Annotated in this window: 52 protein-coding genes (2 of these 52 cut by a window edge); 30 read left to right on the top strand and 22 right to left on the bottom strand. The window is 72.6% G+C overall.

Going from position 1 to position 56,969, the window contains the following annotated elements; genetic code table 11:
• Positions 1–1,307: the 3' portion of a hypothetical protein gene (locus AC5P1B_RS02085; protein WP_493884389.1), read on the top strand. It extends 955 nt beyond the left edge of the window; only the last 1,307 of its 2,262 coding nucleotides appear in the window; its start codon lies off the left edge, out of view; its stop codon occupies positions 1,305–1,307.
• 110 nt (positions 1,308–1,417) lie between these two features.
• Here AC5P1B_RS02085 and AC5P1B_RS02080 read toward each other — a convergent pair whose 3' ends face one another.
• The gene (locus AC5P1B_RS02080) at positions 1,418–4,126 is read right to left on the bottom strand and encodes a SpoIIE family protein phosphatase (RefSeq protein ID WP_493884388.1); all 2,709 of its coding nucleotides are present in this window, start codon (positions 4,124–4,126) and stop codon (positions 1,418–1,420) included.
• 281 nt (positions 4,127–4,407) lie between these two features.
• Between AC5P1B_RS02080 and AC5P1B_RS02075 the strand changes: the two genes are divergently transcribed.
• Both AC5P1B_RS02075 and AC5P1B_RS02070 read left to right on the top strand, forming a co-directional pair.
• Positions 4,408–5,037: an alpha-ketoglutarate-dependent dioxygenase AlkB gene (locus tag AC5P1B_RS02075; RefSeq protein ID WP_493884387.1), complete on the top strand. Its 630-nt coding sequence runs from the start codon at positions 4,408–4,410 to the stop codon at positions 5,035–5,037.
• 580 nt (positions 5,038–5,617) lie between these two features.
• Complete coding sequence (locus tag AC5P1B_RS02070) at positions 5,618–6,493, top strand: SigB/SigF/SigG family RNA polymerase sigma factor (protein WP_493884386.1); 876 nt, start codon at positions 5,618–5,620, stop codon at positions 6,491–6,493.
• 2 nt (positions 6,494–6,495) lie between these two features.
• Here AC5P1B_RS02070 and AC5P1B_RS02065 read toward each other — a convergent pair whose 3' ends face one another.
• Entirely contained in the window at positions 6,496–6,915 is a 420-nt protein-coding gene (locus tag AC5P1B_RS02065) for a cupin domain-containing protein (RefSeq protein WP_493884385.1), read from the bottom strand.
• 247 nt (positions 6,916–7,162) lie between these two features.
• On the opposite strand from AC5P1B_RS02065, the gene AC5P1B_RS02060 reads away from it, so the two are divergent.
• Both AC5P1B_RS02060 and AC5P1B_RS02055 read left to right on the top strand, forming a co-directional pair.
• A complete protein-coding gene (locus tag AC5P1B_RS02060) occupies positions 7,163–8,149 on the top strand; it encodes a helix-turn-helix domain-containing protein (RefSeq protein ID WP_493884384.1) in 987 nt (328 codons plus the stop codon).
• 172 nt (positions 8,150–8,321) lie between these two features.
• Complete coding sequence (locus AC5P1B_RS02055) at positions 8,322–9,098, top strand: alpha/beta fold hydrolase (RefSeq protein ID WP_493884383.1); 777 nt, start codon at positions 8,322–8,324, stop codon at positions 9,096–9,098.
• A 122-nt stretch (positions 9,099–9,220) separates the two neighbouring features.
• Here AC5P1B_RS02055 and AC5P1B_RS02050 read toward each other — a convergent pair whose 3' ends face one another.
• Positions 9,221–10,399 (bottom strand): Cmx/CmrA family chloramphenicol efflux MFS transporter, encoded by a 1,179-nt coding sequence (locus AC5P1B_RS02050; protein ID WP_493884382.1) that lies wholly within the window; start codon positions 10,397–10,399, stop codon positions 9,221–9,223.
• A gap of 586 nt (positions 10,400–10,985) precedes the next feature.
• On the opposite strand from AC5P1B_RS02050, the gene AC5P1B_RS02045 reads away from it, so the two are divergent.
• On the top strand, positions 10,986–11,327 hold the full coding sequence (locus AC5P1B_RS02045) for a DUF3140 domain-containing protein (RefSeq protein WP_493884381.1): 342 nt from the start codon (positions 10,986–10,988) through the stop codon (positions 11,325–11,327).
• Between the two features lie 277 nt (positions 11,328–11,604).
• Here the strand turns inward: AC5P1B_RS02045 and AC5P1B_RS02040 are convergent, their stop codons facing one another.
• Positions 11,605–11,799: a hypothetical protein gene (locus AC5P1B_RS02040; protein ID WP_493884380.1), complete on the bottom strand. Its 195-nt coding sequence runs from the start codon at positions 11,797–11,799 to the stop codon at positions 11,605–11,607.
• Positions 11,800–12,285: 486 nt separating this feature from the next.
• Between AC5P1B_RS02040 and AC5P1B_RS02035 the strand changes: the two genes are divergently transcribed.
• The 10 genes from AC5P1B_RS02035 (at position 12,286) to AC5P1B_RS01990 (ending at position 21,134) form a co-directional block, all read left to right on the top strand.
• Positions 12,286–14,709, top strand: coding sequence for a polysaccharide lyase 8 family protein (locus AC5P1B_RS02035; RefSeq protein ID WP_493884379.1), 2,424 nt, complete (start codon positions 12,286–12,288; stop codon positions 14,707–14,709).
• A 31-nt stretch (positions 14,710–14,740) separates the two neighbouring features.
• Positions 14,741–16,741, top strand: a complete 2,001-nt coding sequence (locus AC5P1B_RS02030; RefSeq protein WP_493884378.1) for a DUF2264 domain-containing protein — start codon at positions 14,741–14,743, stop codon at positions 16,739–16,741.
• Between the two features lie 163 nt (positions 16,742–16,904).
• Positions 16,905–17,204, top strand: a complete 300-nt coding sequence (locus tag AC5P1B_RS02025) for a gas vesicle protein GvpO (protein ID WP_493884377.1) — start codon at positions 16,905–16,907, stop codon at positions 17,202–17,204.
• A 139-nt stretch (positions 17,205–17,343) separates the two neighbouring features.
• Positions 17,344–17,778, top strand: a complete 435-nt coding sequence (gene gvpJ, locus AC5P1B_RS02020) for a gas vesicle protein GvpJ (RefSeq protein WP_493884376.1) — start codon at positions 17,344–17,346, stop codon at positions 17,776–17,778.
• 5 nt (positions 17,779–17,783) lie between these two features.
• The gene (locus AC5P1B_RS02015) at positions 17,784–18,497 is read left to right on the top strand and encodes a GvpL/GvpF family gas vesicle protein (protein WP_493884375.1); all 714 of its coding nucleotides are present in this window, start codon (positions 17,784–17,786) and stop codon (positions 18,495–18,497) included.
• An 89-nt stretch (positions 18,498–18,586) separates the two neighbouring features.
• Complete coding sequence (locus tag AC5P1B_RS02010) at positions 18,587–18,844, top strand: gas vesicle protein GvpG (RefSeq protein ID WP_493884374.1); 258 nt, start codon at positions 18,587–18,589, stop codon at positions 18,842–18,844.
• 172 nt (positions 18,845–19,016) lie between these two features.
• Entirely contained in the window at positions 19,017–19,463 is a 447-nt protein-coding gene (locus tag AC5P1B_RS02005) for a gas vesicle protein (protein ID WP_493884373.1), read from the top strand.
• On the top strand, positions 19,460–20,425 hold the full coding sequence (locus tag AC5P1B_RS02000) for a GvpL/GvpF family gas vesicle protein (RefSeq protein ID WP_493884372.1): 966 nt from the start codon (positions 19,460–19,462) through the stop codon (positions 20,423–20,425). The genes AC5P1B_RS02005 and AC5P1B_RS02000 overlap by 4 nt, the downstream gene beginning before the upstream one ends.
• Positions 20,415–20,627 (top strand): gas vesicle protein, encoded by a 213-nt coding sequence (locus AC5P1B_RS01995; RefSeq protein ID WP_493884371.1) that lies wholly within the window; start codon positions 20,415–20,417, stop codon positions 20,625–20,627. Before AC5P1B_RS02000 ends, AC5P1B_RS01995 begins: the two co-directional genes overlap by 11 nt.
• Positions 20,628–20,660: 33 nt before the next feature.
• Positions 20,661–21,134 carry a gas vesicle protein K gene (locus AC5P1B_RS01990; RefSeq protein WP_493884370.1) on the top strand — a complete coding sequence of 158 codons (474 nt, stop codon included), beginning with the start codon at positions 20,661–20,663 and terminating at the stop codon, positions 21,132–21,134.
• Positions 21,135–21,174: 40 nt separating this feature from the next.
• Here the strand turns inward: AC5P1B_RS01990 and AC5P1B_RS01985 are convergent, their stop codons facing one another.
• From AC5P1B_RS01985 to AC5P1B_RS01950, 8 genes are all read right to left on the bottom strand, one after another.
• Positions 21,175–22,026, bottom strand: coding sequence for an amidohydrolase family protein (locus AC5P1B_RS01985; protein WP_493884369.1), 852 nt, complete (start codon positions 22,024–22,026; stop codon positions 21,175–21,177).
• Positions 22,023–22,334: an L-rhamnose mutarotase gene (locus AC5P1B_RS01980; RefSeq protein WP_493884368.1), complete on the bottom strand. Its 312-nt coding sequence runs from the start codon at positions 22,332–22,334 to the stop codon at positions 22,023–22,025. The genes AC5P1B_RS01985 and AC5P1B_RS01980 overlap by 4 nt, the downstream gene beginning before the upstream one ends.
• A complete protein-coding gene (locus tag AC5P1B_RS01975; protein WP_493884367.1) occupies positions 22,331–23,395 on the bottom strand; it encodes an aldo/keto reductase in 1,065 nt (354 codons plus the stop codon). The genes AC5P1B_RS01980 and AC5P1B_RS01975 overlap by 4 nt, the downstream gene beginning before the upstream one ends.
• A gap of 113 nt (positions 23,396–23,508) precedes the next feature.
• Positions 23,509–24,873 (bottom strand): enolase C-terminal domain-like protein, encoded by a 1,365-nt coding sequence (locus AC5P1B_RS01970; RefSeq protein ID WP_493884366.1) that lies wholly within the window; start codon positions 24,871–24,873, stop codon positions 23,509–23,511.
• Between the two features lie 428 nt (positions 24,874–25,301).
• The gene (locus tag AC5P1B_RS01965; protein ID WP_493884365.1) at positions 25,302–26,357 is read right to left on the bottom strand and encodes an ABC transporter permease; all 1,056 of its coding nucleotides are present in this window, start codon (positions 26,355–26,357) and stop codon (positions 25,302–25,304) included.
• Positions 26,350–27,858: a sugar ABC transporter ATP-binding protein gene (locus tag AC5P1B_RS01960; protein WP_493884364.1), complete on the bottom strand. Its 1,509-nt coding sequence runs from the start codon at positions 27,856–27,858 to the stop codon at positions 26,350–26,352. Before AC5P1B_RS01960 ends, AC5P1B_RS01965 begins: the two co-directional genes overlap by 8 nt.
• Positions 27,859–27,866: 8 nt before the next feature.
• Positions 27,867–28,925, bottom strand: coding sequence for a sugar ABC transporter substrate-binding protein (locus tag AC5P1B_RS01955; RefSeq protein WP_493884363.1), 1,059 nt, complete (start codon positions 28,923–28,925; stop codon positions 27,867–27,869).
• A 459-nt stretch (positions 28,926–29,384) separates the two neighbouring features.
• On the bottom strand, positions 29,385–30,296 hold the full coding sequence (locus AC5P1B_RS01950) for a LysR family transcriptional regulator (protein WP_493884362.1): 912 nt from the start codon (positions 30,294–30,296) through the stop codon (positions 29,385–29,387).
• A 96-nt stretch (positions 30,297–30,392) separates the two neighbouring features.
• Between AC5P1B_RS01950 and tdh the strand changes: the two genes are divergently transcribed.
• On the top strand, positions 30,393–31,433 hold the full coding sequence (tdh, locus tag AC5P1B_RS01945; RefSeq protein WP_493884361.1) for an L-threonine 3-dehydrogenase: 1,041 nt from the start codon (positions 30,393–30,395) through the stop codon (positions 31,431–31,433).
• A gap of 56 nt (positions 31,434–31,489) precedes the next feature.
• Positions 31,490–32,671, top strand: coding sequence for a glycine C-acetyltransferase (locus tag AC5P1B_RS01940; RefSeq protein WP_493884360.1), 1,182 nt, complete (start codon positions 31,490–31,492; stop codon positions 32,669–32,671).
• Positions 32,672–32,765: 94 nt separating this feature from the next.
• Here the strand turns inward: AC5P1B_RS01940 and AC5P1B_RS01935 are convergent, their stop codons facing one another.
• A complete protein-coding gene (locus AC5P1B_RS01935) occupies positions 32,766–33,419 on the bottom strand; it encodes a class I SAM-dependent DNA methyltransferase (protein WP_493884359.1) in 654 nt (217 codons plus the stop codon).
• 108 nt (positions 33,420–33,527) lie between these two features.
• Positions 33,528–34,433, bottom strand: a complete 906-nt coding sequence (locus AC5P1B_RS01930) for a phosphatidylinositol-specific phospholipase C (RefSeq protein ID WP_493884358.1) — start codon at positions 34,431–34,433, stop codon at positions 33,528–33,530.
• Between the two features lie 494 nt (positions 34,434–34,927).
• Here AC5P1B_RS01930 and AC5P1B_RS01925 point away from each other — a divergent pair, with 494 nt between their 5' ends.
• The 7 genes from AC5P1B_RS01925 (at position 34,928) to AC5P1B_RS01895 (ending at position 43,742) form a co-directional block, all read left to right on the top strand.
• On the top strand, positions 34,928–37,030 hold the full coding sequence (locus tag AC5P1B_RS01925) for a hypothetical protein (protein ID WP_493884357.1): 2,103 nt from the start codon (positions 34,928–34,930) through the stop codon (positions 37,028–37,030).
• On the top strand, positions 37,027–38,595 hold the full coding sequence (locus AC5P1B_RS01920) for a type 1 periplasmic-binding domain-containing protein (protein WP_493884356.1): 1,569 nt from the start codon (positions 37,027–37,029) through the stop codon (positions 38,593–38,595). The genes AC5P1B_RS01925 and AC5P1B_RS01920 overlap by 4 nt, the downstream gene beginning before the upstream one ends.
• A 162-nt stretch (positions 38,596–38,757) precedes the next feature.
• Positions 38,758–39,336 carry a (2Fe-2S)-binding protein gene (locus AC5P1B_RS01915; RefSeq protein WP_493884355.1) on the top strand — a complete coding sequence of 193 codons (579 nt, stop codon included), beginning with the start codon at positions 38,758–38,760 and terminating at the stop codon, positions 39,334–39,336.
• Positions 39,333–40,373 carry an FAD binding domain-containing protein gene (locus tag AC5P1B_RS01910; RefSeq protein WP_493884354.1) on the top strand — a complete coding sequence of 347 codons (1,041 nt, stop codon included), beginning with the start codon at positions 39,333–39,335 and terminating at the stop codon, positions 40,371–40,373. Before AC5P1B_RS01915 ends, AC5P1B_RS01910 begins: the two co-directional genes overlap by 4 nt.
• Positions 40,374–40,383: 10 nt before the next feature.
• Entirely contained in the window at positions 40,384–42,480 is a 2,097-nt protein-coding gene (locus AC5P1B_RS01905) for a xanthine dehydrogenase family protein molybdopterin-binding subunit (protein ID WP_493884353.1), read from the top strand.
• A gap of 117 nt (positions 42,481–42,597) precedes the next feature.
• Positions 42,598–43,089: a pyridoxamine 5'-phosphate oxidase family protein gene (locus tag AC5P1B_RS01900; protein ID WP_493884352.1), complete on the top strand. Its 492-nt coding sequence runs from the start codon at positions 42,598–42,600 to the stop codon at positions 43,087–43,089.
• A gap of 353 nt (positions 43,090–43,442) precedes the next feature.
• Entirely contained in the window at positions 43,443–43,742 is a 300-nt protein-coding gene (locus AC5P1B_RS01895) for a hypothetical protein (RefSeq protein WP_493884351.1), read from the top strand.
• 48 nt (positions 43,743–43,790) lie between these two features.
• On the opposite strand, the gene AC5P1B_RS01890 is transcribed toward AC5P1B_RS01895, so the two are convergent.
• Positions 43,791–44,072, bottom strand: a complete 282-nt coding sequence (locus AC5P1B_RS01890; RefSeq protein WP_493884350.1) for a hypothetical protein — start codon at positions 44,070–44,072, stop codon at positions 43,791–43,793.
• Positions 44,073–44,189: 117 nt separating this feature from the next.
• Here AC5P1B_RS01890 and AC5P1B_RS01885 point away from each other — a divergent pair, with 117 nt between their 5' ends.
• Positions 44,190–45,500: a PA0049 family protein gene (locus tag AC5P1B_RS01885; protein WP_493884349.1), complete on the top strand. Its 1,311-nt coding sequence runs from the start codon at positions 44,190–44,192 to the stop codon at positions 45,498–45,500.
• A 120-nt stretch (positions 45,501–45,620) separates the two neighbouring features.
• On the opposite strand, the gene AC5P1B_RS01880 is transcribed toward AC5P1B_RS01885, so the two are convergent.
• From AC5P1B_RS01880 to AC5P1B_RS01865, 4 genes are all read right to left on the bottom strand, one after another.
• The gene (locus tag AC5P1B_RS01880) at positions 45,621–46,901 is read right to left on the bottom strand and encodes a cation:proton antiporter (RefSeq protein WP_493884348.1); all 1,281 of its coding nucleotides are present in this window, start codon (positions 46,899–46,901) and stop codon (positions 45,621–45,623) included.
• 5 nt (positions 46,902–46,906) lie between these two features.
• Positions 46,907–47,377, bottom strand: a complete 471-nt coding sequence (locus AC5P1B_RS01875) for a cation:proton antiporter regulatory subunit (protein ID WP_493884347.1) — start codon at positions 47,375–47,377, stop codon at positions 46,907–46,909.
• Positions 47,378–47,612: 235 nt separating this feature from the next.
• Positions 47,613–48,809, bottom strand: a complete 1,197-nt coding sequence (locus AC5P1B_RS01870; protein WP_493884346.1) for an SDR family oxidoreductase — start codon at positions 48,807–48,809, stop codon at positions 47,613–47,615.
• 303 nt (positions 48,810–49,112) lie between these two features.
• A complete protein-coding gene (locus AC5P1B_RS01865; RefSeq protein ID WP_493884345.1) occupies positions 49,113–49,736 on the bottom strand; it encodes a pyridoxamine 5'-phosphate oxidase family protein in 624 nt (207 codons plus the stop codon).
• 112 nt (positions 49,737–49,848) lie between these two features.
• Between AC5P1B_RS01865 and ligD the strand changes: the two genes are divergently transcribed.
• Positions 49,849–50,754, top strand: a complete 906-nt coding sequence (ligD, locus tag AC5P1B_RS01860; RefSeq protein ID WP_493884344.1) for a non-homologous end-joining DNA ligase — start codon at positions 49,849–49,851, stop codon at positions 50,752–50,754.
• Positions 50,755–50,870: 116 nt separating this feature from the next.
• Here the strand turns inward: ligD and AC5P1B_RS01855 are convergent, their stop codons facing one another.
• Both AC5P1B_RS01855 and AC5P1B_RS01850 read right to left on the bottom strand, forming a co-directional pair.
• Positions 50,871–51,854 carry a DUF2382 domain-containing protein gene (locus AC5P1B_RS01855; protein WP_493884343.1) on the bottom strand — a complete coding sequence of 328 codons (984 nt, stop codon included), beginning with the start codon at positions 51,852–51,854 and terminating at the stop codon, positions 50,871–50,873.
• Between the two features lie 362 nt (positions 51,855–52,216).
• Positions 52,217–53,443, bottom strand: coding sequence for an acyl-CoA dehydrogenase family protein (locus AC5P1B_RS01850; protein ID WP_493884342.1), 1,227 nt, complete (start codon positions 53,441–53,443; stop codon positions 52,217–52,219).
• A 149-nt stretch (positions 53,444–53,592) separates the two neighbouring features.
• On the opposite strand from AC5P1B_RS01850, the gene AC5P1B_RS01845 reads away from it, so the two are divergent.
• Positions 53,593–54,246: a TetR/AcrR family transcriptional regulator gene (locus AC5P1B_RS01845; RefSeq protein ID WP_493884341.1), complete on the top strand. Its 654-nt coding sequence runs from the start codon at positions 53,593–53,595 to the stop codon at positions 54,244–54,246.
• Positions 54,247–54,278: 32 nt separating this feature from the next.
• On the opposite strand, the gene def is transcribed toward AC5P1B_RS01845, so the two are convergent.
• Positions 54,279–54,818, bottom strand: a complete 540-nt coding sequence (def, locus tag AC5P1B_RS01840) for a peptide deformylase (RefSeq protein ID WP_493884340.1) — start codon at positions 54,816–54,818, stop codon at positions 54,279–54,281.
• Between the two features lie 190 nt (positions 54,819–55,008).
• Here def and AC5P1B_RS01835 point away from each other — a divergent pair, with 190 nt between their 5' ends.
• The gene (locus tag AC5P1B_RS01835) at positions 55,009–56,247 is read left to right on the top strand and encodes a Mur ligase family protein (RefSeq protein ID WP_493884339.1); all 1,239 of its coding nucleotides are present in this window, start codon (positions 55,009–55,011) and stop codon (positions 56,245–56,247) included.
• A gap of 36 nt (positions 56,248–56,283) precedes the next feature.
• Positions 56,284–56,969: the 5' portion of a type 1 glutamine amidotransferase gene (locus tag AC5P1B_RS01830; RefSeq protein ID WP_493884338.1), read on the top strand. It continues 43 nt past the right edge of the window; the window shows 686 of its 729 coding nt (coding positions 1–686); it begins with the start codon at positions 56,284–56,286; its stop codon lies beyond the right edge, outside the window.

Here is a 56,969-nt window from a genome sequence, read left to right as displayed (position 1 = left end):
TCGTGGAGGGCGGCAGCGACGCGAAGCACTGGGCCTTGCAGAGCGTCACCCCCGGCGCGGACGGCGCGCCCGGCGTCGCCCCGCGCGTGGAACTGCCCCCCGTGTCGGTGTGGGAGGTCGGCGGTCTCGCCGTCGACCACGGGCGGGTGCTGGTCGCCGCCGAGGACGCCCGGGCCACCCAGCCGTACGACGGGACCCGGCTGGCCGGTTCCGCGCTGAGCCTGTCCGCGGACGGGGAGCTGACCGCCGCGCCGCCCGAGGATCTGGCCGACCTGGGGTACTGGGTGCCGGGTGACGACACCGGAGATCCCGGCTCCGGCGGCCACTACGAGAACTGCTACGGCAGTTGCCTGCGGTTGACGGGCACGGGCGAGTCGTCCGTGGCGCACACGACGTACGGCGTCCCCGAGGTCGTCGCCGCGTCCGGCGCGTACCAGGTGGTCCGCCCTTACGAGACGCGCCAGGAGGTACGCCAGGGCTCCAAGGTCCTGCGGGCCGGGGCGCCGGGGCCGGCCGCGCTGTGGGGCAGCACGCTGTGGACTCCGGGCAGCACGCGCGGCACGGTCAAGACGGTCACGCTGCCGTCCATGACCGAGACCGCCACGGAGCCGGTCGGCGCGCCCTGCGCCGTGCGGGACCTCCAGGTCGTGGGCCGCTGGATCTACTGGTCATGCGGGCCCGACGGGGAGGCGGGCGTGTACGACCGCGGTACGAAGCGGCTCATCGGCGTGCCCTCCGGCTACGCGCAACTGGCCGACGGCTACCTGGTCAGCCAGGACATCGCGGCCGGCAAGCTGATGATCACGTACTTCCCCGGCGCGGTGCCCGACGGGGAGGCGGGCACCCATGAGCTGGCGCCGCTGCCGTCACCCGTACCCGCCCCGCAGGACCGGCGCGGCCGCTTCTGGGCGGTCGACCGCTTCGGTGGCGCGGTGGCCTGGCTCGACGCCTCGGGCGACGTGGCGGTGAAGTGGCCGCAGGTGCGCACCGCACCGCCTTCGGTGATCGCCAAGGTGGCGCCGACCGCGCTCGACACGCGAAGCGGTGGCGTCTGGAATGCCACATGGCACACCTCGCGGCCCGTCGCCGGCTGGGAGCTGACCGTGCGGCGGACACCGGGCGGCAAGGTGGTCAGCACACGCACCGGCGGGCTGACCCGCGGCAAGATCACCGCAAGCTGGGACGGCACCTCCGGCGGCAAGAAGGTGCCCAGCGGGTCGTACCGCTGGACCCTGACCGCCCGGAGCACCGGCCCGGCGGCCGGGCCGGTGGCCGTCTCCGGGGTCATCGCGGTCCGCTCGCGGTAGCGCGGCACCGAGGGCGCGAGCGCCGGGCGGGCGGCTGGGGGACGAGCCGCCCGCCCGGCGCCGTGCCGGTCCCGGCGCGGACAGGGCACGGCGACGGAGTGGGCGGCTCGTCACACGCCGCCGTTCAGCGCCTGCTCGGTCCAGATGACCTTTCCGGTGGGCGTGTACCGGGTGCCCCAGCGCTCGGCGAACTGGGCCACGAGGAACAGGCCGCGACCGCCCTCGTCCGTGGTGGCGGCGTAGCGCAGGTGCGGAGCGGTGCTGCTGGAGTCGGAGACCTCGCAGATCAGGCGGCTGTCGCGGATCAGGCGCACCTGGATCGGGCCCGAGGTGTAGCGAATGGCGTTGGTGATCAGCTCGCTCAGGATGAGTTCGGTGGTGAACGCCTCCTCGTCCAGCCCCCACTCCCCCAGCCGCTCGGAGACCGCGGCGCGCACCGTGGAGACGGCGGAGGGGTCGGACGCCACGTCCCAGTGCCCGACCTGGTCGGCGGGCACCGTACGGGTGCGGGCGACGATCAGCGCCACGTCGTCGTCCGGGTGTTCCGGGAGGAGCTGGTCGAGGACGGTCTGGCAGGTCTCCTCCGGGCCCCGGTCAGGCCCGGTCAGAGCGTCACGCAGCAGACCGAGCCCGACGTCGATGTCCCTGCCCCGGTGGTCGATGAGCCCGTCGGTGTACAGGACGAGCCGGCTGCCCTCCTGGAGCGACAGCTCGGCGGCCTCGTAGGGCAGACCGGCCACCCCGAGGGGCAGCCCCGCGGGCACCTCGGGGAACTCCACGGTGCCGTCAGGGCTGACGACGGCGGGCGGCGGGTGGCCGGCCCGGGCCACGGTGCAGCGCCGTTCGACCGGGTCGTAGATGGCGTACAGGCAGGTCGCGCCGGTGACGGCGGCGGCGCCGCCGGTCGCTGTGTGGTCCTGGTCTATGTGGCTGACCAGCTCGTCCAGGTGGCCGAGGAGTTCGTCGGGCGGCAGATCGAGCGAGGAGAAGTTGTGGACCGCCGTGCGCAGCCGCCCCATGGTGGCGGCCGCGTGCAGGCCGTGGCCGACGACGTCGCCCACCACCAGCGCGACGCGCGCGCCGGGCAGCGGGATGACGTCGAACCAGTCGCCGCCGACCCCGGCCTGCGCCAGCAGATAGCGGTACGCGACGTCGAGCGCGCTCTGCTCGGGCAGGCCGCGCGGCAGCAGGCTCTGCTGCAACGTCACCGCCATGGCGTGCTCGCGCGTGTAGCGGCGGGCGTTGTCGACGCACACCGCCGCGTGCGCGACCAGTTCCTCGGCGAGTGCCAGATCGTCGTCCTCGAACGGCTCCGGTTTCATCGAGCGCCAGAAGTTCACGACGCCGAGGACACCGCCGCGGGCCCGCAGCGGGACCGCGATGAGGGAGTGGATGCCGTAGTCGAGGATGCGCTGGGCGCGCTCGGGGTCCTGGGCCCGCCACCCCTGGGACTCGCGCAGGTCGGGAACGATGACCGCACGGGCACTGCCGAAGCCCTGCGCCTGGGGCGTGGAAGCGGCGAAGTCGATGAGCTGGTCCGCCGGATAGAGGGGGTGGTCGTCGCGGATGCCGCGCAGAGCCGTCCGGCGCATCTCCGCGGCGCCCCCGGCGGGCGGCTCCTCGCCCAGCAGGACGGCCTCCACCAGGTCGACGCTGGTGAAGTCGGCCAGCTGGGGCACGGTCACCCGGGCCAGCTCCTCAGCGGTCCGCCGCACGTCGAGCGTCGTACCGAACTCCACGCCCGCGTCGTACAGCAGCCGCAGCCGCTTGCGGGCCGACTCGGCCCTGCCGGTGAGGGTGTGCAGCTCGGTGGTGTCCCGCAGCGTCGCCACGGTGCCGGGCGGGCCGCCGTGGCGGTCCGTGGTCCTGTTGTTCACCGCCAGCAGCCGGTTCCCCGCGGTGACCACCTCATCGGTCGTCACCCGTCCGGAGGCCAGCATCTCGACCACGGGCCCATCGAGCCCCAGGTCGGTCACGTGCCGTCCTTCCGCGTCGGCGGGCAGGGCGAGGAGCCGCCGCGCCTCGTCGTTGGCGAGCACGAGCCGCCGGTCGCCGCCGAGGATGAGGACACCCTCACGGACCGCGTGCAGGACCGCGTCGTGATGTTCGTACATCCGTGTCATCCGGGCGGGGTCCAGGCCGTGCGTCTGGCGGCGCAGCCGCCTGCTGGCGAGCGCGGTGCCCGCCATGGCCAGGGCGAGTCCGATTCCGCCGCCACCGAGGAGGATCGGCAGCTCGTCGTTGAGGGACTCGCTGACCCTGCTGGTCCGCATTCCGGCGGAGACCAGGCCCACGACCTCGCCGTCGGGACCGGTGACGGGAACCACCGCCTGCACCACTTCGCCGATGGTTCCCTGGACGGTCTCGGTGTGCTGGTGGCCGGCGCGCGCCTCGCCTATGTCGCCGACGAACTTCTTGCCGATCCGGTCCCGGATGGGGTGGGTGTACCGCACCCCGTCGGTGGTCATGACGACGACGAAGTCGACGTCGGTGTCCTTCCTGGCGGCTTCGGCGCGTGGCTGGAGCACGGCCGTCGGATCGCGGGAACGCAGCGCCCGCTCGATGCCGGGCGAGTCGGCGAACGTCTCGGCGACGGCGACTGACCGGGTGCGGGCGACCTGTTCGCCATCGCGCTCGACGTGCAGGACAAGTGCCGCCACGCCTGCGGCGACGATCAGGAGCACGATCAGCACTTGCAGCACGAAGATCTGTCCAGCGATGCTGCGCACGCTCAGTATCGAGCGCGAGGGCGGGCGATCACTACCCTCCGAGCGTCGGCCTGTGGCAGTGGAGGCCGACGGAAACCGGGAGCGGCCCATGACCACATGTTGACATCGAAAAGTCCGCGAGGCGACCTGTGCGTTCCCACCAATTCACGGCGCCCGCCGACTGAGGCGGCCGCACGCGCCGGACAGCCGCCGCTTTCCGGCGCGCCGCCCCGGAGGCGAGTTCCGCCAGGCCCGGGAGGGCCGGGCGCCCAAGCCCCGGCGCGTGGCAGCGGACCGCCGGAGGTGCGCGGCGCGGGCCCGCCGGGTCGCCAGGGCAGCGCACGCCAGCCATAATCGCTCACGTGTTCTATTTGGTGCGTATGCTGGAAGACATGGCGGTCACCCTGCAAGGTTCACTCTTCGACGCGGCTGAGGACATCGGCCTGGGTCCGCTGACGGCCGCCCGCCGTACGACGATGGCGCACGGCGCCTGGATCGATGCACTCCCCGGCTGGCTGACCGGCGCCGACGCGCTGTTCGAGGCCCTGGTCGACGCCGTGCCCTGGCACGCGGAGCGGCGGCAGATGTACGAGAGGGTCGTCGACGTCCCCCGGCTGCTCGCCTTCTACGGAACCGGGGACCCGCTCCCCCACCCGGTACTGGACGCGGCCCGCTCCCGGCTCAGCGAGCACTACGGGCCCGAACTGGGCGAACCTTTCGCGACCGCCGGGCTCTGCTACTACCGGGACGGCCGGGACAGCGTCGCCTGGCACGGGGACCGGATCGGCCGCGGCGCCACCCAGAACACGATGGTCGCCATCGTCTCCGTCGGGGAGCCCCGCCAGCTGATGCTGCGCCCGCGCGACGGCGGCGCCCCGGCCCTGCGGCGCGCCCTGGGCCACGGCGACCTGATCGTCATGGGCGGCTCCTGCCAGCGCACGTGGGACCACGCGATCCCCAAGACGAGCAAGCCCGTCGGCCCGCGCATCAGCGTCCAGTTCCGCCCCCGCGGCGTGGCGTAGCGGGCCGAGCACAGGCTTCCCCAGGCCACCAAGCCCAAGCGGGGGCGCCCCACCAGGGGCGCGGGGAACCGCGCGACCAGCCACAAGCCCACCCGCACTCCACAGCGCACGGGCAGGGACTCCCCCGCCCCCGACTCCGCGAGGCGGACCGCCCACAGACCTCCCCAGGCCACCAACCCCAAGGGAGCGCGCCCCACCAGGGGCGCGGGGAACTGCGCGACCAGCCACGAGCCCACCCGCAGACCACGACGCACGGGCAGGGACTCCCCCGCTCCCCCGGCACGACCCGCCGGACACGGCCGAGCACCGCAGCCCGGCCTCCGCAGGCCGAGCGGACTCGCCTGATGCGTTCTGGGGTGGAAGTGGCTACGGTGGACAGTGCCCGATCGGTCCCTTTTCGGAAACTTCTCCGCCAGTCGCGGGGCGGCATCCGGCCCGGGCCAGAAGGGTGAATGAGCACCGTGCTTCGGACCGAAGGCACGCACCACGGGGGCGGGTACACCTGCCGTCCCCGCATCGTGCCGGGGTCCGGCTTCGTGCGCTCCCGTGGAGAATCGTCCGCCGTTCCGGGAGCTGTCCCATGACGACTGTACGAGTACGAGCACAAGCCAAGCGCCCCTCGAAGCATCCGCACGACGATGCACCCGACACCGCGGCCGCCTTCCGGGAACTGTCCGTCCTTCCCGACGGACCCGAGAAGGACGCGCTGCGCGCACAGATCATCTCCGCCTGGATTCCCATGGCCGACCGGCTCGCCCGGCAGTTCCGCAACCGCGGCGAGGCCCTGGAGGACCTGCGCCAGGTGGCGGCACTCGGCCTGGTCAAGGCCGTCATCCGGTACGACCCGACACGCGGGATCGCCTTCGAGAGCTTCGCCGTGCCCACCGTCGTCGGCGAGGTCAAGCGGCACTTCCGCGACCACATGTGGGAGGTGCACGTCCCGCGCCGGGTGCAGGAACTGCGCAACCAGGTACGAGCCGCCTGCCGCGAGCTGTCGTCCTCACTGGACGACCGCACTCCCGGCGTCGATGAGATCGCCGAGTTCACGGGGCTCAGCCCGGAGGACGTACGGCTCGGCATGCAGGCCCTCGACAGCTACAGCGCCCTGTCACTGGACGCCGAGCTGTCCGGCACCGAGGACGGCTACTCGCTCATCGACACCCTCGCCGACCAGGAGCCCGGGTTCGACCAGGTCATCGACCGCGAGGCGGTCAGGCCGAAGCTCAGCCAGCTGCCCGAACGCGAGCGGCACATCCTCTATCTGCGTTTCTTCTGCGACATGACGCAAAGCCGGATAGCCGAGCAGCTGGGCATCTCCCAGATGCACGTCTCCCGGCTCATCAACCGCACCTGCGCCACTCTCTGCGCCGAGGTGATGAGCGACAAGGTGCCCCGGTCGCCCCACCGAGGTCAGGCCGATGCGCCGGGCGCCACCGACGGGCACCCGGCCGGCTGACCTCAGCCGAGCTCGTGCCCGGTGGTGGCGTCGACGTGCGTCGGCACGGGATCGTGCCGGTCACCGACGGACAGCGTGCCGCTCGGCTCGAAGACGAGGATCGAGGCTCCGGCTGTCGAGTACGGCCGGTGCTCGACGCCGCGCGGTACGACGAAGACCGCGCCCTGGGGCAGGGTGACCTCACGCTCGGCCCGCGGACCGACCGCGCCCTCGGGCGTGCCGCCGTCGCGCAGGCCGATACTCAGCCGGCCGTCGAGGACCAGGAAGAACTCGTCGGTGCTGTCGTGGACGTGCCAGATATGTTCGCCCTTCACCTTGGCGATCCGGACGTCGTAGTCGTTGACTCGGGTGACGATGCGGGGGCTCCACAGGGCCTCGAAGGTGGCCAGCGCGTCCCGCAGACTGATGGGTTCGTTGTTCACCAGCCCATCCTCGGCCGTGACAGCGGGGCGGCGGGAGTGCTAGGAATCGCGTATGCCGCAACAATCCTCGCACCACGCCGCACTCCGACCGGGCGGGCCACCCCCGGACAGGGCACAGCCGGACGGGACACAGCCGGACGGCGCGCGGACTCCGGAGCCGGCGGACCCGTCCGGCCGTCCGGCAGCCGCGGCCCCGCCGGGCTCCACGCGCCCGCCGCGCCCCGCGAGCCGTCCGCATCGCGTGGCGGTGATCGTCGATGACGGGTCCAACCCGTTCGAACTGGGTGTGATGACCGAACTCTTCGGGCTGCGCCGCCCCGAACTGGACCTTCCCTGGTACGACTTCACTCTCTGCGCGGCGGCGCCCGCCGTCCGGATGCACGCCGGGATGTTCACCCTGTCCGGCGTGGCCGGGCTTGAGGCGGCCGACATGGCCGACACCGTGATCGTGCCGAACCGGCCCGACCCCGACGCTGATCCTTCGCCGCTGGTGCTGGCGGCGATCCGGCGGGCAGCCGCACGCGGTGCCCGACTGGTGAGCCTGTGCACCGGGGCGTTCGTCCTGGCCGCCGCCGGAGTGCTCGACGGGCGCCGGGCCACCACCCACTGGCGGTGGGCGGACAGCTTCGCCGCCCGCTACCCCGCGGTCGCCCTCGAACCGGATGTGCTGTTCGTTGACGAGGGCGACGTACTGACCGCGGCGGGCAGCGCCGCCGCGCTCGACCTCGGTCTGCATCTGATCCTGCGGGACCACGGCGCCGAGGTGGCCAACGCGGTGAGCCGAAGGCTGGTGTTCGCCGCCCACCGGGACGGCGGCCAGCGGCAGTTCATCGAGCGCCCCGTGCCCACCCGGCCCGGCACCTCCCTGGCGCCCGTGCTCGGCTGGGCCCGGGAACGGCTGGACCAGCCGCTCACCGTCACCGGCCTCGCCGCACGCGCGGCCGTCAGTCCCGCCACCCTGCACCGCTGGTTCCGCACCCAGCTCGGCACCACCCCGCTGAGCTGGCTCACCGCCGAACGTGTGGCGCTCGCCTGCCGGTTGATCGAACGCGGCGGGCTCGGGCTCGACCGGGTCGCCCAGCTCAGCGGCCTGGGAACCACCGCCAACCTGCGCGCCCAGCTGCGCCGCAAGACCGGGCTCAGCCCGGCGGCCTACCGCCGGCGCTTCGGCCCGGCGGCCCTCCGTACGCCTGCGGCGGCGAGCCACCCCGTACGGTCTCGCCACCCGGCCTGAACCGCACCCCGGGCGCACCCACCCGCACCGCCATGTCCTGCCAGGTCGCGGGCGTCCCAGCACAGGCGGGGCCGCGTGAACGGGGCGTGGGAACCGGACAATCGGCGGTGCGGCCGCCATGGACCACCGGAAGCGCTGGCGGCCCGCCGGGCGCCGCGAGCAGACTTGCGCCATGGAACTCATGGTGCCGGTCAACGACGGTGAGGTGTGGGCGGACGACTCCGGAGGGGACGGACTGCCACTGGTTCTGCTGCATCCGGGGATCACGGACTCCCGCGTCTGGGACACCGTCATGCCGCGCCTTACGGAGCGGCACCGGGTCATCCGTTACGACGCGCGCGGCTTCGGGCGGTCTCCGGTGCCCACCACACGGTATTCACTCGTCGATGACCTGGTCGCGGTCCTCGACCACTTCGAGCTGAGCCGGGTGGTCCTGGTCGGCTCCAGCATGGGCGGCGCCACGGCGGTGAGCCTCACCCTCAACGACCCCGCGAGGGTCGCCGGACTCGCCCTGCTGTGCCCGGGCGTCACCGGCTACGCCGGGCTCACCTCGCCGGACATGATGGCCGAGATCGAGACACTGGCCAAGGCGGGCGACATGGACGGACTGGTGGCCCTGGCGCTGCGCGTCTGGGCGGCGTCCGGTGTCGGCGACGACGCGGAGGCCGCCGCCCACATACGCGGGGCGATCCCCGCCTGGTTCACCACCCAGCCGTACCAGGTGCCGGACCCGCCCGCCTTCGACCGGCTCGGCGAGCTGGACACGCCCTGTGTGCTGGCGGTGGGCGACCGGGACCAGGCCGAGGTGATCCAGTGCAACGAGGAGATGGCGCAGCGCGTTCCGGGCTGCCGTCTGGTGCGGATGCAGGGCTGTGACCACCTTCCGACGCTGCGCGAGCCGGAGGCGGTCGCCGGTCTCGTGCTGGAACTGTCCGGCAGCGTGCACTGACACACCGGCACCGGCCGAACGAGCCGAGTGGGAGCGGCCGCGACCCGCCGCGACCTCTCCCACTCGGCGTACGCCGAACAGCGTTCGCCGACCACCCGCACTCCACACGTTGGGATGGGGCGTCAGACCACCGGTATCTCCTCCTGGGCGCCCGCCGAGGCGCGCCGCAGGCCCAGCGTCACACCGGCGGTGGCGAGCGCGAGGACCATCAGCAGCGCGCTCACCCACACCGGCGAGCGGTAGCCGAACCCCGCGCTGATCGCGAGCCCTCCGAACCAGGGGCCGATGGTGGCACCCACGTTGAACGCCGCGGTGGCGAACCCACCGGCCAGGGTCGGCGCGCCCGTCGCCAGGTGGAGCACCCGCGAGATCAACGCGGGGCCGGTGCCGAACGCGAGCATGCCCTGGAGGAAGACGAGCACGACCGCGGCCACCGGGTTACCGGCGGTCAGCGCGAGCGCGGTCCAGCCGATGGCCAGCGACACCATGCCCGCCACCATGAGGGTGACCGGACGGGCGTCGGTGAGGCGCCCCCCGACGGTGACGCCGATGAACGAGCCCACGCCGAAGAGCGCGAGCACCGCGGGCACCCACCCGGGACCGAATCCGGTGACCTCCGTGACCAGCAACGCGAGGTAGGTGAACGTACAGAACGTCGCGCCCTGCAAGAGCGCGCTCATCAGCAGGGTCAGGGAGAGCTCACGGTCACGCAGGACACGCAGCTCCTTGGCCGCGCTCGTGGACACCGCTGCTGCTGCCTCCCCCGGCACCGCCCGCGCGATGGCGACGATGGCCGGTACGGAGACGAGGGCCACCGCCCAGAACGCCGACCGCCATCCCCACTGCTCGCCCAGTAGCGCACCGGCGGGGACTCCCGCCACGCAGGCGACGGTGACGCCTCCGACGACGACGGCTGTGGCCCGCGCCTTGGCGTGCGGCTCGACCATGCTGACCGCCGCCGCCAGGGCGACGGCCCAGAACCCCGCGTTCGCCAGTGCCGCGACGACCCGCGTCGCGAGCAGCACCCCGTAGCTGGGGGTGAGGGCGCCGATGGCGTGTACGGCGGCGAAGACGCAGAGAAAGAGGATCAGCGCGCGGCGCCGGGGCCAGCGGCGGCTGAGCAGCGCCATCGAGGGCGCGCCGACGACCATCCCGATCGCGAACCCCGAGGTCAGCAACCCGGCGGCGCCGACGGATACGTGCAGGTCCTCGGCGATGCCCGGGATCAGGCCCGACAGCATGAACTCCGATGTGCCCTGGGCGAACACCGCGAGCCCGAGCACGTAGACGGCAAATGGCATGGCAGAACTCCGCAAACGGCTAGTGGATCAACTGGGTGGGGTGGGGCGTGCCCGCTCAGCACGGCGGGTGGCGAACGCGGCTGACGGCTGAGCAGTCCGGTCGGTTCACGGACATGGCGCGGCACGGACCCGCGACCGCGTGCGCGCGGCAGAGAGGTCCGTTCGCTTCAGGAAATCGGCGTACGTCCGCCGTGGAAGGCAGCCCACATGACGGTGATCCGGCGACAGCAGCCGTGCGGAGGAAGGCCCGCGACTCCACGGTCGCGCGACGTCAACTCGGCAGGGGGTCAGCCACCGGTCAACCGGTGGCTAGCGTCTGTTCGCCTCGGGGCTGGACATGATCGCGACGATAACAGCCCGGGTCAGAACCGCTCCAGTCCTTTTACGGCCCCGCCCTTTGCCGATCCGGGTCGGGGCAACTCCACGGCCCGAGTCGGGGCAGCCGAGGGCTCTCATCCGGGGGAACGGCGTGCCTCACGACAACGAGAGCTTGCTTCCGGCGGGCAGGAGAGCGCGGGCTGTTTGCTCAGGCATCGAGCGGAAACCCGACCGGCGTCCTCACTTCTCGACCGCCGGGAGGCATGTCATGGCAGCATCCACACAGGTCAGCCCCGAGCTGTGGGACGAGTTCCATACCGTCGTCAACATGACCTCGCGTGAGCTGCGGGAATGGCTGAGCGTCAACGCAGCGGGCGAGGAAGCAGAGGAAGTCCCCGACCATGCGGGAAAGCCGATCAGCCGCCAGGTCGTCGATATTCTCGACAAGCGCCGTACGGACCTCACCGACGACGATGTGCGGGTGATGCGGCGCGTATGCGACATCGTCCGGTCGCAACGTGACCCCGATCTGGAGCCGAAGGCCGGCGGGGCGGAATGGCGCCACGGCCTGATGAGCATCGGCCACGACCCGCTGAAGCCCTCTCCCTGACCGACGCGGCCCCCAGCAGCCCTCCCCGACACCGCCCAGGCCGCCCTCCGCGCGGGACCGACCCCGCGCGGAGGGCTCATACGGGGCACATACGAAGAAGGGGCCGGACGCTCAGACGAGCGTCCGGCCCCTTCGTATGTGCCCCGTCAGGGTGTGCCCCGTCAGGGGCGCGGGGAACTGCGCGACCGGCCACAACACACCCGCAGACCACGACGCACAGACGAGGCTCCCGTCCTGGGTCCATCCGCCGTCCCGGACCCGCCCGCGCGGCAGGTGGTCATTCGCCCCGCCGCTCGCCCTTCGGGCCCTTTCCGCGCTCGGTACGCGGCCCCTGGGACCTCCACTTGGGGTCGGCCTGGAGTTTCTCGTTCGCTTCCCGGTTGGCATCCTGGTCCGAGATGCCCCGGTCCTCCGCCTCCTTGCGGAGCCTCGCCCGTTCCTTGTCGTACGCCTTGCTGCCGGGCTCCGGCATAGCGGCCGCCTCCTTCCACGCGACGCGCACCCTCATTCCCGCGCGTCGCGCCGTGCTGTGGATTCACGCCTGACACGTCATTCACGTCTACCCAGACGACTGCTTACATGTCGTCCTCGCGGGCAACGTTGGGGCTTGTTCCTCCCGCTCGCCTGGACTCGTCTCCCGCTCGTCCGGACTGCGCTCGCGGGTTCCCGGCAGGCGGCGGCCCAAACCTGGCCGCGCGGCCCGGACGCGCCCTGCCTGCGAGCCGCCTCGCGGCGGTGAGGGAAAAGCGCCCACGTCCCGATAGAAAGCGACAGAAAGATCCCGCCCCCTCTTGCCCCCGCATAGCAAGCGCTTACATGCTGACCCGCGACCCCGCACGCGTCGTCGTCCACGGCTCCGCCGCGGGGAGAGTTCAGCCTGCGCAGCCCCGCTCCGCCATGCCTCCCGCGCGCCGCTCCCGCCGTTTCCCGCCGTTTCCCGCCGTCGAAGGGTTCTCCCATGACCTCGCACCGGACCGCGTTCAGCCGACGCTCCCTGCTCGCCGCCGGGGCGGCCTCCGCCCTCGTACCCGCCGCCGGGACGGCACGGGCCGCCACGGCCGACGACGCCGTGGCTCGGCGGGAGGGGCAGGCCCTGTCCTTCGCCGACCTGCTGGCGCGCGCCCGCGAGATGATCACCGGGCGGGGCTTCGACACCGCCGACCCCGATATCGCCGTGGCCCTGAAGGCCCTCGACAAGACGGCCTCCGGACTCTGGAAGAGCCTGGACCGCTCGGCGGGGCGGGCCGCGCTGTGGGCGGACCTCGCGCCAGTCACCGACGCGGGCATGTTCGGCCAGAGCTACACTTGGCTGCGTTCCCTCGCGACCGCCTGGGCCACCCCCGGCACCTCGCTCAGCGGCTCCGCCGAGGTGACGGCCGCGCTCGCCGCCGGACTGCGCTTCCTGCACGACAAGGCGTATCACCCGGCGGCGGCCGAGCGCGGCAACTGGTGGTTCTGGGAGATCGGCGCGCCGCGGGCCATGCTCGACTGCTGTGTGCTGCTGGGCGGCGAGCTGCCCGCAGCCGACCTGGCCCGCTTCCTGAAGACGGTGGACGCCTTCTGCCCTGACCCCGACCGGCGCACCAACGCGCCGACGCTCGCCGAGACCGGCGCCAACCGCGCGGACAAGGCCGTGATCGTGGCGCTGCGCGGACTGCTCGGCGGGAACGCGGCGAAGGTCACGCTGGCGCGCGACGGTCTCTCCGATGTGCGCGACAAGGGCCGCAACAGCCTGTTCCAGTACGTCACCTCGGGCGACGGCTTCTACGAGGACGGTTCGTTCGTCCAGCACGGGACGGTCGCGTACACCGGCACCTACGGCCAGGTACTGCTCGGTGGCGCCGCGCAGCTGATCGCGCTGCTCGACGGTTCGGCGTGGGCGGTGACCGACCCGAAGGTCGCCGTGCTGTACGAGGCGGTGGACCGGAGTTTTTCCCCGGTGGTCTTCGACGGGCTGATGATGGACGCGCTGCGCGGCCGGGCCGTCTCCCGTGAGAAGGCCAGGGACCGCAACGACGGCGCTGCCACGCTGGCGAGTGTGCTGCTGCTGGCCGCCGGAGCCCCAGCGCGGTACGCCGACTCCTGGCGGGCCACCGCCAAGGGCTGGCTGGAACGGTCCGCCGGTACGTCGTACGGCTCGCTGCTCGCCCTCCCCCATCTCGCCCGCGCGAAGGCCCTGCTGGCGGACGAGGCGGTGCGGCCCGCGGAGCGGCTGACGGGGCTCCGTGTGTTCGCTGACATGGATCGCGTGGTGCACCGGCGGCCCAGCTGGGCGTTCACCCTGTCGCTGTCGTCACGCCGGATCGCGGCGTACGAGGCGGGCAACGGCGAGAACCTGCACGGCTGGTACACCGGTGACGGCATGGCGTACCTGTACAGCGCCGACGATCCGGGGCAGTTCAGCGACGCCTTCTGGCCGACCGTTGATCCGTACCGGCTGCCGGGCACCACGGTCGACACCCGGCGGCGTGCCGATCTGGGCGACGGCGGGACCTCCACGTACCAGCCGCCGAACGCCGTCGCGGGCGGGGCCGCGCTGGGCGGCCGGTACGGTGTGGCGGCGATGGAGCTGATCGCGCAGGGCAGTTCGCTGCGCGCCAGGAAGACGTGGTTCTTCCTCGATGACGCGGTGATCGCACTGGGGGCGGGCATCAGCGCGAGCGACGGACGGCGCGTGGAGACGGTGGTCGACAACCGCCGCCTCCAGGGGGACGGCGTCCAGCAACTGCTGGTGGACGGCGTCGCCCAGCCGGTGGAGCAAGGCTGGTCCCGGGCGTTCGGGCGGTCCGGCTGGGCCCATATCGAGGGCGTCGGCGGCTATGTGTTCCCCTCCGGAGCGAGCCCGCACGCGCTCCGTGAGCAACGCACCGGCGCCTGGCGCGACATCAACACCGGAGCCGACACCGGTGGCAGCGCCACCCGCGTCACCCGCCGCTATCTCACCCTGTGGCTCGACCACGGCGTGTCCCCCACCGCGGCCGGGTACGCGTACGCGCTGCTGCCGCGCGCCTCGGCCGCGGCGACCGAGAGGTGGGCCGCCGCGCGGCCGGTGCGGGTGATCGCCAACAGCGCCACGACGCAGGCCGTGCGGGATGACCGGGTGGGGCTGACCTCGGCGCACTTCTGGGCGGCGGGCAGCGTCGCCGGGATCGCCGCGAGCGGGCCCGCCTCTGTGCTGGTGCGGCGCCGTGCGGGCCAGATCTCGGTCGCCGTCGCCGACTCCGGCCGCACCCAGTCCACGCTCAGCCTCGAACTGCCCTTCCCCCTGCGGGCGGTGACCAGTGCCGATGCCGCCGTGACCCTCACGCCGGGCAGCCGACCGGTACTGAAGGTGGCGGTGGGCGGCTCCCGCGGGCGTACGCACCGGGCCGAACTGGTCTGATCCAGCCCCCCACGCCACGAGGAGTCACCCGATGCCCGCACCGTATCCGCCGCTGCCCCGCACCGACCGGACGCTCTCCCCGCGGACCGGCTGGACCCGCGCGCACTGGGAGGCCATGGCCGACCACCTGCTGGACGCGCTCGTGCCGTACGCGACGCCCGGCTTCGCGCAGTACCGGCTGCCGGGCCGGGGCAGCTGGTCCGGCGTCGTCTCGGACGGCCTTGAGGGATACGCCAGGTCGTTTCTGCTGGCCTCGTTCCGGATCGCGGGGGCGGGCGGGGAGGTGGACCCCGCGCTGATCGAGCGGTACGCGGCGGGCCTCACCGCGGGCACCGACCGCTCCAGCGGTGAGGCGTGGCCCGAGCTGACGGACCGCTCGCAGCAGATGGTGGAGGCCGCCTCGATCGCCATCGGCCTGTTCGAGACCCGCCCCTGGCTCTGGGACCGTCTTGACCTCCGCGTACGGGAGCGGGTGGTGGACTGGCTGTCCGGCTTCGTCGGCGGCCGTACCTGGGACAACAACTGGCGGCTGTTCCAGGTCGTCTCGGAGCAGTTCCTGGCCTCGGTCGGCGCCCCGTACAGCCAAAGGGACATCGACGGCGGCCTGGACCGGATCGAGGACTGGTACGTCGGCGACGGCTGGTACAGCGACGGGGACGGCAGGAACTTCGACTACTACATCGGATGGGCGATGCATCTGTATCCGCTGCTGTGGTCGCGGATGGTGGGCGAGGGGCAGGACGGCGGCCGCGCCGAGGTCTACCGGGAGCGGCTCTCGCGGTTCCTCACCAGCTACCCGCACTTCTTCGGCGGCGACGGCGCCCCGGTCCACCAGGGCCGTTCGCTCGCCTACCGCTTCGCGGCGACGGCTCCCGCGTGGATGGGCGCCCTCGCCGACCGCACCCCGCTGGAGCCCGGCCTCACCCGCCGCCTCGCCTCGGGGGCGCTGCGGCACTTCGTGGAGCGGGGGGTGCCCGACGAGCGCGGACTGCTCACGCTCGGCTGGTACGACACCTTCCTTCCCGCCACCCAGGCGTACTCGGGCCCGGCCTCCCCGTACTGGGCGAGCAAGGGCTTCCTCGGGCTGCTGCTGCCCGCCGGTCATCCGGTGTGGACGGCGCGTGAGGAGCCGCTGCCCGTCGAGGAGGCCGACCAGTACACCGCGCTGCCCGCGCCCGGCTGGCTGCTGCACGGCACTCACCACGACGGCATCGTGCGGCTCGTCAACCACGGCAGCGACCACAACCCGCACGATCCGGCCGCCGGGGACAGCGACGATCCGCACTACGCCAAGTTCGGTTACTCCACGGCGACGGCGCCCGAGGCGGCCCCGCACGCCTGGGAGCGCGCCGTGGACAACCACCTCGCGCTGTTCCCCCCGGATTCCGCTACCGGGCGGCCGGTCGGCGACGTGACCGTGGGACGCCCCGGCGGTCCCCCGTCCCGGCGGCGGCGCATCCATCCGCTGCGCTGCGCCGGGCGCCTGGCCTCCTCCTGGCACACCGCCACGCTGCCCGGCGACGAGCGGGCGTACCGCGTGGAGACGACGAGCGTGCTGCACGGCCCGTGGGAGATCCGGGTGCACCGGCTTGAGGCCCCGGCGGGCGCCGCGCTCCGCGAGGGCGGATACGCGGTCGCCGGGCGGGAGGCGCCCGCCGCCGAGACCGGGCCCGGCTGGGCGCTGGCCCGTAACGCCGACGGGCTGACCAGCGCGGTGGTCGCGCTGCACGGCTGGGACGCCGAGCCGGAGGTGGCCCGGGAGGTGCGGGCCAACGCGTACGGGCCGCACTCGGCCACTCCTGCGCTGTGGCTCGCCCGGCACCCGGGCGGGCACGGGGTGCATGTGTCGCTGGTCGCGCTGTCCGGCGACGCGGTGAGCCCGCGCGCGTTGCGCGAATCGGTCAGGGCCGAGGTGACGGACGCCCGGGTGCGGGTGTCCTTTCCCGACGGCACGGCCGATATCGCCCTGGAGGATGACATATTCACAAATCCGGATGAAGCGGCCATAGAGGGCACTGGTGAGGAGATGTGAACCCCGGCACTGACGCCTGACAGGCGGGCCACGGGAGCGGCCGCGCCCCGCCGGTCGCGCGGGGGAGTGCATACGTTCGGCGGCGTGGGGCACCCGGTCGCCAGCCGCGAACCACGCGGCGACCGGCGAGCCCGGCTTCCAACGAGCGTGCGACGGAGTGGACATGGCGACAGCACCGAGTGGCGGCAGCGCGGACAAGGGCGGCGGCCGCATCACCGCGCCCGAGGCCATGCGCGGCGCCGCTGAGCAGCTCGCGGAGCTGCTGCGGTGCGAGCCGAGTTCGGTATCCGCGATCCGTGCCACCGATGACGGGTGGTCAGCGGATGTCGAGGTCAGGGAGATCGAGAGAGTCCCCGACACGGCCAGCGTCATGGCGTCCTACCGCGTACACCTCGACGAGAGCGGAACGCTCGTCGGCTACGAACGCGTCCGGCGCTACGCGAGGGGCCAGATCGACCGCTGAACGCCGCGGACCACGCCTGCCCCGCCCACATCACGACGCGTGGGTCAGGACGGGTGAGGTACCCGCGCGCGTCCGGACGGGAGCCTGTGAGCCGGTCTCCTCGCCGGTGCGCCGCGTCAGCGCATAAGGAGGAGCCATCGTGACTGTTGTCCCGCATGCCAATACGGCAGCGACCCAAGGAGGGGGAACCGGAAACCTCTATGACGTCCTGGAGCTGATCCTGGACCGCGGCCTGGTCATCGACGCCTTCGTACGGGTGTCGCTGGTGGGCATCGAGATCCTCAAGGTCGACGTCCGGGTGGTCGTCGCGAGTGTCGATACGTATCTGCGGTTCGCCGAGGCCTGTAACCGGCTGGACCTGGAGTCCGGCCGCAAGGCGCCGACGCAGCTGACCGACATCGTCGGCGAGGCCACCGAGAACGGCGCGAAGGGCAAGTCGAAAGGCGCGCTGACCGGCGCCGTGGAAGCCGTCGGCGACACCATCAAGCGGACCAGGAAGGGCGACCCCGAGCCCGCTGAACGCAGCCAGAGCAAGACGACCAGCAGCCGTCGCACCGCGGACCGGGAGGAATAAGCACCATGTCGACGTACGTGTACGCCATCACACCGGCCGATCACCCGATGCGGCTCGACGGCCTGAACGGTGTCGGCGAACCCGGCGGTGAACTGCGCGTCCTGAAGACCAAGGAGCTGGGCGCCGTCGTCAGTGACGCCCCGGAGGACCTGCGCGCCAAGCGCCGCGACCTGATCGCGCACCAGAGCGTGCTGACCCGGCTGCTGGACGACGGTGCCGCGCTGCCGATGCGCTTCGGCCTGGTGGGCCCGGACGACGAGCAGGTGATCGCCGCACTGGAGGAGCGCCGCGAGGCTTACGCCAAGCGGCTGGACGAGATCGACGGCTGCGTCGAGTACAACCTCAAGGTCTCCCGCGACGAGAACGACCTGCTGTGTGAGGTCGTCGCCGACTCGGAGGAGATCCGCCGGCTGAACGACCTGACACGGGAGAACCCCGACGCCCAGCGTGAGCGGGTCGCCCTGGGCGAACTCGTCGCCAACGAGGTGCGACAGCGGCAGGACAGCGTGGCCGAGGAGGTCGTGGCACGGCTGGCGGCCGCCGCACACGACCACCGCGTGGCCGAGGCTACGACGACGCACTTCCTGAATGTGTCGTTCCTGGTCAAGCGGGCGGAAGCGGATGCCTTCACCCAGGCCGTCAACGAGGAGGCCGAGACGCGGGGAACCGGGTACGCGCTGATCCTCAACGGCCCGCTCCCGCCGTACAGCTTCGTCTGAGCCGCCGGTTCCCGCGCACCGCTGTCCCGCCCCGCCGCCGACCGTTGACCGCCGTTGCCTGAGGGCACGACTGGCCGAAGGAGTCCGCCATGGGTCTCATCACAGGTCTGCTGACCCTGCCGTTCGCCCCCGTGCGCGGCACGGCGTGGGTACTCGACCAGGTGCTGCTCACCGCCGAGCGCCAGTACTACGACCCGGAGCCGGTGCGCCAGCGGCTGCTGGCACTGGTGGAGGACCTGCGCGAGGGCCGGGTGACGGAGGCCGAGTTCGACCGTCGCGAGGACGAGCTGCTCGACGAGCTGGAGTGGCTGGAGGACTGCCAGCGGCGGCTGCGGGCCCGCTCCTAGCGGCGCCTCGGCCCACCGGAGCACCGATAGCGGGCCGGGCCGGCCGTTGTTCCTCCGTGTCCCTCTCGTACGCCCCCGCACCCGTCCTCACCACCGGCCCGCACCGTCCGCGCGCCCCGTCACCGGCTCAGTGCCGCCAGCACGCCCACCACCACGAGGAGGCGCATCCCCCGTGTCTGACTCTCTCGCCGCCCGCATGGGACCCACCGGCGCGCCGTCGCCGTACAGCCAGCAGGGTTCGTCCGCGAACCTCGCCGACATCCTCGAACGCGTCCTCGACAAGGGCGTGGTCATCGCGGGCGACATCCAGATCAACCTGCTCGACATCGAGCTGTTGACGATCAAACTGCGGCTGCTGGTCGCCTCGGTCGACAAGGCCAAGGAGATGGGCATCGACTGGTGGGAGCACGACCCGTCGCTGTCCTCCCGGGCCAACGGCGGCTCCCAGCGGACCGTCAGCGGGCGGCCCCGGCAGGAGCTGGCCGAGGAGAACGAGCGGCTGCGCGCCGAACTCGACGAGCTGCGGGCCATCGCCGCGCCCGCCACCGGCGACGCGCGGCGGTCCGACGGCGAGGAGGAGCACGAGACACGGGCCCCTGACGCGGGAGGCGAGCGATGAACACCGACAAGAACTCAGCGGTGGACGGCGCGGCACTGAACGGCGACGCGGGCCCGGTGGCCGACGCCGCCCCCGTCCCCTACCCGCGCGGTGGCGCACCGGCGCCCGGGCCCATCCCGGTGCCGCCCGCCCCGGCCGCCCCGCCCGGTCGGCACGCCTACGTCTACGCCATCGGGCGCGACGAGCCCGCCCTCACCGGCCTGGCGGCGAGCCTGACGGGCCTGGGCGGCGCCCCGGTGCGCACGGTGTGCGCGGACCGGCTGGCCGCCCTGGTGTGCGACGTACCGGCGGAGCAGTTCGACGAGGAGGGACTGCGGGCCCAACTGGAGGACATGGGACGGCTGGAGGCCATCGCCCGGTCGCACCACGCGCTGGTGGCGGCCGCCAGTCAGCGTGCCACGGTCCTGCCCATGCGGCTGGCCACCGTCTACCGGGATGAGGCGGGCGTGGCGCAGGCGCTCCAGGAGCGGGGCACCGTCTTCCGTACGCTGCTCGGCCAGTTGGAGGGGCACGCCGAGTGGGGCGTCAAGATCTACGTCGATCCGCGTGTGGCCACCCCGGCGACGCCGCCGGGCGGGGGCAAGGAGCCGGACGAGCCGAAGGAGGCGATCAGCCCCGGGCGCGACTATCTGCGGCGGCGCCACGCGCGGCGGCGCGGGCAGCAGGACGTGTACCGCGCCGCTGAGGCCGTGGTCACCCGGGTCGCCGAGCTGGCGGCCGGCATCGCCACGCAGCGGGTGGCGCACCGGCCGCAGCGCGGTGAACTGGCGACCGGGCCCGGCGAGAACGTCGTCAACGACGCCTACCTCGTGGCCGACGACGACGCCGACAGATTCCAAGAGGCGCTGGCCGGGGTGGCGTCGCAGGCGCCCGGGGTGCGGGTCGAGGTGACGGGCCCGTGGGCCCCGTACTCCTTCAGCACGCCGCCCGGCGACCTGGGGGGTGGCCCCGGTGCCCGCTGACCCCTCCGATTCCCTCGTCGACAGCCGGGACGTGCTGTGCGGCAGGCAGGTCGCGCTCATCGACCTGCTCGACCGGCTGTTGACGGAGGGCGCCGTCCTCACGGGTGACCTGGTCCTGTCGGTCGCCGACGTGGACCTGGTGCGGGTCAATCTCCGCGCCGTCATCCACTCGATCACCGCGGACAGCCCGTCGCCATGGTGAACCGGCCGTGGCGCGGACGAAGGGAGCACCACCATGACTGATGTGTCCGACGTGCCCGGCCACGCCGGGACAGCCGCCGGGACAGCTGCAGCGGCCGGGCCCGGCGGCGGGCAGCCCGGTCCCGGTGCCCGGCTGGAGGAACTGGCCGGTGCGGCGGCGCGCGCCTTCGCGCTGCTGCCCGAGGGACCCGGCGGCGACGCGGCGGGCGGGCGGCGCGAGGGCGCGCTCGCGCAGCGGCTGCGTACCGACCCCGACACGGTGGAACGGGACCTGATCAGGCTGGTGCTGACGATCGTCGAGCTGCTGCGCCAGCTGATGGAACGCACCGCCATGCACCGGGTGGAGCAGGGGGATCTGAATGTGGAGCAGGAGGAGCGCGTGGGGCTGACGCTGATGACCCTGGAGGAGCGCATGGCCGAGCTGTGCGACCGCTACGGACTGACGCTGGACGACCTCAACCTGGATCTGGGCCCGCTGGGTTCGCTGCTGCCGCGCGACGGAGCCTGAGCACCACCGCCACGGCACCGCCCGTCGGGCCGGGGCGGCGTCAGATGCCGTAGACGCGGGCGGCGGCGCCCCCGAAGACGTCCGCCCGCTCGTCGGCGCCGAGCGCGGCGGTCAGCTCGCGGGCGGCCGCCAGCACCCGCGGATAGCTCGCCGCGAGCTCGCACACCGGCCAGTCGGAGCCGAACATCACCCGCGCCGGGCCGAACGCGTCGAGCACGGCATCCGCGTACGGGCGCAGACCGGCCACCGACCAGGTGCCCCAGTCGGCCTCGGTGACCATGCCGGAGAGCTTGCAGCAGACGTTGGGCAGCGACGCCAGCCTCCGGATCTCCCCGCGCCAGGGTTCCAGCGCTCCGGAGGCGATCGGCGGCTTCCCCAGGTGATCGAGGACGAAGGTCAGCTCGGGCACGGCCTCGGCCGCCTCGCGCGCGGCGGCGAGCTGCCGCTCCAGGATGACCAGGTCGTACGTGAGGCCGCCGTGCGCGACGGCGCGCAGGCCGCGCAGCACGTCGGGGCGCACCATCCAGCGCGGGTCGGGCTCGCCCTGGACCTGGTGCCGGACGCCGACCAGCCGGTCACCGCCGGGCAGCGCGCGCAGCGCGGCGAGGGTGTCGCCGACGTCCGGTGCGGTGAGGTCGGCCCACCCGACGACTCCGGCGACCAGCTCATGGCCGTCCGCGAGGGCGAGCAGTTCCGGGGTCTCCTCCGGGACGGTGACGGTCTGCACGACGACGGTCGCGGCGACGGAGGCGGACCGGGCCTCCTGAGCCAGCTCGGACAGCGGGAAGTCGCGGCGCAGCGGGGCCAGTCGCTCGCCGGTGATCCAGTCCTGGTCGCGGACCGAGAGATCCCATACGTGGTGGTGGGCGTCGATGACGCGGGGCGGGCTCACAGCTGCCAGACCACCGGCAGTGAGGCGTCGGCGCCGTCCGCCGAGTAGTCGTGGACGACGTCGAGCAGTTCGCCCATGCGCTGCTGCCAGGCGGCGTTGACCGGCAGCTTCTCCAGCTCCGCGAGCATGCGCGGGTAGTCGTCGACCTCAAGGACGTGGAAGAGGTCGGTGCCGCTGCGCCAGATCGTCCATGAGGTCGCCCCGGCGGCGCGGATCGCCCGGGTCAGCTCCTCGGGCACTTCGCGGTGGGCCGCCTCGTACTCCTCCACGCGGTCGGCGCGGACCCTGGTGTGCAGTGCGATCTTCATGGTCGGTCCTCACTCGGTGGGGCTGTCGGTGGTGACGGGCGCGAGGGGTGGGCGGGGGAAGGACTGGCGCCCGGGAGCGCGCCGGGGACCGGCACGCCGTCCGGGAGCAGGCCGTGGGCGCGCAGGTCCGCCCACAGCGCCCCGGGCACGGGGGTGTCCAGGCAGCGGGCGGCGTCGGTGGCCTCGCGTGCGGACCGGGCGCCGACGAGCACACTGGCGACGGCGGGGTGCCCGAAGGGAAAGCGCAGCGCGGCGGCGCGCAGCGGGGTGTGGTGCCTGGCCGCCGCGTCCTTCAGCGCCAGGGCGCGGCGCAGCAGCGGTTCCGGCGCGGTGGCGTAGTCGAAGGTGGCGCCCGGCTTGGGGTCGGCGAGCAGGCCGGAGTTGAAGACCCCGCCGATGACGACGCTCTTGCCCCGGCGCGCCGCCTCGGGCAGCAGGTCGGCCAGGGCGCTCTGGTCGAGGAGGGTGTAGCGGCCCGCGAGCAGGACGGCGTCCACGTCGGTGTCGCGGACGAACCTGGCGAGCATCGCCGACTGGTTCATGCCCGCCCCGATGGCGCCCACCACGCCTTCGGCGCGCAGTCGCTCCAGCACCGGGTAGGCGTCGCGGAACGCCGCTTCGGCGTGGTCGTCGGGGTCGTGGAGGTAGACGATGTCGACGCGGTCGAGTCCCAGTCGGGTCAGGCTGGTCTCCAGACCGCGCCGTACGCCATCGGCGCTGAAGTCCCAGACGCGGCGGTGGGTCGCCGGTACGGCGAAGCCGTGGGCGAGGTCGTCGCCGGTGCCGGTGGGGTCGGGCTCCAGGAGGCGGCCCACTTTGGTGGAGAGGGTGTAGGAGTCCCGCGGCCGGTCGCCGAGGGCGGCTCCGAGCCGGCGTTCGGACAGGCCGAGCCCGTAGTGCGGTGCGGTGTCGAACGAGCGGATGCCCGCGTCCCAGGCGGCGTTCACGGCCGCTGTGGCTTCCGCTTCGCTGACGGGGGCGTAGAGATTGCCGAGGGCGGCGCCCCCGAAGGCGAGTTCGGTGACGGTGACGCCGCTGTCTCCCAGTGTTGTCGTACGCAAGGTCCCGCCCTTTCAGGTCGCTGCCGGGCGGCGCGCCGGGCGCGGCCCGCGCGTCGCCGTGCCGCTCGCAGGCGCGGGGTCTGGCGCGGTCCGGGTGCCTGCCGTCGGGGCTCTCATGCCGGGACCCCCTGGGGCGTGGTGGCGTCGGCGGCCCAGAACGCGCCGTCCGGATAGGTGTACGTGGCGATCGACTCCGGGCACATGGCCGCGGAGAAGCCGGGCTCAAGCGGGGCGGTGTAGTGCCCGTCGCGGACGGTCGCGGGGGCGGTGAAGTGCTCGTGGAGGTGGTCCACGTACTCGATGACACGGTCCTCGACGGTCCCGGTGAGTGCCACGTAGTCGAACATGGACAGGTGCTGGACGAGTTCGCACAGGCCGACGCCGCCCGCGTGCGGGCAGACCGGCACGCCGAACTTCGCGGCGAGCAGCAGGATCGCCAGGTTCTCGTTGACGCCGCCGACGCGGGTCGCGTCGATCTGGAGGATGTCGATGGCGCGGGCCTGGAGGAGCTGTTTGAACACGATGCGGTTCTGTACGTGTTCGCCGGTGGCGACCTTCGTCGGCGCTACGGCCTTGCGGACCGCGGCGTGGCCGAGGATGTCGTCGGGGCTGGTGGGCTCCTCGATCCAGTACGGCTGGAACTCGGCCAGGGCGCGCGTCCAGGTGATCGCCTCGTCCACGTTCCACCGCTGGTTGGCGTCGATGGCGACGCGGATGCCGTCCCCGACGGCGGACCTGGCCACCCGGCAGCGCCGGACGTCGTCGGCGAGGTCGGCGCCGACCTTCAGCTTGATCTGCGTGAAGCCGTCGCTGACTGCGCCGCGCGCCAGCCGGGTCAGCTTCTCGTCACTGTAGCCGAGCCAGCCGGGCGAGGTGGTGTACGCCGGGTAGCCGCGGCCGCGCAGGGCGCGTTCGCGGTCCGCGCTGCCGCGCTTGCCGTCGCGCAGCAGGGACAGCGCCTCGCCGGGGCTCAGCGCGTCGTCGATGTAGCGGAAGTCGACCTGGGAGACGAGCCATTCAGGTTCGGCGTCGGACAGCAGCTGCCACAGCGGTTTGTGCGCCCGCTTGGCCGCCAGGTCCCATACGGCGTTGATGACGGCCCCGATCGCCATGTGCATCACGCCCTTCTCAGGGCCGAGCCAGCGCAGTTGGCTGTCGCCCGTCAGGTCGCGGGCGAGGGAGGCGGGGTCGGCGCACAGGGCGTCGACGGGGCGGCCGATCAGATGGGGGCGCAGGGCGTCGATGGCGGCGACCTGGACATCGTTGCCGCGGCCGATGGTGAAGGTGAAGCCGTGTCCCTCGGTGCCGTCGCCCGCGTCGGTGCGCAGCACGAGGTAGGCGGCGGAGTAGTCAGGGTCCGGGTTCATCGCGTCGGAGCCGTCGAGCTCCCGGGAGGTGGGAAACCGGATGTCGTAGGTGTCCATAGCCAGGACGCGCGCGGTTGAGGAGGACGGCACTGCGGACGCTGCGGACGCCATGGAGGTACCTTTCAGGCTGGTGCTCAGGCTTGTACGGGGGCGGCTGCCGGGTACCAGGGCCGTCGATGGCCGGGTCCACGGTGTTCGCGGGGGCGCGGACAGGCGGAGAGGGCGGATGAGGCGGACAGCGGGCGGTCGGGCGGGCCGGGGGCGGCCCCGGCCGGGGTGCCGGTGGTCAGCACGCCGCCGGGTTCCAGGACCGGTACTGCTTCGGATACCACACCGGGCAGGGCACCTCGAAGATCATGTCGCTGGTGTGGCCGTCCTGCTTCACGGGGTTCTCCCTGGCCGGGTCACGGTGCGGGGCCCGCCGGGCGGGCCGGGCGTACGCGGCAGGGCGTTCCCGTCGCACCGCGGCGGCCCGGGCCCGGGTGGAGGGCCCGCCGACGTGCGGCTGACCACCCGGTCCGGTCAGCCGGTATCGGTGGTCAGTCCTGCGCCCGGCCTGTGGTGACGCGGGCGATCATCAGGGCCAGCAGGATGATGCCGCCGTAGATGGCCTGAATCCAGAACGAGGGAACCTGGGCGAGGGTGAGCAGGTTCTGCACGACACCCAGGAGCAGCACGCCGGTCAGCGCGCCGAACATGGTGCCCTTGCCGCCGTCGAGGCTGATGCCGCCGATCACCGCGGCCGCGAAGACCGTGAAGATCATGTTCTGGCCCTGGTTGGCGTTGATGGCGCCGACGTAGCCGGTCTGTATCAGCCCGCCGACGGCCGCCAGGGCACCGGCGGTCACGAAGACCCCGATCATGATGCGGTCCACCCGGATGCCCGCGGCGCGCGCCGCTTCGGGGTTGCCGCCGATCGCGTAGAGGGAGCGGCCCCAGCGGTGGTACTTCAGCACGAATCCGGCGACGCCGAAGGCGGCGGCCGCGAGCCAGACCGACATCGGTATCCGCAGGAACGTGGTGGTCGCCAGGGTGAAGAAGCCCTCGGGCATGCCGAAAAGCGTCTTGCCCTCGGTCGCGCCGACGAGCAGTCCGCGCAGCACGATGAGCATGGCGAGGGTCACGATGAACGCGTTCAGCCGCAGTTTGACGACCAGCAGGCCGTTCAGCCCGCCGAGTACGGCACCGGCGAGCACCATGGCGGCCAGGGCCAGTGCCGTGGGCCAGTTCCAGCCCCAGCCCGACTGCGCGGCCGGCAGCACCAGCAGCGCGCCGAGCGCCGGGGCGATGCCGACGACCGACTCCAGGGAGAGGTCGAACTTGCCGGTGATCAGGACCAGCGATTCCGCGAGGACGACCATGGCCAGCGCGGCGGACGCGCCGAGGATGCTGATGAGGTTCGCTTCGGTGAGGAAGCTGTCGTTGACGACCGCGCCGAGCACCACCAGGGCGATCAGGGCGGGTACGAGCGCGAGTTCGCGAACTCTGCGCAGCAGTGCCGCGCGGGCCGCCGCCCCGGCCCCGCCGCCCGGGGGCGCCTTGCGGGGGGACTTCGTCGCGGGCTTCGAGGCGACGTGGGCGGCGGTGTCAGCCACGGTCCACTCCTTCAATCGAGGCGATCAGCTCGTGGTCGTGCCACCCGGCCGGGTGTTCGGCGACGGTGTGGCCATGGAAGAGGACGAGGACGCGGTCACAGCCGCGCAGGTCCTCCAGCTCGTCGGAGACCACCAGGACGGCGAGGCCGTCCTGGCGGGCGCGCTCGATCCTGGCGAGCAGGGAGTCCTTGGACTTCACGTCCACCCCGGCGGTGGGGTTGATGAGGACGAGCAGGCGCGGGTCGGAGGCGAGCGCGCGGGCCATGACGACCTTTTGCGCGTTGCCGCCGGAGAGGTCGGACACCGGCTGGTCGGGCCCCTCGGTGTGGATGTCGAGCCGGTCGATGAGGTCGCGGGCGACCGCGCGTCTGCGTCCGGCGCTGACGAGTCCGCGACGCCCAAGGCGCCCGAGGACGCTGAGGGTAACGTTGTCACCCACGCTCATGCCGGGCACGAGTCCCTGGTGGTGGCGGTCGCGCGGTACGCAGCCCACTCCGGCCCGCAGCGCCTTGGTGACGTCGCCGAGCGGCAGCGGAGCGCCGTCGAGTTCGGCCGTGCCGCGGCTCGGCCGGCGCAGCCCTGCCAGCGACTCGGCCAGTTCGGTCTTGCCGCTGCCGCTGCTGCCCGCGAGGCCGACGACCTCGCCTTCGCGGATGTGGAAGCTGATGTCCTCGAAGGCGTCGCCCGTCAGGCCGCGCACGCCCAGCCGGACGGGGGTGTCCGCGGGCAGTGCGGGCCTGGCCGCGCTGGTCGAGGCGCTGACGGGCTCCCCCGCCATCGCCTCGACCAGTGCGGGGCGCGGCAGTTCGGTGACCGGGGCTGTGGTGATCCAGCGGGCGTCGCGCAGGACGGTGACGTCCTGGCACACCTCGTAGACCTCTTGCAGGTGGTGCGAGATGAACAGGAACGTGACCCCGGATTCCTGGAGGGCCCGCATCCGGTGGAACAGCCGCTCGATCTCCTGGTTGTCCAGTTGCGCGGTGGGCTCGTCCAGGACGATGAACCGGGCGCCGAAGGACAGCGCGCGGGCGATCTCGACGAGCTGCCTGTCCTCGACCTTCAGGTCCCCGGCGCGGGTGGCGGGATCGACATGGACGTCCCAGGCCGCCAGCAACTCGGCTGCCTCAGCGTGCAGTCGGCGCCAGTTGATCACCCCGGCCCCGCGGGTGGGCTGCCGGTTGACGAACAGGTTCTCGGCGACCGTGAGGTCGGTGATGATGGTGGACTTCTGGTAGACGCAGGCGACCTTGCGGCGCCAGGCGCCGCTGTCGGACAGCGGTGGTGCCGGCTGTCCGTCGAAGGTGAGGGTGCCCGTGTCGGCCGCCTGGAGTCCGGTGAGGATCGACACCAGGGTCGACTTCCCGGCCCCGTTGCGGCCGACGAGGGCGTGGGTGCGGCCCGGCCGTACGGTGAGCCGGGCCCCGGCGAGGGCGGTGGTGGCTCCGTAGCGCTTGCTGACGCCGACCGCCTCCACCAGCGGGGGGTGGGTGGTATTGGTCATGACGGGCCTCACTTGACCGTGTTGCCCCAGAGCTTGGGGTCATCGACGTTGTCCTTGGTCACCAGCGGGGCGCGCAGCTGGTCTTCGAGGAGCCCGCTGGGCAGCTTGACGATCCTCGAATCGTGGTCGGTGCGGCCCGGCTTGAACTTCTCGCCGCGCATGGCCGCCTTGATGTAGCGCATGCCGTACTTGGCGTACTCGTCGGCGGGCTGCGACACGGTCGCGTCGATGAGGCCCTTGCGGATCGCGTCGAACTCCTGCGGAATCCCGTCGTTGGAGATGATCGCGATGTGCTTCGGGTCCCCGGCCTTCTTCAGCATCCCCTTGCTCTTGAGGGTCTGGAGGGCGGGGGCCAGGTAGACGCCGCCCGCCTGGAGGTAGATGCCCTTGACGTCGGGGTTGGCGTTCAGCAGGGTGTCCAGCTTGGAGGCGGCGGTGTCGGACTCCCACTTGGCCGGGATCTCCAGGACCTCCAGCTGGGGGTACTTCTTCTTCACGCACGAGCGGAACGCCTTGGACCGCTCACGCCCGTTGACGGAGGCCAGGTCGCCCATGACCTGGACGACCTTGCCGGAGTGGACCTTCTTGCCGAGGTACTCGCACGCCTGCTGACCGTAGGAGAAGTTGTTCGCCCGTACGACGATGGCGACCTTGCCCTTTTCCGGGGCGACGTCCACGGCGACGACGGGGACGCCCTTGCGTTCGGCCTGGTCGAGTCCGGCGACGATCGCCGAGCTGTCCAGCGGGGCGACGACCAGACCCTTGACCGACTGGTTCAACTGGCTGTTGATGTCGGTGATCTGCTGGGCGGGGTCACTGTTGGAGTTGACGGTCTTGAGCGTGTCGACGCCTTCCGACTTGGCCATCTTCGGCACGTAGTCGTTGTACGACTGCCAGAACGGGGAGGTCAGCAGGGGCAGGATGACGCCGACCTTGCCCTCTCCCTTCCCTCCGGAGCTGGTGCTGTCCGTGGTGCTGCCGCATCCGGTGGCCGACACCAGAGCGGCGGCGGTCACCGCGCACACCAGGCTGGCGCGCTTGTTTCTGACTGCTGTGCTGAACACCATCGGAAGGCTCCTCAGAGGGGAAGCGCACACGTGAAGTGCCGCGCCAGACGGCTCCAGACGCCGCCGCCACGCAATAATCATCCGATCTATTGGGCCGCACAAGCCTCTTTAGCTCACAGATCCGCAACGCACCCGTTTTACATCCAATCTTTGGGGCACGGCGGAGATTTGGATGCCCTCCCCACCGATCCCGCGCCATGGAGGCGTGGCGGCCGCGTTCCGCCCGGCCCGGCACGCTGTCGGTGCCGGCACGCCGAGCGCGGGCCGGTGGACAGCGTCCGCGCGGAGCAAAGCCCGTTCCCTGCCCGCGCGTTACCGCGCGAGGTGGGTGCGGCGACTCCCCGAGGGCGGCCAAGTCCCGGCGGAGACAGCGTAGTCACTGCCTCCGGCTACCGGACACACGGGCGGCCCGGGGCCCGCGCGAGTGCGGGCACGCCACGCCGGCACGGGAGCGCCAGGTCACACGGGCAGAGCGGCCGCGGCCTCCCGCAGCCCGGCGAGCGCCTGCTGGAGCAGCGGGTGCCGCTCGGTGCCCGCACGCACCGCGGTGAACACCTTGCGCGTCGGCCGGTGACCTCGTACGGGACGGACGACGACGCCCTCGGCCACCGCGCCGTGCAGCGCGGACCTCGGCACGAGGGCCACTCCCGCGCCCACTCCCACGAGTGCGCACACCGCCCGGAAGTCGTCCGAGAGTGAGCCGACGCGCGGCTGGAACTGTGCGTCGTGACAGGCGAGGACGACCACGTCGTGCACCGGGTTGCCCGGCCACGGCGTGATCCACAGATCCCCGGCCAGCGCGGCGAGATCCACCTCGGCCGACCCGGCGCGCGGATGGTCCGGGGGCAGCACCACGTCGAACGGCTCGGCGTAGAGCGGCTCGCGCAAGATCCGGTCATCGCCGCGCCCGACCGTCTCGCGGTCCTCCACCGCCACCGCCACATCGGCCTCGCCCGCGATCAGCAGCCGTCCGCACTCCCGACCCTCGGCGTCCTTGACCCGGACCCGCAGGCCCGGTGCGATCCCGCGCAGCGTCACGAGCGCGGGCGCGACGACCTCGGTGATCGCCGTCGCGAAGGCGGCGACGGTCACCTCCCCGGTCACGCCCGCCGCGCAGGCGGCGACATCGGCCTCGGCGCGCTCCAGCTGGGCGGCGATGGTGGTGGCGTGCGCGGCGAGGACGGTCCCGGTGGCGGTGAGGCGCACGGCGCGGCCCCGCCGCTCCAGCAGCGCGTGCCCGACCTCGGCTTCCAGCGCGGCGAGCTGCTGGGAGACGGCGGAAGGCGAGAGATAGAGCGCCTGGGCGGCGGCTGTCACGGTGCCGTGGTCCGCGAGCGCCCGCAGGACACGCAGCCTTCTGGGGTCGATCACTGGGGCAGTATGGCACGGCTGTGAAGCAGAGCTTCATAAGTGACCTGGGAAAATGCTGATGGACTTCACAGCGGGAACACAGCACAGTGAGCGCCCATGAAGGCATTGGTCAAAGCCACCGCCGCACCCGGCATCGAGCTCACCGACGTTCCCGCCCCCCGGGCCGGGGACGGCGAGGTGCTCATCCGGGTCCTGCGCACCGGGATATGCGGCACCGATCTGCACATCGACAGCTGGGACGACTGGGCCGCCCGCTCCGTGCGCGCCCCCCTGGTGATCGGCCACGAGTTCGTGGGCGAGGTCGTGGAGACCGGTCCCGGCGTCAAGGACATCGCGCCGGGTGACACCGTCAGCGGCGAGGGCCATCTGGTGTGCGGGAAGTGCCGCAACTGCATGGCGGGGCGGCGTCACCTGTGCATTCGCACCATCGGCCTGGGCGTGCACACCGACGGCGCCTTCGCCGAGTACGTGGTGCTGCCCCAGTCCAATGTCTGGGTTCACCGGCACCCCGTCGACCTGGACGTCGCCGCGATCTTCGACCCGTTCGGCAACGCCGTGCACACCGCGCTGGCCTTCCCCGTCCTCGGCGAGGACGTGCTGGTCACCGGCGCGGGCCCGATCGGCATGATGGCCGCGGCCGTCGCCGCGCACGCGGGCGCGCGCAGTGTCGTGGTCACCGATGTCAGTGAGTACCGGCTGGACCTCGCGCGCAAGATGGGCGCCACCATCAGCCTCGACGTCAGCGCGCACGGCATCGCCGAGGTGATGCCGGAGCTGAGCATGAGCGAGGGCTTCGATGTCGGCCTGGAGATGTCGGGGCGTGCCGACGCGCTCCGCGACATGATCGCCACGATGGGCCCGGGCGGCCGCATCGCGGTGCTCGGCCTGCCCGCCGAGGAGGTGCCGGTCGACATGGCGACGGTGGTGACCCGCATGCTGACGCTGCGCGGCATCTACGGCCGGGAGATGTACGACACGTGGTACGCGATGTCGGTGCTGCTCCAGAGCGGTCTGAACATCTCGCCGGTGATCACCCACCGGTTCGGCTACGAGCAGCACGAGCAGGCGTTCGCCACCGCGAGGTCCGGGCAGTGCGGCAAGGTCATCATCGACTGGACCCGCCCGGTCCTCCCCTGAGCGCCCGGCCTGCCGGGCCCCTGACGAACCCCACCGACCAGTCAAGAGGAGTTCCCGTGTTCGACAGCGTGCGCCAGGACCTGCGCGCCCAGCTGGATGAGATCCGCGAGGCCGGGCTGTACAAGTCCGAGCGCGTCATCTCAAGCCCGCAATCCGCGAGCGTCCGCGTCGGCGACGAGTCCGTCGTCAACTTCTGCTCCAACAACTACCTCGACCTCGCCGACCACCCCGAGGTGATCGCGGCGGCCAAGCAGGCGCTCGACGACTGGGGCTTCGGTATGGCCTCGGTGCGGTTCATCTGCGGCACCCAGGAACCGCACAAGGAGTTGGAGCGGCGCGTCTCCGGCTTCCTCGGCACGGAGGACACGATCCTCTACAGCTCGTGCTTCGACGCCAACGGCGGGGTTTTCGAGACCATACTGTCCGACGCCGACGCGGTGATCTCCGACGAGCTGAACCACGCGAGCATCATCGACGGCATCCGGCTGTCCAAGGCGTCCCGCTTCCGGTACCGCAACCGGGACATGGCCGACCTGGAGCGCTGCCTCAAGGAGGCGTCCGGCGCCCGCCGCAAGCTCGTCGTGACGGACGGCGTGTTCTCCATGGACGGGTACGTCGCGCCGCTGGACGAGATCTGCGACCTGGCCGAGCGCTACGACGCCATGGTCATGGTGGACGACTCGCACGCGGTCGGCTTCGTCGGCGCGAACGGGCAGGGAACGCCCGAGCTGTACGGGGTGACCGACCGGATCGACATCATCACCGGCACCCTCGGCAAGGCCCTCGGCGGCGCCAGCGGCGGCTACGTCGCCGCCCGTGCCGAGATCGTCGAGCTGCTGCGCCAGCGCTCCCGGCCCTACCTGTTCTCCAACTCCCTCGCCCCCTCCATCGTCGGCGCCTCGCTGAAGGTGCTCGACCTGCTGGCCGCCTCCGGTGAGCGCCGCGAGCGGCTGCGGGAGAACACCCGGCTGTTCCGCTCCGAGATGACGGCCGCGGGCTTCGACGTGCTGCCCGGCGAGCACGCGATCAGCCCGGTCATGGTCGGCGACGCCGCCCTCGCGGGCCGGATGGCCGCCGCGCTGCTGGAGCGGGGCATCTACGTGATCGCCTTCTCGTACCCGGTGGTGCCGAACGGGAAGGCCCGCATCCGGGTCCAGCTCTCCGCCGCGCACTCGACGGACGACGTGCTGCGCGCGGTACGCGCGTTCCGCGAGGTCCGGGACGAACTGGCGGCCTGACCCGCCGCCCGCGCCAGGCTCGGGAGCACCGGTGGACGGCGGCCGTCAGCGAACCGCTGACGGCCCCGTCCACCGCGTACAGCCGCTGGAAACCTCAGCCGGCTTCGAGGACGACGACGCGGCAGGTCAGTCGTTCCTTCGTGTGGTACGTCTGGTCGGCCCGGTCCTCCCGTACGCGGACGCTGCCCCCGTCCGTCAGCTCCGCCACGTGCGCGGGGAACCCCATGGACTCCCAGACGGAGGAGAGCACGGTCACGACGACGAACCCGCCGGGCCTGGCCGCGGTGATCAGCGCGTCCAGCCCCTCGGGGCCGACGTGCCCGGCGGTGAACGTACCGGCGCAGACGACCGCGCCGTAGCTGTCCCGGTCCAGCGGCAGTGGCCTGGTGATGTCCCCGATGGCGAGCCGCCGGTAGATGCCCTTGGCCCGGGCGACGTCGAGCATGCCCTGCGACAGGTCGACGCCGTCGATGGTGGTGAAGCCGCGCGCCGCCAGCGCGGCCCCGACCAGGCCCGTTCCGCACGCGGCGTCGAGGACCGGGGTGTGCGGCGGCACGAGCCCGGCGACCGCCGCCGCGGCCAGCTCCGGACCGGCGTAGCCCAGGCTCGCGGTGTCCTTGTCGTAGTCGTCCGCCCAGTCGTCGTAGATGCTGGTGCGTTCCCCGACGTCCCCGCTGAGGGAGTACATGCGGCGCAGGATGGGGTGCTCTACATGGACCTTGCCGGTTTTGTCCGCCTCATCACTCACGCATGGTTCCTATCGCAGCCCGGCAGGCGCGTAAAGGGCGCCTGGGCCGTACGGGCCAACCAGCGCGGCGGCCCGGTCGCCGGTCGCCGCCCGCCTCCGGGCGGCGGGTCAGCGCGCCCTCCTGTTGTGCCGGATCACCGCGTCGATCAGGCCGGGGGTGCCGTCGGGGAAGTCCATGGCCACCACGCCGAGCCCGGTCCACCCAGCGGTCTCCGCGCCCTTCAGGAAGTGCAGGACCCGCGGGTTGAGCCGGTCCGCGTTCCAGGCGGGAGGCCGCCCGGCGGCCGTGCTCACGTAGTTGGCGTACAGCTTGCCCGGATGCCGGGCGGCCTTGCGCAAGTGCGCCGTGACCTTCGGATACTTGGCGGACGGCGCGGCCGTGGAGTCGTCCTGGATGTCGACGAGTGCCGGGTCCCGGTAGCGCACGCCGGGCAGGCCCCCGTTGTCGGCGAGCAGCACGACCTTGCCGCGGGCCTCGCCCAGCGAGGGCAGCGTGCTTCCCAGCCGGAACAACGACCGCCAGCTCGTGGCATACAAATCGAAAATACGACGGAACTCCACGTCGTTGACCTTCGAGTGCTCCTGCTTCACCCGCATCAGGACGGTCTCGGAGGGGCAGTCGCGCAGGAACTTCTCGCAGGCGAGCAGCACATCGCCGAACATCAGCCGCTGGTGGACCGCTTGGTGGTGGATGATGAAGGCGGAGTGGTACGCCCGGCACCGGATGTCCAGGAAGCGGATGCCGCCGGTCAACTGCTCGGGGATGGTACGGCGCTGGCAGGCCACCCACTTCCCGCCCACGCGCGCGCCCGAGTGATGGGTCCCCGGCAGGCTGAGGCGCGCCACGGGGACGTCGTCGGCGATGCCGGAGAGCCAGTCGCGCGGGGAAGGGGGAGTCAGGCGCGCGCCGGCCCGGGGCGCGGCCACGGCGGGTGGTGCGCTGGCGTGGGCGAGGAGTCCGCTCGCGGACAGGGCCGCCGCTCCGGACAGGAAGCCGCGCCGGTCTAAGCTCATCTCGCGTCCTCTCGTGGCCAACTGGCCGTCGGGTGGTGCCAGGGAGACGGGCGGCACGTTAACAGCTCCAGGCCAACCCTTCGGTAGCCACTCGGCAGGGCTCGCCCGCTTGCCCCGCATATGTGACCGGCTCGCGCCGCACGGCGCGTGAGCCCGGACCCGGCGGAATCCAGCCGCCGCGCGATCGCCACTATGCGAGGGTCCGGGCGCGGAGTCCGACGGGAGACCGACCGCGGGGCCCGCACCGGGCGGGCGGGACGCCCACCTCCCGGGCCGACGGGAGGACAGTCCGGTCGGTGCCCATGGCCCCGAGCCCACCACGCACGCGGCTCGATCCGCCCCGGCGCCCGAGGGTCGCCCGTAGGAACACGGTTCCGGTGCCGTCACATACAGGTCACTGATTAGCCATCAGTTGTGGACGCGCGTAGCCCAGTTGGACGTACCCGCGACTATTCTTCGCAGCAGCGTACGGGACCGGGCGGACGGGGGGCTCCGTGACCAGAATGTACGGCCGAGACGACTTGCTCAAGGGGCGCGTCGCCCACCTGGTGGGGCTGGAGTACGAGCGCGACCGGCGGATCGACACCGAGCCCGCCGGGCAGCCGCCGGTTCTCCAGTGCGTGGGAGGCAGGGGCGCCGGTAAGACGGCGCTGCTGCGGGCGCTGTCCGACGCGTACAGCCAGCGGGTCCCGCAGGCGTACGCGGATCTCGCCGCGCCCGGGTTCGGTGACGCCGCGCTGGCTCCGCTCGCTGAGGACGCCACCGCGAACGCTTCCCACGTGACCGACCTGCTCTACTTCCTCTCGTACCAACTCGGCTTGCGAGTACGGGACTTCGGTAGGCCGTTGACGTTTCCCCGGCTGGTGCAGGGTCTGCTCGCGATCACCAGCTGGCAGTCGCAGGACGACGATGCCGCCGCGGCGGCCGGGGTGCGGCCCTCGGAGCTGGCTGCCGCTCAGGCGCGGCTCGCCGAGCTGCTGCGGGGCAGCCAGCCCGACCGGCAGCAGCGGCTGGACCGGGTGCGGCTGTGGACCGACGCCGTGACCCAGCGCATCGGGCCGCTGGCCGGTCTCCCGCCCGCCCTGGACACGATGGTCCAGGCGACCGTCGATGTGGTGGCCACCGAGCTCTTCTCGCCACGTGCCCACGGTGGCGCGCTGAAGTGGTGGGCGCACCGCGATGTCGGTCCGCAGGGAGACGGCCCGCAGCAACTGGTCGCGCTGGCTCGCGGATTCCGCAACGCGGGTGACAGCAGGACACGGGCCGAACGGCACCTCGTGGCGGCACTGCTCGACGACGTAGCCGACTACTACGGGTGGTGGCGCAGCGCCAACGGCGTCCCACGTCCCCTCGTCCTCCTCGACAACGCGCACACGACGCTCGGTGAGGAGTTCCTCGGGCTGCTGCGGCATGCTTACCGTGCGGCGGCGCTGGCGAACCGCTCCGTCCGTGTCGTGTCCGTCACCGCGGCGCTCGGAGCGGAGGCGGAGGTCCGCCGGTCACGCTCCGGCGCCGGGGGGACCGCCCAGGCCGGGGCGGGTTCGGAGGAGCCGGAGGACTGGCTGTGCGCTCTCGGTCTGCCGCCGCTGGAGATCGACGACATCGAGGACATGTTCGGCGCGGACACCCCGCCCGCCGGTCTGGTCCGGCTGATCTCCCGGCTCAGCGCCGGGCGGGCGGGCGTCGCCCACGCGCTGGTGCGGGCCGCCGTGCGACGGCTGCGCGGTGACGGCGAGCTGCGCCCTGAGCAGTTGCTCGACCTGCCCGCCACCGGGCTGCCCGAGCCGACCGTGACGACGCTCCTGCTGGAGCGGCTGCTGCCTGACCCTGTCGCCAGGCGCCGTCTGATCTACTACGCGCCCGCCCTGGACGACGGCGCGGCCCACCTGCTCAGCCGCGGCTTCCCGCCGCAGGACCCGGGGGGCGTGCCCGTACAGGAGGCCAAGGAGCATCTGCGGCGCAACGCGTGGCCCCGCCAGCCGTGGCCGGGCGTGAGCGGGCCCGTGGTCGGCGACCGCTCCCTGCGCGACCTGCTGCTGCACGCGCTGGGCACCGCGTCCCGCGACCCCGCCGACGGGGACACCTGGACCAGTCTCCACCTGCGGCTGCGCTCCCACTACGACCCGCGGGGCCTGGGTCCCGGGTCGGCCGCGCACGACGTCCGCTACCTGCACCACTCGCTCGCCCTCGGCGACACCGGAGTCGTCGTGCACACCCTGCACCGCCTCTTCGGCGAAGGCGACGCCAGGGGCTGGCTGGCGGCGCTGAACCTCGTCTGCGCCGCGCCGCGGCCCCCGCAGGGCCTGCCCGCTCCGCCGACGCCGACGATGCCGTGCCCCGGCTGTGTGTCCGGCGGCCAGCGGGTGCACCAGGCCATCGGCCTGCTGGTCGAGAACCTGTGGCGGCAGTCCGCCCCGCTGGCCGTACCGGACGAATCCCTGATCAACAGGGTGGGGCTGCAACTCAGCATTCTGGCCCAGCACAGCGGACCGGCCGCGCAGGAAGTCCTCTTCCACGCCCAGCAGGAATGGCCGAAGCGGCTACGGCGCTGGGAGCGGGCGCCCGGTCTCCCGATCCCGGAAGGGTCCGGCTCATGAATCTTCAGCGGCCCCACTGGCTCCGCCTGCCCCGGGGCAAGCTCGCCAGACGCCTGCTGGTGGCCTTCCTCGCGCTGGCCACCGCCGCGGCGGGCTTCCTCGTCTACGACGCGGCGTTCACCTCCGACCCGTCATGCGGCGAGGGCGTCGAAGAACGCGGCCCGGACAAGGAGTGCACCGGCGTGACCGACGGGGACGTGGTGTTCGCGCCGGCCCTGCGGAAGGTCACCGGCCGGATCAGTGCGGAGAACGACAGGGTCAGCCGCGGCCCGCACGCCACGATCGCCCTCATGGTGCCGATGGCCTCGGCCAACGCGGCCGAGCAGCGGCAGATCGTCGAGGAGGTGCAAGGCGCCTACCTCGCGCAGTACCGCGCCAATCACCAGTCCAACTCCCGGGCTCCGGCGATACGCCTCGTCCTCGCCAACCCGGGGCGCGACAACGCGCACTGGCGGCCGGTCGCCGATCAGCTCGCCACCATGGCCGCGTCGTCGAAGGACAACCTACGGGCCGTGACCGGCTTCAACATCAGCCTGCGCAGCACCGAGCGGGCCATCGCCTATCTCACCAACACCAAGGGCATCCCGGTCGTCGGCGGCCCGATCACCGCCGACGACATCGCGAACACCGCCGAGCGCCCCAGGGCCTTCAAGGGCCTGGCCCGGGTCGCGCCCACCAACAGCGACGAGGCCGCGGCGCTGGCCTCCTTCGACGCGTCGGCGAAGCCTTCACAGGCCACCGTCGTGGAGGACATCAGAGAGGGCGACAACTACATCAGCACCCTCAGGCGGACCTTCGAGCGGCTGGCCGAGGGCGCACCGCTCGCCCCCGAGACGTACGAGTCGCCACGGGAGAACGTCAACGCCGAGGGCAACCTCTCCAACGACTTCCATCAGATGGTCACCAACATCTGCGTCTCCTCCGCGAAGAACATCTACTTCGCGGGCCGCCCCGTCCAGCTCAGGCAGTTCATCAACGAGCTGGGTTCCCGCTCGTGTGCCGACAAGCACTACACGGTGATCAGCGGCTCCCACGCCTCCACGCTCGCGGTGGACAGCAAGTTCGACTGGGAGGCGCTGCGCCGGGGCAGCGGCATCACCGTACGTTACGCCTCGCTGGCCCACCCGGACGCCTGGACCAGCGCCGACGCCCCGAAGACCGGTGGGTCGAAGGCCGCCTACCAGGTCCTCAGCGACCTGGTGGAGAAATTCGGCACAGGACCTGACGCGGCGGTCGGCCGGATGTCGCTGACCGACTCGCGGACCATCATCACCTACGACTCCGTCTCGACCGCCATCGCCGCCGTCCGCAACAACACCGTCGGCGGTGTGAAGATGCCCTCGCTCACCCAGGTCGCCGACAGCTGGCTGCGGCTGCACGGCCAGGGCAAGGTGGAGGGCGCCAGCGGCTGGATCTGCCTCGACCGGTACGGCAACGCGTACAACAAGGCGGTGGCCGTCGTCGAGCTGGACCCGGACACCAGGGCCGCCGTCTTCGACGGCCTGGCGTGGCCGGAGAAGAAGCCTCCGGCGGCCCACTGCACGGCGCCCAACAAAGCCCGGTGAATCCGATGAGCCCGGCCCGGGGGACGCGCGCCACCGGTGGCGCAGCCCCGGCCGGGTGCGCCACGTGAGTGAGGGAGCGTCACTATGCGGGTGACAGGGCGCGGCTTCCGGGTTTGAGGAGGGGCGGGACGGGGACGCGACCACGGGGCCGAGGGCACACCAGTGAAGGGCCGTGACGCCGTGGCGACGCACAGCACTCAGCAGTTATCGACCGCTTCGGCGGTGACCTTGCACATCAACGGGACCGCGTGCCAGCTGACGCTCGACCACCGGACCACGGTGCTCGACGCGCTGCGTGAGCACCTCGGTCTGACCGGGTCGAAGAAGGGCTGCGACCACGGGCAGTGCGGCGCGTGCACCGTGCTCCTCGACGGGCGTCGGGTCAACAGCTGCCTGATCCTGGCCGTCACCGCCGACGGCCGGGAGGTCACCACCGTGGAGGGGCTGTCCGACGGCGAGCAGCCGCACCCCGTGCAGCGTGCGTTCCTCGACCACGACGGCTACCAGTGCGGCTACTGCACGCCCGGCCAGATCTGCTCCGCCATCGGTGTCCTCGCCGAGGCCGCCGAAGGCCACCCCTCCTATGCCACCCCCGTCCCCGCCACCGGCTCCGGGGCCCCGCCACCTGGCTCACCGGTGCCGCTCACCGGGGAGGAGATCCGCGAGCGCATGAGCGGCAACCTGTGCCGCTGCGGCGCGTACGCGAACATCGTCACCGCCATCGCGGAGGTCGCCCCGTGAAGACCTTCGGATATCTGCGGCCGGACACCGTGGACTCCGCCGTCGCCGCGCTGGCCGGCGAGCCAGATGCCAGGTTCCTCGGTGGCGGCACCAACCTCGTCGACCTGATGAAGCTGGGCGTCGAACGCCCCACCCTGCTCGTGGACATCAGCCGGCTGCCGCTACTGGGCATCGAACCGACCCGGCAGGGCGGGCTCCGGGTGGGCGCCAACGTGCGCAACAGCGACCTGGCGGCGCACCCCGTGGTCCGCACCCGCTATCCGATGCTATCCCAGGCGCTGCTCGCCGGTGCCTCCGGCCAGCTGCGCAACGCGGCCACCACCGGGGGGAACCTGCTCCAGCGCACCCGCTGCCTGTACTTCCAGGACACCAGCAAGCCGTGCAACAAGCGCGAGCCCGGCAGCGGTTGCCCCGCGCGGGAAGGCGTACACCGCGACCTCGCCGTCCTTGGGCACTCCGAGGACTGCGTGGCCACCCACCCCTCCGACTTCGCCGTCGCGCTCGCCGCCCTGGAGGCGACCGTCCACCTGCGGGGCCCCGACGGCGAACGGGCCGTGCCCGCCACCGCCTTCCACCGGCTGCCCGGCGACCTGCCGGAGCACGACACGGTCATCTCCCACGGCGAGCTGATCACGGCGGTGGAGCTTCCCGCGCCGCTGCCCGGCCGGTCCGCGTACCGCAAGGCACGCGACCGCGCCTCGTACGCCTTCGCGCTGGCTTCCGTCGCCGCCGCCATCGACGTACGCGACGGGACCGTGGAGGACGTGCGGCTCGCGTTCGGGGGTCTCGCCCACAAGCCGTGGCGGGCCCGGGTCGCCGAGGACGCGCTGCGGGGCGGCCCCGCGACCGAGGAGTCCTTCCACAACGCCGCCGACGCCGAACTCGCGGCGGCCCGGCCGCTGCGCGACAACGGCTACAAGGTGCCCCTCGCCCGCAACCTCGCCGTCCGCGTGCTGTCCACGCTCGCCATGACGGCGCACACCGACAGCCGGACCGACGGATCAGGACCCGGCCCCCGCCCGCCGTACGGCAGTTGAGGAGAGCTCCGTGAGCACCACCGAGACCGCGCTCGGCGCGCCCACCGGCCGCCTCGAAGGGCCGCAGAAGGTCACAGGAGCCGCCCGGTACGCGGCCGAGCACACCCCGCAGGGCACGGTGTACGCCTGGCCCGTACCAGCGACCGTCGCCCGCGGCACCGTGACGTCGATCCGCACCGAAGCGGCGCTGGCCGAGCCCGGCGCGCTCGCCGTGCTCACCCATGAGAACGCGCCGCGTCTGGGCGAGTCCGACGACGCCACCCTCCAGGTCCTGCAGAACGACCGCGTCCCGCACCGCGGCTGGTACGTGGCGCTCGCCATCGCCGAGTCGCTGGAGGCGGCGCGCGCGATGGCCGCCGCCGTACACATCAGCTACGCGGTGGAGGACCACGACGTCATCCTCACCGAGGACCATCCGGGGCTGTACGCGCCGGAGGAGGCCAACGGCGGGCAGGTGGGCAGCCGGGAGCGGGGCGACTTCGACACCGCGTACGCCAGGGCCGCCGTGCGCGTCGACGCGACGTACACCATGGCCGCGCAGCACAACCACCCCATGGAGCCGCACGCCTGCACCGCCCAGTGGGACGGCGGCCGGCTGACGGTCCACGACTCCAGCCAGGGCGCCACGACGGTCAGGGACATCCTCGCCCAGCTGTTCGCGCTGCGCCCGGAGCAGGTCACCGTCGTCTCCGAGCACGTCGGCGGCGGCTTCGGTTCCAAGGGCACGCCACGGCCGCAGCCGGTGCTGGCGGCGATGGCCGCCCGGCACACCGGCCGCCCCGTGAAGCTCAGCCTGCACCGCGCGCAGCTCGCCGCTGTCGTCGGCCACCGCGCGCCGACGATCCAGCGGCTGCGGCTCGGCGCCGACCCCGATGGCGCGATCACCGCGCTGGCGCACGAGATCGTCACCCACACCTCGACCGTCAGGGAGTTCGTGGAGCAGGCCGCCTCGCCCTCCCGCACGATGTACACCTCGCCGAACAGCCGCACCACCCACCAGGTGGTGGCGCTCGACGTACCCAGCCCGTCGTGGATGCGCGCGCCCGGTGAGGCGTCGGGGATGTACGCGCTGGAGTCCGCCATGGACGAACTGGCGGTCGCCCTCGGCATGGACCCGGTCGAGCTGCGCGTACGCAACGATCCCGCGGAGGAACCGGACAGCGGCAAGCCGTTCAGCAGCCGCCACCTCGTGGCGTGCCTGCGCGAGGGAGCCGAACGCTTCGGCTGGGCGGAACGCGACCCGCGGCCCCGGTCGCGGCGGGAGGGGCCGCTGCTCATCGGCACCGGAGTGTGCTCCTCGACGTATCCCGTGATGGTCTCGCCGTCCACGGCGGAGGCCGCCACCGAACCGGGCGGCGGCTACCGGGTCCAGGTCAACGCCACCGACATCGGCACGGGCGCCCGTACGGTGCTCGCGCAGATCGCCGCCGACGCGCTGCGCGTCCCCGTGGACCAGGTGCGCATCGACATCGGGCGCAGCGATCTGCCCTCGGCTCCGCTGGCGGGCGGCTCGTCGGGCACCGCCTCGTGGGGCTGGGCCGTGCACAAGGCGTGCGACCGGCTGTCCGAACTGATCAAGGAGGCCGGGGGCGAGGCACCGACCACCCGGCTGCGCGCCTTCGCCGACACCACCGAGGAGGCCGGGGCGGAGTCGCCGTACGCGCGGCACGCGTTCGGCGCGCAGTTCGCCGAGGTCGCCGTGGACACGGACACCGGGGAGACCCGGGTGCGGCGGCTGCTCGGCGTGTTCGCCGCCGGGCGCGTCCTCAACTCGCTGACGGGGCGCAGCCAGTTCATCGGCGGGATGACGATGGGCATCGGCATGGCGCTGCTGGAGGGCAGCACCATGGACCCGCGCTTCGGCGACTTCGCCGAGCGCGACCTCGCCTCGTACCACGTGCCCGCGTGCGCGGACGTGCCCGCCATCGAGGCGCACTGGATCGACGAGGACGACCGGCACCTCAACCCCATGGGCAGCAAGGGCATCGGGGAGATCGGCATCGTCGGGACGGCGGCGGCGATCGGCAACGCCGTGTACCACGCGACGGGCGTACGCCTGCGCGACCTGCCGCTGCATCCGGACAAGCTCGTGCCGCTGCTCGGCTGAGCACGTCGCGTCGGGGCAGCCGTCACACGGGGGTGAAACCGTGCGTTACGCCCCGGGGTCCGCGCGGCGCGGCTACGGTGCCTCCGCGTGATGTCTCGATGGAGAGGATGTTCTCTGATGCATGATCTGACGGCGGTCGCACCCGCGTTCGTGAAGATGGCGCACGGCATCGTGTGGGCCTCGGTCGCCACGGTCGACTCGGCGGGCCGGCCCCGGAGCAGGGTGCTGCACCCGTTCTGGGAGTGGGCGGACGGCGAACTCACCGGCTGGGTGGGCACCGAGGCGACGGCGGTCAAGCGGGCGCACCTGAGGAAGAGCCCGCACGCGTCGGTGAACTACTGGTCCCCTCGGCACGACACCTGCGTGGCGGAGTGCCACGCCGAGTGGGCCGAGGACGTCCCGACCCGTACGCGGGTGTGGAACCTCTTCAAGTCGGCGCCGGAGCCGCTGGGTTACGACCCGGGTGCCATCGGCATGCCGGGCTGGGAGCAGCCCGCCTCCCCCGCCTTCATGGCGCTCAAGCTCACCCCGTGGCGGCTGCGCGTGATGCCGGGGTCGCTGCTGGCCGGTGAGGGCGGCGAGATCCTGACCTGGCAGCGGAAGGACTAGCTGGGGCGCCCGGTCCCGCACCGGGCGGGCGCCCAGCGCTCGGACGTGCCCCATCAGGGGCGCGGGGAACTGCGCCACCAGCCACGACGCACCCGCACTCCACAACGTACAAACAGGGGCTCCCCGAGCATGCCGGGTCACAGGCGATGAGGCGTGCCGTGGTGGCTCCGTCGTGCGGCCGGGACTTCACGGCGGGGCCCGCGCGCCCACGGCGGGGCCCACGCACCTGCGGCGTGTCGTCGCGGACTCCCCCGGTCCACTTCCCCCGCGAGGAGCAAAATGGGCATGTCGGACACGGGGTGAAAGTCGCCCCGCTGACGTCCCACGCCACCACACAGAAGGAAGAGCTGGCTATGGCACCGATCGCGCACGCTCCGCACCCGGACCACACGCATCAGCACGGGGCAGGCTGCGGCCATGTCGCGGTCCCGCACGACGACCACGTGGACTACGTCCACGACAACCACCTGCACCGGGTACACGGCGACCACGCCGACGAGTGCGAGCCGGGCGATCACACGGCCCACCAGGACCACTCCCACCAGCACAAGACGGGCTGCGGCCATGTCGCCGTGCCACACGGTGACCATGTGGACTACGTCCACGACGGCCACCGGCACGCGGCACACGACGACCACTGGGACGATCACTGAGGGGCCGCCAATCCGACCCCTGACATCGCGCGCTCACGGGCGGGCGGCTCAGGCACACACCATGCCCGCGCCGCCCGCCCGCGCGTTCCCCTGGACAACCAGGCGGAGTGGCCTGGTCCGCTGGTCGCCTTCCAGGCCGGCGACGAGCCTTCGCGGCTGGAGCGGCCGTTCGGCCAGGCAGGGCACGGCCCGCTCGCCCGGCTGCCGCGCGAGCCCGACGGCGCGTTGGAGGAGACCGCGCGGGCATTCCTCGTAGCCCGTGAGGCCGAGACGGGGTGAGGGCGGGCGGGTGCGGGCGGGGGCGCTGAAGAGCGCGGACCGGCTGGTCACCTGGGGGTGGTGCGCAAGGCGGCGGTCGGGTTCGATGTGGTGGCCACCGGCTGGGTGCCGTACCCGGCGGCCACGCCGTGGCATCGGATCGCCCGTCCCCGTACCGAAGGACAGCGCATGAGACAGATACGTACCCGGCTGGGCGTGCTGGGCACCGCCCTGCTCGCCGCGGCTCCGCTGGCCGTCGCCGCCCCGGCGGCGGCCGCCGCCCCGGCAGCCACCGGCACGCACACCGTGGCGAGCACCAGGGCCGCCGGTGAGCCCACCGTCGAGGAGCGGCGGCTGGAGCTGCCGGTGCCGCGCGAGATCCTGCGCCGCGGCGGCTTCGACACCGTGGCACCCGACTTCGCCCGCGCCCTGAACCGGGCGCACTCCGCCGCGGCGGCCGAGCGGCTGGTGGCCCGGCAGGGGCAGCGGCTGTGGGACCGGGCGGTGGACCGGGCGCAGGGGCGCGGCCCCGCCCGCGGCGATCTGAACCGCGCCGACGACCGCCCGCTGTACTGGGCGCGACTCGGCATGACGCGCGCGCTGACCGGGTGGAGCCCGTCGTTCCCGCTGCCGGACACCCGGCGCGCCGCTCTCGTCGACACGCTGGAGCGTGCCTCGCGCGGCCAGGACTCGATGCGGCTGCCCGCGGGCAAGGCCGTCAAGCGGATCGTCGTCACCGGCTTCGACCCGTTCCAACTGGACGCCGACCCGCGGCGCAGCAACCCGTCGGGGGCGGCCGCGCTCGCGCTGGACGGCACGACGATCAGCACCGCGTCCGGCCCCGCGCGGGTGGAGACGGCCGTCTTCCCGGTCCGCTGGGACGACTTCGCGGACGGTACGGTCGAACGGACCCTGCTCCCCCACTTCCGCACCGGCCCGCGCCAGGCGGACATGTTCACCACGATCAGCCAGGGCCGCCCGGGGCAGTTCGACGTGGAGCGCACCAACGGCGCCTGGCGCGGCGGCTACGCGGACAACGCGAACCTCTCCCGTACGGGCATGGTGCCGGTGCCTCCCGGCGTCCCGACGCCGAAGCCGCAGCCCCAGTGGACGACGACCACACTGCCGTACGAGCGGATCGTGGCGGCGGACACCGGCCCCTTCCCCGTCCGCGACAACACGGCCGTCACCGAGATCCCGGCCGGCGGCACCGAGCCCGTCGAGCGGCCAGGCGGCCCGACGCCGGGCTCCACGGCGCGCGAGGGCGGGGGCGGTGACTACCTGTCCAACGAGATCGCCTACCGTGCGACGCTGCTGCGCGACGGGGTGGGCTCCAAGATGCCGGGCGGCCATCTGCACACCCCGGTGCTGAAGTTCGGCGCGGGCAACACCGACCCGGCGACGGGCCGGATCACCGACCCGTCCTTCGAGAAGGACCGGCTCGCCATCACGGCGCAGATACGCGCCGTACTCACGGTGTCGGCGGGCACGCTCGGCTGACGGAGCCCGGACGTGAACCCGGACGCGAGCCGGAAGGTGTGAGCGCGGGGGTGCGGCGGATCGGCGCCGCACCCCCGCGTCCACCACTGCGGCGGCACCGCGCCTCCGGAGCGGACGGTGTTACGGACGCGCCGGGCCGCCGCCCCGGTGCGAGGGCAGGGGCCCGGATTCCTCGTCGCCCACCGGGGCGGTCTTCGTGACCTCCGGCGGGGGCTGCGGCGACGCGGTCTTGGCGGAGCGGGCGGCGGTGCGTGCGGCACGCAGCCGGCGCACGGCGGGCTCGGTGTAGCGGGCGGCGAGCGGGCCGACGATGACGAGGATGAGGACGTAGGCGGTGGCGATGGGCCCGATCCGGGGCTCCGTGCCGACCGCGAGACCGGCGATGACGATGGAGAACTCGCCGCGCGCGACCAGCGCGCCACCGGCGCGCAGCCTGCCGCGCGAGCCGATCCCGGCACGGCGTGCCGCGTACCAGCCGGTGCAGATCTTGGTGACCGCGGTGATCACCGCGAGCAGCAGGGCGGGCAGCAGCACCGGGGGGATCTCGGTGGGGTCCGTGGACAGTCCGAAGAAGACGAAGAACACGGCGGCGAACAGGTCACGCAGCGGCGTGAGGAGCCGTTCGGCGCCCTTGGCGACCTCTCCGGACAGGGCGATGCCGACGAGGAAGGCGCCCACGGCCGCGGAGACCTGGAGTTCCTGCGCGACCCCGGCGACCAGCAGCGTCAGTCCGAGCACGACGAGCAGCAGCATCTCGGGGTTGTCCGAGGAGACGGCGCGGCTGATCAGGCGCCCGTGGCGGAGGGCCAGGTAGAGCACGACACCGACGGCACCCAGGGCGATCAGCAGGGTCACGCTCCCGCCCGCCAGCCCGGCCCCGGCCACCAGCGCCGTGAGCAGCGGCAGGTACACCGCCATCGACAGGTCCTCGATGACCAGGACGCTGAGGATCACCGGGGTCTCCCGGTTACCGAGCCGCCCGAGGTCGGTGAGGACCTTGGCGATCACGCCGGACGAGGAGATCCAGGTGACACCGGCCAGGGCGACGGCGCCCACCACGCCCCAGCCGAGCAGCAGGGCGGCGACGGCGCCCGGCACCGCGTTGAGGAAGAAGTCCACGGCGCCCGAGGGGTACTGGGTCTTGAGGCTGGTGACGAGTTCCGACGCGGTGTATTCCAGCCCCAGCAGGAGCAGCAGCAGGATCACGCCGATCTCGGCGCCGACGCCGACGAACTCCTCGCTCGCCTTGAGGGGAAGCAGCCCGCCCTGTCCGAAGGCGAGCCCGGCGAGCAGGTACAGCGGGATCGGGGAGAGGCCGAAGCGGAGCGCCAAGCGGCCGATGAGCCCGAGGCCCAGGATGACGGCGCCGAGTTCGATCAGGAGCGTGGTGGTGTCGTGCACGCCTGTCAGCCCTCCGCGATGATCGTGGCGAGGGCGTCGACGCCCTCGCGGGTGCCGACCGCGACGAGCGTGTCACCGATGGCGAACCGGAAGTCGGGGCCCGGTGAGGGGTGGGCGCTGGTCCGGCGGAGCACGGCGACGATGGACGCCCCGGTGCGGGTGCGCGCCCCGGTCTCGCCGAGCAGCCGCCCGGCGTACGGGGACCTCTTGCCGACCTGGATGTGCTCGGTGACGAGGTCGATGCCGTCGGTACGGACGGCGTCGATGGGCGCCTGGTCGATGAGGTGGGCGACGGCGGTGGCCTCCTCGGGTGACAGCGCGATCGACGCCTGGCAGGAGTCGGGGTCGTCCTCGGAGTAGAAGCCGATGAAGCGGCGCCCGTCGTTGTGGATGACGACGGACAGATGTTGTTCCGCGTGCGTCGTGAAGTCGTACTGGGTACCGACACCGGGCAGCGTCGTACGCCGTGTGCCCATGGTTGCCTCCTGGGACGCACGTGGATATGAGCCGTTTCTTTTACGCTATCCGACCTTCGTCCCTGGTGGCGGGCGGGGCCACCAAAGTAGCTGCCCTATGCATGTTCCATTGGGCCCCGTCCCTTCCTACGGCGGCCCTCTCAGGCCCCGCCGCCGGGCCCGCGCCGCCTACGGGGCGGGCTCGTACGCCCGTGACCCGCGCGCCCGCGCATCGCGGCCCTGCGCTACGGCGCCGTTACGGCCCTACGGCGACGCCACGGCCGCGGGAGCCCGAAGCGGCCGTTGTGCGCAGGGCCGCGTGGAGGTAGTCGGCGTCCAGCGGTCCGGGGTCGGTCAGGACCTGGGGGGCGCCCTGCGCTGCCGCGCCCCGCAGTCTCGTCGCCTGCCATCCGGCGGGGACGGTCAGCGCGTCGAGGGTGGGCCGTGCGTAGCGGCGGCGGAGCGATCCGTAGGCGTCGATTCCCCCGGCGAGCCCCGCGAGGTACCGCTCGCCGGGCCGTGGTGTGCGGGGCTCTGAGGAGAGAGCGACGCGCAGCGGTGGGCAGACGCGCCGCATCGCCTCCAGCAGGCGCGGTACGGGCGTCTCCACGGGATGGACGACGTGGTGGGTGCGGACGCCGGGGCCCTGCGGACTGCCGACGAGCCGCACGATCGCCTCGCCGGCGTACTCGACGGGGACCAGGTTGAGTGTGGCGTCCTCGCGGCCCGGGAAGCAGGCTGTCACGGCGCCGTCGGCGCCGGGCCGCAGCCCGAGGCGCTCGCGCAGGAAGCCCGGTCCCCGGTGGGCGAGGAGGCGCAGTCCGGCGCCGAGCGCGGCGTAGCCGTGGCGTGGGCCGCCGGGCACCGGCGGCCTGTCGGTGACCGGCACGCCGGGCCGCAACACGGTCACCGGGACGTCGTGCTGCCCCGCCCAGGCGCGCACCCGCAGTTCGGCCTCGTACGCGGACTCCTCATACCGTGACAGGAAGCCGAACCGCGCGCTCAGATCGTCCTCCGCGATCAGGCCCGTCTCCCGGCCTCCGGCGACGTACGCCGTGCTGAGGTGAACGAACCGGGGGCGCCGCGCTCCGGCTCCGGCGAGGGCCAGCATGCGGCAGGTGGCCGCCACGTTCGCCTGGTGCGGCGCGGCGGGCCGGGCCAGTGCCGCACCGTGCCATACCTGGTCGGCGGAGTCGGCCAGGCGCTGGTAGGCCGACGCGCTCTGGCCCAGCCGGGGGCGGGCGAGGTCCACCTGGAGCGTGGTCAGCCGGGGCGCGTACGCGTCGATGTCCGCGCGCTGCGCCCCGGCCGACCGCAGCGCTCGCCGCACTCCGGCCTCGGCCGCCTCGGGGGCGTCGCGCACCAGGGCGGTCACCCGGGCGCCCGAGGCCAGCAAGCGGAGCGTCAGGTGTGAGCCGAGGAAGCTCGTGGCCCCCGTGAGCACGATGTCCATGATTTTCCGTTTCGCTCCGTATCGCGCGTGATGAGAGCTTCAGGAATACCAGCTCGCGCGCGAAACGCCGGTGCCCGCCGGGTCGTTCGGGTGAGGAGTGCGGGTGAGGACCACCCTGAGGGCTTGGGGCGTGGGGCGTGGGGCGCGGGGCGCGGGGCGCGGGGCGCGGGGCGCGGGGCGCGCGGCCGGCGTGCCGGGGGCCGCCCCGCGTAGCGGATGCCCGCCTCACGCTCCTCGCCGCCCCGGCGCCTCGGCGTGGGCGCGGCGCACGGCGCACGGCGGGCGGCGGGCGGCGCGGTGGAGTCAGTCGCGCGCCTGAAGCTGGGCCCGCAGCGACTCGTTCTCCCGTTCCAGCTCGGTGAGGCGGGCGCGGACAGGGCGCAGCGCCTTCTCGACCTCGGCCTCGGAGAACCGGGGCGTGATGTGCTGGGGGCAGTTCCAGTTGAAGCCCTCGACACGGATGGTCATCAGCCGCTCCACGCGCCCCTCGGTGCGGACCTTGCCCAGCCGCTCGGCCAATTCCGGGTGGTCGTCGAAGCTGTGGAGTTCCGCGTGCCCGAAGAGCTTCAGGCGTGCCTGGCGCGGATAGTCCATGAAGAACAGGGCCACTCGCCGCTGGGCCCGCACGTTTCCGGCGGTGATGTACTGGCGGTTGCCCCGCACGTCGGCGAACCCCAGGGTGTGCTCGTCCAGCACGTGGACGAAGCCGGGTGGACCGCCCCGGAACTGCACGTACGGCCAGCCCGTCTCGCTCACGCTGGCGAGATAGAAGCCGTCACGCGACTCGACGAACGCCGTCTCGGGGTCGCCGAGCAGGTCCGGTTCATCCGCCCCGGCGAGCTGGCGGGCTCCGGCGAGGGCACTGCCCTGCTCCTGCTGCACGAGACGGACGCTCTCGGTGTACGCCAGGTGCGCGAAGCGGCCCATGACGCACCCCCCTCCCATTCCGGGGATCGATCCGATGCCGATCGGTGATTACGATACACGTCGTAATGCTTTCGCGGCATGGTTTCGGGCTTCGCGTGGGAGTGTCCACACCATGCCCGCAGCACCGGACCGGCAGGCCGTGCAGGTGGACGGCCACCGGCTGACCCTCACCCACCTGCGCAAGAAGCTCTTTCCCGGCTCCGCTCACACCAAGGCTGAACTCCTCCACTACTACGCGCTCGTCGCCCCTTTGATGCTGCCGCACACCACGGGCCGCGCGGCTTCCTTCGTCCGCGCGCCGGACGGGGTGGAGGGCGAGCGCTGGTACGCCAAGAACCCGCCGCCGGGCTCTCCCGACTGGGTCACCATCACCCCTGTGCCGGGCAAGGACGGCCCGGCTCCGTTCGTCGTGGTCGACTCGACCGCCACCCTCGTGGCGATGGCCAACCTCGGCGCGTACGAGGTGCATGTGCCGCAGTGGACCACGGACGCCGGGCCCGGCACCCACGACCGGATCGTCTTCGACCTGGACCCCGGGCCCGGCACCGACATCACCGACTGCTGCCGGATCGCGCTGGGGCTGCGGCAGGCACTCAGCGACGACGGCCTCACCGTCTGCCCGGTGACGTCGGGCTCGAAGGGCCTTCATCTGTATGTGCCGCTGCGGCCTTCACCCGGCGACGCCGCGGTCGGTTACGCGAAGCGGCTGGCGGTGCGGATGCGGGAGGAGTACCCGGAGCTGGCCACGGCCACGATGGCGCGCGACGCCCGCAGGGGCAAGGTGTTCATCGACTGGTCGCAGAACACGTCGGCGAAGACGACTGCCGCCCCGTTCACCCTGCGCATCGGCGACCGGCCCGGCGTGGCCACTCCGGTCGGCTGGGACGAGGTGGCCGCCTGCGAACACGCGGAGGAGCTGGCCTTCACCCCGGAGCAGGTCCTTGAGCGGACCGAGCGCGAGCCCGGATTGCTGGCCCCGCTCGCGGCCGCCCACGGCCGGGGGCGCCTCACCGGCTGACCCACGGCCGCCCGCCACCGGTTCCGCGCGTACGGGTGGTCCCCGCCGCGCCGGAGCGCGACGGAGACCATCCAGCGGACAGGGCGGAACCCCGGGAAGGGGAGGGAACGGGCCCGCTACCGGAAGCCCTCGGGGCCCTCCCTGTCCCCCCGCCTGCCCCGCGCGGACTCCTCGCCGCCCTCGTACTCGATCTGCTCCTTACGGATCTGCGCCGAGATCTCCTCCTGTTCGGTGACGCGTTCGGTCTCCAGCCGTACGCGTTCCACCGGCACGGTCTCCTTGCTCACCACAGGCTGCTCCGCGTGGAGGACGACCTCCACCTGACCGTCCTCGATGTGGGCGTCCCGGCCGGAGCGCCGCGTCTCCTCGGGGCTCAGCGGCTCTCGGGTGAGATGCACTTCCTCATGGCTGACGGGCACAGTGCGAGTGACGTTCTCGGTGACGACGTGCTTGCGCAGCCGGGCCCGTCCGGTCTCGCGCTGCTCGGTGCCGACCCGGAGCTGCTCCTCGGAGAGGATCATCTCCTGGACGCCTTCCTTGGCCGCCTTGACGTCCTCGGCGCTGCGGGCCGCCCCCGCGCCGACGAGCTTGGGGCCCTGTGCCTCGGCCTCCGTACGGTGGGTGCCCTTGTCCCTCGCGAGCCCACTGGGTCCGCCACCGGCCCCGGCCATCGTGCCGCCGGCCCGGTCCCGCTTGGCCGTGCTCGCGTCGCTGCCCATGGCCATGCCCGTACCGCCACCAGCGGCCGCGGCGTCGCCCCGGCCCCTGGTCTGGCGTCCGGGCTGCTTGAGCCCGTAGTGCCGGTACAGCTCCGTCTCCTCTTCCGGGGACAGATGCCCCTCGGCGTCGATCCGCGGAGCGTCCTTGATCTGCTCCTTGCTGTACGGCACGCGCAGTTCGCCCTGGGAATGCTGGGCGCCCGCCAGCGGGACGAAGGTCTCCTTCATACCGAACAGCCCGGTCCGCACGGTGATCCATTCCGGTACGCCGGTGATGTCATCGCTGTACACCTGCTGCACCGACCCGACCTTCTGGCCGTCCGGGTCGACCACGTGCATGCCGGACAGCTCCTGCGGGGTGTCGCCCTGGGGTGCGGTCATCGCCATTGCCTCCTTTCGCGCGTAGCACGCGCCGACACGGCTGGACGTGCTCCTTCTCCATTGCGCGCGCCCGGCCACCACACGGCGACCGCTGACGCCGCTGACAGGCGCTTCCGCGTGGGGCGCCGACCCGGCGCCAGGGCCGTACGAGCGCGCCGCGTGAGGCTCTCCGGCGAAATCCACCCCTACGCCATTCGGGTGAACGCAGTGCGTGGCGGGCATACGGCCGCGGCGCGCCGTACGCGCGCGGGCGCGGCCGTCAGCGGAAACGACGCCGGGCGGCACCCCCTCGCGAGGGTGCCGCCCGGCGCGGCGGAGGCACGGTGGTCCGGTGGCGCGGTGAGGATCGCCCCGGGGCCGGTTCAGCGGATGGGCATCCCCGAGAGGGTGCGGGCGATCACCAGGCGCTGGATCTCGCTGGTGCCCTCGAAAATGGTGTAGATAGCGGCGTCGCGGTGCATGCGCTCGACCGGGTACTCGCGGGTGAAGCCATTGCCGCCGAAGATCTGTATCGCCTGCGCGGTGACCTGCTTGGCGGTCTCGCTGGCGAACAGCTTCGACATCGAGCCCTCGGCCGAGGTGAACTTCTTGCCGGTCGTCGCCATCCACGAGGCGCGCCACACCAGCAGCCGGGCCGCGTCGATCCGCGTGCGCATGTCGGCCAGCTGGAAGGCCACACCCTGGTTGTCGATGATCGGGCGGCCGAACTGGGTGCGCGTCTTCGCGTACTCCAGGGCCTCCTCGTACGCGGCGCGCGCCGTACCGACGGCCATGGCGCCCACCGCGGGGCGCGACGCCTCGAAGGTGGCCATCGCCGCGTTCTTCACGCGTTCGCCGCCCGCCTCGGCGCGCTCCCTGGCCCGGGCCAGCCGCTCGTCGAGCTTCTCCTTGCCGCCGAGCAGGCAGTGGCCGGGAACGCGGACGTCCTCCAGCACGACCTCGGCGGTGTGCGAGGCGCGGATGCCGTGCTTCTTGAACTTCTGGCCCTGGGACAGCCCGGGGGTCCGCGGCGGGATGATGAAGGAGGCGTGGCCCTTGGAGCCCAGCTCGGTGTCGACGGAGGCGACCACGACGTGGACGTTGGCGATGCCGCCGTTGGTCGCCCAGGTCTTGGTGCCGTTCAGCACCCACTCGTCCTTGGCCTGGTCGTACACCGCGCGCGTGCGCATCGCGGCGACATCGGAGCCCGCGTCCGGCTCGGAGGAGCAGAAGGCGGCGACCTTCACGTCGTCGGCGTCGCCGTACATCTGCGGGACCCAGGTGCCGATCTGCTCCTCGGTGCCGTTGGCGAGCACACCGACGGCGGCGAGACCGGTCCCGACGATGGCGAGCGCGATTCCCGCGTCGCCCCAGAACAGCTCCTCCATGGTCATGGGGATGCCGAGACCCGTCGGGTCGAAGAACTGCTGGGCGTAGAAGTCCAGCGAGTACAAGCCGATCTTGGCGGCCTCCTGGATGATCGGCCAGGGGGTCTCCTCGCGCTCGTCCCACTCCGCGGCAGCTGGGCGCATCACGTCCTGTGCGAAGCCGTGAATCCAGTCACGGACGGACTTCTGGTCATCGTTGAGTTCGAACGAGAACTCCGGCATGATCCCTCCAGCTGCTTATTACCTACGGTAACGCGAGTGTGTTACTCGCCAGTAGCCGCTGTCAACTCCCTGGCCACCGGACGTGCCCGCGACCACCGGGTGTTACGTTGCGCGGGCGGCACAGAAGGGCCCGGGGCGGGAGGAACACCATGGAGACCACGCAGCGCGAAGGACAGCAGCGCGCGACCGAGGAGCGGCGGCGGGAGCTGCTGGAGGCCGCGGACCGCGTGGTGCTGCGCGACGGCCCCGGGGCGTCGATGAACGCCATCGCCGCCGAGGCCGGGATCACCAAGCCCATCCTCTACCGGCACTTCGGCGACAAGGGCGGGCTGTACCGGGCGCTCGCCGTCCGCCACACCGACGCCCTGCTCACCGCGCTCCGCGCGGCCCTGGACGCCCCGGCGCACCGCCGGGACCGGGTCGAGGCCACGCTGGACACCTATCTCGCGGCGATCGAGGCGCGCCCGCAGGTCTACCGCTTCCTGATGCACCCCGCCGACGACCAGAGCGAGGACCAGTCGCCGGAGCAGGGCTTCGACGTGGGACGGCACGCCGCCCCCCTGCTGCGCAGGCTCGGCGAGGAGCTGGCCCAGGTCATCGCCGAACGGGTCGACCTCGGCCCCGGCAGCGAGGAGCAGGCCCGCGCGTGGGGGCACGGGATCGTCGGCATGATGCACGCCGCGGGCGACTGGTGGCTGCGCGAACGCCCGTATCCGCGCGCCCAGTTGGTGACACATCTCACCGACCTGCTCTGGGGGCGGCTGGCCGAGGCGGGCGACCGCGCGGGCGGGCCCGCTTTCTGACCACCGCCACACCGGCGCGGTCGCGCGTCCCCTCACCCCGCCCAGGGCGCCCGGGCCGCGGCGCGCAGCGCGCGACGCCTGCGGCGCCCTTCGAGGCGGTCGGTGAACAGCTTTCCTTCCAGGTGGTCGCACTCGTGCTGGAGGCAGCGGGCGAAGTAGCCGGTGCCCTCGACGCGCAGCGGGTCACCGTGCGCGTCGAAACCCTCCACGGCCGCGTAGTCGAAGCGGGGCGTGCCCGCCTCGACGCCGGGGAGCGACAGGCACCCCTCCGGGCCCCGGAACAGCAGGCCGTCCGTGTGCGCCAGCCGGGGATTGACGAGGTGGCCCAGGTGCCGGCGGTCCTCGTCGTCGGGGCAGTCGTAGACGAACACCCGCAGCGGAACGCCGATCTGATTGGCCGCGAGGCCGACGCCGTCGGCGGCGTACATCGTCGCGTACATGTCCTCGATCAGCCGCGCGAGGTCGAATCCGAACTGGGTCACCTCCGCGCACGGCGCCTGAAGTGACGGGTCACCGAGCAGCCGCATCGGTCGTACTCGCCCCGAGCTGCCGGGGATCGCGCCGTTTCGCATACGCGTCAGAGTACGGTCCATGGCAGGCCCTGAAGGCCGGGCAGGGGTGGCGGGGTTCGGGCCACTGCCTGGATCTCGATAGGCTGAGCCCCCACCGAAGCCTCCCGGCTGGTGAGTCGGCACCAAGGGGGCGTTCCACCGGAACCCCCGGGGGCGGGCGGAGTGCCGGACGCAAGGAGGAGCAAGGACGATGGCAGGCAACACGGAGCCGCTGTCGCCGCGGGCCAAGCTGGCCGTGACGGCGGGCAAGGCGGCAGCGGCGGTGTCGCGGGTCGCTGGTCGCGGCAGCGGATCGGTGATCGGGGGCAAGGTCGCCCTCCGGCTCGACCCGGATCTGCTGGCCCGGCTCACCCGGCACCTGGACGTGATCCTGGTCTCCGCGACGAACGGCAAGACCACCACCACACGACTGATCGCCGAGGCGCTGCGAGCCAGCGGCCCGGTGGTCTCCAACGCGCTCGGCGCGAACATGCCCGCGGGGATCACCGGCGCCCTCGCCGGGGGCTCCGACGCGCGGTACGGCGTGATCGAGGTCGATGAGAAGTACCTGGCCGGGGTGGCGCGCGACGTCACGCCCAAGGCCATCGCCCTGCTCAACCTCTCGCGCGACCAGCTCGACCGCGCCGGTGAGACCCGCATGCTCGCCGAGAAGTGGCGCGAGGGCCTGGCCGGCACGAAGGCCATCGTCATCGCCAACTCGGACGACCCGCTCATCGTGTGGGCGGCCTCATCGAGCCCGAACGTGGTCTGGGTCGCGGCGGGCCAGGAGTGGAAGGACGACGCCTGGTCCTGCCCGTCCTGCGGTGGCGTGCTCCAGCGCCCCGGCGACGACTGGGGCTGCGGCGACTGCGGCTTCCGCCGCCCCGTCTCCAGCTGGGCGCTGAACGGCGACTACGTGCTGGACCCGCAGGGCTCGGCATGGCCGATCCACCTCCAGCTGCCGGGCCGGGCGAACAAGGCGAACGCGGCGACCTCCGCCGCCGTCGCCGCCGCCTTCGGGGTGCCGCCCCAGGTCGCCCTGGAGCGGATGTACGCGGTGCAGGCCGTCGCCGGACGCTACGACGTCGTCACCTTCCAGGGCCGTGAGCTGCGGCTGCTGCTGGCGAAGAACCCGGCGGGCTGGCTGGAGACCTTCTCGCTGATCGACCCGCCGCCCACGCCGGTGATCCTCTCGGTGAACGCGCGCGGCGCCGACGGCACCGACACCTCCTGGCTGTGGGACGTGGACTACACCCGGCTCGCCGGGCACCCCATCCTCGTCATCGGTGACCGCAAGCTGGACCTCGCCGTGCGCCTTGAGGTCGCCGGTCTGGAGTTCAGGGTCTGCGAGAACGCGGACGAGGCGGTGCGGCACGCGCCACCCGGCCGTATCGAGGTCATCGCCAACTACACCGCCTTCCAGGACCTGCGCCGCCGCGTCGGCAACTAGGCCAACGAACCCGAGAGAGCCATAAGGATGCCGAGGATGAGCCAGAACAGTTTGCGCCTGGTGTGGGTCTACCCCGACCTGCTGAGTACGTACGGAGACCAGGGCAACGCACTGGTCGTGGAGCGGCGCGCGCGGCAGCGCCACCTGAACGTGTCGCGCGTCGACGTCCGCTCCGACGAGCAGATCCCCACGTCCGGGGACATCTACCTGATCGGCGGCGGCGAGGACCGGCCGCAGCGCCTCGCGGCGGAGCGGCTGCGCCGCGACGGGGGCCTGAACCGCGCGGTCGCCAACGGCGCGATCGTCTTCTCGGTCTGCGCCGGGTACCAGATCCTCGGCCACGAGTTCATCAACGACCTCGGGCACCGCGAGCCCGGCCTCGGCCTCCTCGACGTGGTGAGCACCCGTGGCGAGGGCGAGCGGTGCGTCGGTGACGTGCTCGGCGACATCGACCAGCGTCTTGGCCTGCCGCAGCTGACCGGCTTCGAGAACCACCAGGGCATCACGCACCTGGGCCCGACGGCGCGCCCGTTCGCCCATGTCCGGCTCGGCAAGGGCAACGGCACCGGCGACGGCACCGAGGGCGCGTGGAACGACACCGTTTTCGGCACGTACATGCACGGGCCCGTACTCGCCCGTAACCCGCAGATCGCCGACCTGCTGCTCAAGCTGGCGCTCGACGTCAACGCGCTGCCCCCGGTCGACGACCGGTGGTACGAGGC

The organism is Streptomyces sp. A01 (assembly GCF_059026195.1).
Note: the sequence above shows the minus strand (reverse complement) of the source record. Positions and strands in the feature narration are given on the sequence as shown.

Excerpts from the sequence above, each read along its gene's own strand:
- AC5P1B_RS01855 (WP_493884343.1), bottom strand. The coding sequence starts at position 51,854 with ATGACCGCACCCCAGGGCGACACCCCGCAGGAGCTGTCCGGCATGCAC.
- AC5P1B_RS01895 (WP_493884351.1), top strand. The coding sequence starts at position 43,443 with ATGGCACCGATCGCGCACGCTCCGCACCCGGACCACACGCATCAGCAC.
- AC5P1B_RS01885 (WP_493884349.1), top strand. The coding sequence starts at position 44,190 with ATGAGACAGATACGTACCCGGCTGGGCGTGCTGGGCACCGCCCTGCTC.
- AC5P1B_RS01900 (WP_493884352.1), top strand. The coding sequence starts at position 42,598 with ATGCATGATCTGACGGCGGTCGCACCCGCGTTCGTGAAGATGGCGCAC.
- AC5P1B_RS02050 (WP_493884382.1), bottom strand. The coding sequence starts at position 10,399 with ATGCCATTTGCCGTCTACGTGCTCGGGCTCGCGGTGTTCGCCCAGGGC.
- AC5P1B_RS02015 (WP_493884375.1), top strand. The coding sequence starts at position 17,784 with ATGTCGACGTACGTGTACGCCATCACACCGGCCGATCACCCGATGCGG.
- AC5P1B_RS01865 (WP_493884345.1), bottom strand. The coding sequence starts at position 49,736 with ATGGGCCGCTTCGCGCACCTGGCGTACACCGAGAGCGTCCGTCTCGTG.
- tdh (WP_493884361.1), top strand. The coding sequence starts at position 30,393 with ATGAAGGCATTGGTCAAAGCCACCGCCGCACCCGGCATCGAGCTCACC.
- AC5P1B_RS02035 (WP_493884379.1), top strand. The coding sequence starts at position 12,286 with ATGACCTCGCACCGGACCGCGTTCAGCCGACGCTCCCTGCTCGCCGCC.
- AC5P1B_RS02075 (WP_493884387.1), top strand. The coding sequence starts at position 4,408 with ATGGCGGTCACCCTGCAAGGTTCACTCTTCGACGCGGCTGAGGACATC.
- AC5P1B_RS02070 (WP_493884386.1), top strand. The coding sequence starts at position 5,618 with ATGACGACTGTACGAGTACGAGCACAAGCCAAGCGCCCCTCGAAGCAT.
- AC5P1B_RS01960 (WP_493884364.1), bottom strand. The coding sequence starts at position 27,858 with ATGACCAATACCACCCACCCCCCGCTGGTGGAGGCGGTCGGCGTCAGC.
- AC5P1B_RS01920 (WP_493884356.1), top strand. The coding sequence starts at position 37,027 with ATGAATCTTCAGCGGCCCCACTGGCTCCGCCTGCCCCGGGGCAAGCTC.
- AC5P1B_RS02025 (WP_493884377.1), top strand. The coding sequence starts at position 16,905 with ATGGCGACAGCACCGAGTGGCGGCAGCGCGGACAAGGGCGGCGGCCGC.
- AC5P1B_RS02080 (WP_493884388.1), bottom strand. The coding sequence starts at position 4,126 with ATGGGCCGCTCCCGGTTTCCGTCGGCCTCCACTGCCACAGGCCGACGC.
- AC5P1B_RS01990 (WP_493884370.1), top strand. The coding sequence starts at position 20,661 with ATGACTGATGTGTCCGACGTGCCCGGCCACGCCGGGACAGCCGCCGGG.
- AC5P1B_RS01980 (WP_493884368.1), bottom strand. The coding sequence starts at position 22,334 with ATGAAGATCGCACTGCACACCAGGGTCCGCGCCGACCGCGTGGAGGAG.
- AC5P1B_RS01970 (WP_493884366.1), bottom strand. The coding sequence starts at position 24,873 with ATGGCGTCCGCAGCGTCCGCAGTGCCGTCCTCCTCAACCGCGCGCGTC.
- AC5P1B_RS01870 (WP_493884346.1), bottom strand. The coding sequence starts at position 48,809 with ATGGACATCGTGCTCACGGGGGCCACGAGCTTCCTCGGCTCACACCTG.
- AC5P1B_RS02000 (WP_493884372.1), top strand. The coding sequence starts at position 19,460 with ATGAACACCGACAAGAACTCAGCGGTGGACGGCGCGGCACTGAACGGC.
- AC5P1B_RS02010 (WP_493884374.1), top strand. The coding sequence starts at position 18,587 with ATGGGTCTCATCACAGGTCTGCTGACCCTGCCGTTCGCCCCCGTGCGC.
- ligD (WP_493884344.1), top strand. The coding sequence starts at position 49,849 with ATGCCCGCAGCACCGGACCGGCAGGCCGTGCAGGTGGACGGCCACCGG.
- AC5P1B_RS02030 (WP_493884378.1), top strand. The coding sequence starts at position 14,741 with ATGCCCGCACCGTATCCGCCGCTGCCCCGCACCGACCGGACGCTCTCC.
- AC5P1B_RS01845 (WP_493884341.1), top strand. The coding sequence starts at position 53,593 with ATGGAGACCACGCAGCGCGAAGGACAGCAGCGCGCGACCGAGGAGCGG.
- AC5P1B_RS02040 (WP_493884380.1), bottom strand. The coding sequence starts at position 11,799 with ATGCCGGAGCCCGGCAGCAAGGCGTACGACAAGGAACGGGCGAGGCTC.
- AC5P1B_RS02045 (WP_493884381.1), top strand. The coding sequence starts at position 10,986 with ATGGCAGCATCCACACAGGTCAGCCCCGAGCTGTGGGACGAGTTCCAT.
- AC5P1B_RS01930 (WP_493884358.1), bottom strand. The coding sequence starts at position 34,433 with ATGAGCTTAGACCGGCGCGGCTTCCTGTCCGGAGCGGCGGCCCTGTCC.
- def (WP_493884340.1), bottom strand. The coding sequence starts at position 54,818 with ATGCGAAACGGCGCGATCCCCGGCAGCTCGGGGCGAGTACGACCGATG.
- AC5P1B_RS01850 (WP_493884342.1), bottom strand. The coding sequence starts at position 53,443 with ATGCCGGAGTTCTCGTTCGAACTCAACGATGACCAGAAGTCCGTCCGT.
- AC5P1B_RS01875 (WP_493884347.1), bottom strand. The coding sequence starts at position 47,377 with ATGGGCACACGGCGTACGACGCTGCCCGGTGTCGGTACCCAGTACGAC.
- AC5P1B_RS01835 (WP_493884339.1), top strand. The coding sequence starts at position 55,009 with ATGGCAGGCAACACGGAGCCGCTGTCGCCGCGGGCCAAGCTGGCCGTG.
- AC5P1B_RS02055 (WP_493884383.1), top strand. The coding sequence starts at position 8,322 with ATGGAACTCATGGTGCCGGTCAACGACGGTGAGGTGTGGGCGGACGAC.
- AC5P1B_RS01955 (WP_493884363.1), bottom strand. The coding sequence starts at position 28,925 with ATGGTGTTCAGCACAGCAGTCAGAAACAAGCGCGCCAGCCTGGTGTGC.